General features: G+C 64.1%; 50 protein-coding genes and 1 pseudogene (1 of these 51 running past the window's edge). 22 read left to right on the forward strand and 29 right to left on the reverse strand.

Annotated elements, in window-relative coordinates; genetic code table 11:
- Positions 1–449, reverse strand: a 449-nt coding sequence (locus tag YU9_RS0122605) for an MFS transporter (RefSeq protein ID WP_027574832.1), incomplete at its 3' end; no start/stop codon positions are given.
- A 79-nt stretch (positions 450–528) separates the two neighbouring features.
- Between YU9_RS0122605 and YU9_RS0122610 the strand changes: the two genes are divergently transcribed.
- Positions 529–957, forward strand: coding sequence for a DUF2809 domain-containing protein (locus YU9_RS0122610; RefSeq protein WP_036017889.1), 429 nt, complete (start codon positions 529–531; stop codon positions 955–957).
- A 141-nt stretch (positions 958–1,098) separates the two neighbouring features.
- On the opposite strand, the gene YU9_RS0122615 is transcribed toward YU9_RS0122610, so the two are convergent.
- From YU9_RS0122615 to YU9_RS0122625, 3 genes are all read right to left on the reverse strand, one after another.
- On the reverse strand, positions 1,099–2,259 hold the full coding sequence (locus YU9_RS0122615; RefSeq protein ID WP_027574834.1) for a winged helix-turn-helix domain-containing protein: 1,161 nt from the start codon (positions 2,257–2,259) through the stop codon (positions 1,099–1,101).
- Between the two features lie 104 nt (positions 2,260–2,363).
- Complete coding sequence (locus YU9_RS0122620; RefSeq protein WP_027574835.1) at positions 2,364–2,609, reverse strand: hypothetical protein; 246 nt, start codon at positions 2,607–2,609, stop codon at positions 2,364–2,366.
- A 119-nt stretch (positions 2,610–2,728) separates the two neighbouring features.
- Entirely contained in the window at positions 2,729–2,914 is a 186-nt protein-coding gene (locus tag YU9_RS0122625; protein ID WP_051380486.1) for a hypothetical protein, read from the reverse strand.
- Positions 2,915–3,047: 133 nt separating this feature from the next.
- On the opposite strand from YU9_RS0122625, the gene YU9_RS0122630 reads away from it, so the two are divergent.
- The gene (locus YU9_RS0122630; protein WP_027574837.1) at positions 3,048–3,689 is read left to right on the forward strand and encodes an OmpA family protein; all 642 of its coding nucleotides are present in this window, start codon (positions 3,048–3,050) and stop codon (positions 3,687–3,689) included.
- Positions 3,690–3,747: 58 nt separating this feature from the next.
- On the opposite strand, the gene YU9_RS0122635 is transcribed toward YU9_RS0122630, so the two are convergent.
- Entirely contained in the window at positions 3,748–5,064 is a 1,317-nt protein-coding gene (locus YU9_RS0122635; protein ID WP_051380485.1) for a glycosyltransferase family 39 protein, read from the reverse strand.
- A 161-nt stretch (positions 5,065–5,225) separates the two neighbouring features.
- On the opposite strand from YU9_RS0122635, the gene YU9_RS0122640 reads away from it, so the two are divergent.
- Together YU9_RS0122640 and YU9_RS0122645 are read left to right on the forward strand one after the other, a co-directional pair.
- Positions 5,226–5,927 (forward strand): FecR family protein, encoded by a 702-nt coding sequence (locus YU9_RS0122640; RefSeq protein WP_027574839.1) that lies wholly within the window; start codon positions 5,226–5,228, stop codon positions 5,925–5,927.
- 2 nt (positions 5,928–5,929) lie between these two features.
- Entirely contained in the window at positions 5,930–7,084 is a 1,155-nt protein-coding gene (locus tag YU9_RS0122645; RefSeq protein ID WP_027574840.1) for a hypothetical protein, read from the forward strand.
- Positions 7,085–7,307: 223 nt separating this feature from the next.
- On the opposite strand, the gene YU9_RS0122650 is transcribed toward YU9_RS0122645, so the two are convergent.
- The 3 genes from YU9_RS0122650 to YU9_RS0122660 all read right to left on the reverse strand — a co-directional run bounded on the left by YU9_RS0122650 (position 7,308) and on the right by YU9_RS0122660 (position 8,909).
- A complete protein-coding gene (locus YU9_RS0122650) occupies positions 7,308–7,796 on the reverse strand; it encodes a VOC family protein (RefSeq protein ID WP_027574841.1) in 489 nt (162 codons plus the stop codon).
- 36 nt (positions 7,797–7,832) lie between these two features.
- Complete coding sequence (locus tag YU9_RS0122655; RefSeq protein WP_027574842.1) at positions 7,833–8,261, reverse strand: VOC family protein; 429 nt, start codon at positions 8,259–8,261, stop codon at positions 7,833–7,835.
- Between the two features lie 138 nt (positions 8,262–8,399).
- Positions 8,400–8,909 (reverse strand): cupin domain-containing protein, encoded by a 510-nt coding sequence (locus YU9_RS0122660; protein WP_027574843.1) that lies wholly within the window; start codon positions 8,907–8,909, stop codon positions 8,400–8,402.
- Between the two features lie 128 nt (positions 8,910–9,037).
- On the opposite strand from YU9_RS0122660, the gene YU9_RS0122665 reads away from it, so the two are divergent.
- Positions 9,038–9,256, forward strand: coding sequence for a CsbD family protein (locus YU9_RS0122665; RefSeq protein ID WP_027574844.1), 219 nt, complete (start codon positions 9,038–9,040; stop codon positions 9,254–9,256).
- Between the two features lie 163 nt (positions 9,257–9,419).
- On the opposite strand, the gene YU9_RS0122670 is transcribed toward YU9_RS0122665, so the two are convergent.
- The 5 genes from YU9_RS0122670 to ggt all read right to left on the reverse strand — a co-directional run bounded on the left by YU9_RS0122670 (position 9,420) and on the right by ggt (position 15,645).
- The gene (locus tag YU9_RS0122670; protein WP_027574845.1) at positions 9,420–9,884 is read right to left on the reverse strand and encodes an FKBP-type peptidyl-prolyl cis-trans isomerase; all 465 of its coding nucleotides are present in this window, start codon (positions 9,882–9,884) and stop codon (positions 9,420–9,422) included.
- A 61-nt stretch (positions 9,885–9,945) separates the two neighbouring features.
- A complete protein-coding gene (locus YU9_RS0122675) occupies positions 9,946–12,237 on the reverse strand; it encodes a xanthine dehydrogenase family protein molybdopterin-binding subunit (protein WP_027574846.1) in 2,292 nt (763 codons plus the stop codon).
- 2 nt (positions 12,238–12,239) lie between these two features.
- Positions 12,240–13,256, reverse strand: coding sequence for a xanthine dehydrogenase family protein subunit M (locus YU9_RS0122680; protein ID WP_027574847.1), 1,017 nt, complete (start codon positions 13,254–13,256; stop codon positions 12,240–12,242).
- 4 nt (positions 13,257–13,260) lie between these two features.
- Positions 13,261–13,875 (reverse strand): (2Fe-2S)-binding protein, encoded by a 615-nt coding sequence (locus YU9_RS0122685; protein WP_027574848.1) that lies wholly within the window; start codon positions 13,873–13,875, stop codon positions 13,261–13,263.
- 183 nt (positions 13,876–14,058) lie between these two features.
- Positions 14,059–15,645: a gamma-glutamyltransferase gene (ggt, locus tag YU9_RS0122690; RefSeq protein WP_027574849.1), complete on the reverse strand. Its 1,587-nt coding sequence runs from the start codon at positions 15,643–15,645 to the stop codon at positions 14,059–14,061.
- Positions 15,646–15,841: 196 nt separating this feature from the next.
- On the opposite strand from ggt, the gene YU9_RS0122695 reads away from it, so the two are divergent.
- Both YU9_RS0122695 and YU9_RS0122700 read left to right on the forward strand, forming a co-directional pair.
- Entirely contained in the window at positions 15,842–16,609 is a 768-nt protein-coding gene (locus YU9_RS0122695; RefSeq protein ID WP_027574850.1) for a rhodanese-related sulfurtransferase, read from the forward strand.
- The gene (locus YU9_RS0122700; protein ID WP_027574851.1) at positions 16,599–16,817 is read left to right on the forward strand and encodes a SlyX family protein; all 219 of its coding nucleotides are present in this window, start codon (positions 16,599–16,601) and stop codon (positions 16,815–16,817) included. The genes YU9_RS0122695 and YU9_RS0122700 overlap by 11 nt, the downstream gene beginning before the upstream one ends.
- 137 nt (positions 16,818–16,954) lie before the next feature.
- Here YU9_RS0122700 and YU9_RS0122705 read toward each other — a convergent pair whose 3' ends face one another.
- Positions 16,955–18,859, reverse strand: coding sequence for a diguanylate cyclase (locus YU9_RS0122705; RefSeq protein WP_027574852.1), 1,905 nt, complete (start codon positions 18,857–18,859; stop codon positions 16,955–16,957).
- A 173-nt stretch (positions 18,860–19,032) separates the two neighbouring features.
- Positions 19,033–19,248 carry a hypothetical protein gene (locus YU9_RS0122710; RefSeq protein WP_027574853.1) on the reverse strand — a complete coding sequence of 72 codons (216 nt, stop codon included), beginning with the start codon at positions 19,246–19,248 and terminating at the stop codon, positions 19,033–19,035.
- A 107-nt stretch (positions 19,249–19,355) separates the two neighbouring features.
- Here YU9_RS0122710 and hemE point away from each other — a divergent pair, with 107 nt between their 5' ends.
- Complete coding sequence (gene hemE / locus YU9_RS0122715; protein WP_027574854.1) at positions 19,356–20,390, forward strand: uroporphyrinogen decarboxylase; 1,035 nt, start codon at positions 19,356–19,358, stop codon at positions 20,388–20,390.
- Positions 20,391–20,558: 168 nt separating this feature from the next.
- Here hemE and hemC read toward each other — a convergent pair whose 3' ends face one another.
- From hemC to YU9_RS0122730, 3 genes are read right to left on the reverse strand one after another with little or no spacing between them, the layout of a single operon-like run.
- Positions 20,559–21,539, reverse strand: coding sequence for a hydroxymethylbilane synthase (hemC, locus tag YU9_RS0122720; protein ID WP_027574855.1), 981 nt, complete (start codon positions 21,537–21,539; stop codon positions 20,559–20,561).
- Between the two features lie 25 nt (positions 21,540–21,564).
- On the reverse strand, positions 21,565–23,190 hold the full coding sequence (locus tag YU9_RS0122725) for a GMC family oxidoreductase (protein WP_027574856.1): 1,626 nt from the start codon (positions 23,188–23,190) through the stop codon (positions 21,565–21,567).
- 53 nt (positions 23,191–23,243) lie between these two features.
- Complete coding sequence (locus YU9_RS0122730) at positions 23,244–23,834, reverse strand: TetR/AcrR family transcriptional regulator (protein ID WP_027574857.1); 591 nt, start codon at positions 23,832–23,834, stop codon at positions 23,244–23,246.
- Positions 23,835–23,934: 100 nt separating this feature from the next.
- On the opposite strand from YU9_RS0122730, the gene YU9_RS0122735 reads away from it, so the two are divergent.
- Complete coding sequence (locus YU9_RS0122735; RefSeq protein WP_027574858.1) at positions 23,935–24,300, forward strand: nuclear transport factor 2 family protein; 366 nt, start codon at positions 23,935–23,937, stop codon at positions 24,298–24,300.
- A gap of 338 nt (positions 24,301–24,638) precedes the next feature.
- A pseudogene (locus YU9_RS51130) lies at positions 24,639–26,601 on the forward strand (putative bifunctional diguanylate cyclase/phosphodiesterase).
- Positions 26,602–26,820: 219 nt separating this feature from the next.
- On the opposite strand, the gene YU9_RS0122745 reads toward YU9_RS51130, so the two are convergent.
- From YU9_RS0122745 to pgm, 4 genes are all read right to left on the reverse strand, one after another.
- Complete coding sequence (locus YU9_RS0122745) at positions 26,821–27,801, reverse strand: PDR/VanB family oxidoreductase (protein ID WP_027574859.1); 981 nt, start codon at positions 27,799–27,801, stop codon at positions 26,821–26,823.
- Between the two features lie 11 nt (positions 27,802–27,812).
- Positions 27,813–28,565, reverse strand: a complete 753-nt coding sequence (locus YU9_RS0122750; protein WP_027574860.1) for a GntR family transcriptional regulator — start codon at positions 28,563–28,565, stop codon at positions 27,813–27,815.
- Positions 28,566–28,568: 3 nt separating this feature from the next.
- Positions 28,569–29,618: an aromatic ring-hydroxylating dioxygenase subunit alpha gene (locus YU9_RS0122755; RefSeq protein ID WP_027574861.1), complete on the reverse strand. Its 1,050-nt coding sequence runs from the start codon at positions 29,616–29,618 to the stop codon at positions 28,569–28,571.
- Between the two features lie 281 nt (positions 29,619–29,899).
- The gene (gene pgm, locus YU9_RS0122760; RefSeq protein WP_027574862.1) at positions 29,900–31,546 is read right to left on the reverse strand and encodes a phosphoglucomutase (alpha-D-glucose-1,6-bisphosphate-dependent); all 1,647 of its coding nucleotides are present in this window, start codon (positions 31,544–31,546) and stop codon (positions 29,900–29,902) included.
- 344 nt (positions 31,547–31,890) lie between these two features.
- Here pgm and YU9_RS0122765 point away from each other — a divergent pair, with 344 nt between their 5' ends.
- A complete protein-coding gene (locus tag YU9_RS0122765; protein ID WP_027574863.1) occupies positions 31,891–33,027 on the forward strand; it encodes a S9 family peptidase in 1,137 nt (378 codons plus the stop codon).
- 50 nt (positions 33,028–33,077) lie between these two features.
- Positions 33,078–33,878: a transglycosylase SLT domain-containing protein gene (locus YU9_RS0122770; protein WP_027574864.1), complete on the forward strand. Its 801-nt coding sequence runs from the start codon at positions 33,078–33,080 to the stop codon at positions 33,876–33,878.
- 10 nt (positions 33,879–33,888) lie between these two features.
- Here YU9_RS0122770 and YU9_RS0122775 read toward each other — a convergent pair whose 3' ends face one another.
- Positions 33,889–34,704: a response regulator transcription factor gene (locus YU9_RS0122775; RefSeq protein ID WP_027574865.1), complete on the reverse strand. Its 816-nt coding sequence runs from the start codon at positions 34,702–34,704 to the stop codon at positions 33,889–33,891.
- A gap of 293 nt (positions 34,705–34,997) precedes the next feature.
- Between YU9_RS0122775 and YU9_RS42305 the strand changes: the two genes are divergently transcribed.
- Both YU9_RS42305 and YU9_RS0122790 read left to right on the forward strand, forming a co-directional pair.
- A complete protein-coding gene (locus tag YU9_RS42305; protein WP_084299040.1) occupies positions 34,998–36,200 on the forward strand; it encodes an acyltransferase in 1,203 nt (400 codons plus the stop codon).
- Positions 36,201–36,226: 26 nt separating this feature from the next.
- Positions 36,227–37,075 (forward strand): MBL fold metallo-hydrolase, encoded by an 849-nt coding sequence (locus YU9_RS0122790; protein ID WP_027574866.1) that lies wholly within the window; start codon positions 36,227–36,229, stop codon positions 37,073–37,075.
- Between the two features lie 55 nt (positions 37,076–37,130).
- Here YU9_RS0122790 and YU9_RS0122795 read toward each other — a convergent pair whose 3' ends face one another.
- Complete coding sequence (locus YU9_RS0122795; protein ID WP_027574867.1) at positions 37,131–38,018, reverse strand: aldose 1-epimerase family protein; 888 nt, start codon at positions 38,016–38,018, stop codon at positions 37,131–37,133.
- A gap of 182 nt (positions 38,019–38,200) precedes the next feature.
- Between YU9_RS0122795 and YU9_RS0122800 the strand changes: the two genes are divergently transcribed.
- The 7 genes from YU9_RS0122800 to YU9_RS0122830 all read left to right on the forward strand — a co-directional run bounded on the left by YU9_RS0122800 (position 38,201) and on the right by YU9_RS0122830 (position 50,654).
- Positions 38,201–39,304 (forward strand): glycosyltransferase family 1 protein, encoded by a 1,104-nt coding sequence (locus YU9_RS0122800; protein WP_027574868.1) that lies wholly within the window; start codon positions 38,201–38,203, stop codon positions 39,302–39,304.
- A 212-nt stretch (positions 39,305–39,516) separates the two neighbouring features.
- Complete coding sequence (locus YU9_RS0122805) at positions 39,517–40,695, forward strand: glycosyltransferase (protein ID WP_245266489.1); 1,179 nt, start codon at positions 39,517–39,519, stop codon at positions 40,693–40,695.
- Between the two features lie 109 nt (positions 40,696–40,804).
- Positions 40,805–42,139, forward strand: coding sequence for a hypothetical protein (locus YU9_RS0122810; RefSeq protein WP_027574870.1), 1,335 nt, complete (start codon positions 40,805–40,807; stop codon positions 42,137–42,139).
- A 29-nt stretch (positions 42,140–42,168) separates the two neighbouring features.
- The gene (locus YU9_RS0122815; RefSeq protein ID WP_027574871.1) at positions 42,169–43,443 is read left to right on the forward strand and encodes a glycosyltransferase family 4 protein; all 1,275 of its coding nucleotides are present in this window, start codon (positions 42,169–42,171) and stop codon (positions 43,441–43,443) included.
- Positions 43,440–44,831: a hypothetical protein gene (locus YU9_RS0122820; protein WP_027574872.1), complete on the forward strand. Its 1,392-nt coding sequence runs from the start codon at positions 43,440–43,442 to the stop codon at positions 44,829–44,831. The genes YU9_RS0122815 and YU9_RS0122820 overlap by 4 nt, the downstream gene beginning before the upstream one ends.
- Before the next feature lie 540 nt (positions 44,832–45,371).
- Positions 45,372–49,280, forward strand: coding sequence for an RHS repeat protein (locus YU9_RS0122825; protein ID WP_027574873.1), 3,909 nt, complete (start codon positions 45,372–45,374; stop codon positions 49,278–49,280).
- Between the two features lie 246 nt (positions 49,281–49,526).
- A complete protein-coding gene (locus tag YU9_RS0122830; RefSeq protein ID WP_027574874.1) occupies positions 49,527–50,654 on the forward strand; it encodes an acyltransferase in 1,128 nt (375 codons plus the stop codon).
- 25 nt (positions 50,655–50,679) lie between these two features.
- On the opposite strand, the gene YU9_RS0122835 is transcribed toward YU9_RS0122830, so the two are convergent.
- Both YU9_RS0122835 and YU9_RS0122840 read right to left on the reverse strand, forming a co-directional pair.
- Positions 50,680–52,041, reverse strand: coding sequence for a polysaccharide pyruvyl transferase family protein (locus tag YU9_RS0122835; RefSeq protein WP_245266490.1), 1,362 nt, complete (start codon positions 52,039–52,041; stop codon positions 50,680–50,682).
- Between the two features lie 19 nt (positions 52,042–52,060).
- Positions 52,061–53,518 (reverse strand): lipopolysaccharide biosynthesis protein, encoded by a 1,458-nt coding sequence (locus tag YU9_RS0122840; RefSeq protein WP_027574876.1) that lies wholly within the window; start codon positions 53,516–53,518, stop codon positions 52,061–52,063.
- 282 nt (positions 53,519–53,800) lie between these two features.
- Here YU9_RS0122840 and YU9_RS0122845 point away from each other — a divergent pair, with 282 nt between their 5' ends.
- Positions 53,801–54,898: a glycosyltransferase family 4 protein gene (locus YU9_RS0122845; protein WP_245266492.1), complete on the forward strand. Its 1,098-nt coding sequence runs from the start codon at positions 53,801–53,803 to the stop codon at positions 54,896–54,898.
- Positions 54,899–54,915: 17 nt separating this feature from the next.
- Here the strand turns inward: YU9_RS0122845 and YU9_RS0122850 are convergent, their stop codons facing one another.
- The 3 genes in view from YU9_RS0122850 to YU9_RS0122860 are tightly spaced (at most 9 nt apart) and all read right to left on the reverse strand, a layout consistent with a single transcriptional unit that may run on beyond the window.
- Positions 54,916–56,004: an acyltransferase gene (locus tag YU9_RS0122850; RefSeq protein ID WP_027574878.1), complete on the reverse strand. Its 1,089-nt coding sequence runs from the start codon at positions 56,002–56,004 to the stop codon at positions 54,916–54,918.
- Positions 56,001–57,107 (reverse strand): acyltransferase, encoded by a 1,107-nt coding sequence (locus tag YU9_RS0122855; RefSeq protein ID WP_027574879.1) that lies wholly within the window; start codon positions 57,105–57,107, stop codon positions 56,001–56,003. The genes YU9_RS0122850 and YU9_RS0122855 overlap by 4 nt, the downstream gene beginning before the upstream one ends.
- 9 nt (positions 57,108–57,116) lie before the next feature.
- A protein-coding gene (locus YU9_RS0122860) for a hypothetical protein (protein ID WP_027574880.1) crosses the window boundary here: on the reverse strand, positions 57,117–57,446 show its 3' portion. The gene runs 1,008 nt beyond the window's last position; only the last 330 of its 1,338 coding nucleotides appear in the window; its start codon lies off the right edge, out of view; it ends in the stop codon at positions 57,117–57,119.

Consider the following 57,446-nt stretch of genomic DNA (forward strand, 5'->3'; position numbering starts at 1 on the left):
GGGTACCAATAGGTGAGATAGAGGATGATGCCGGGAAAGAAGCCGGCTTCGGCAACGCCGAGCAGGAAGCGCAGGACGTAGAAGCTCGTGACGCCGCTGACCACCGCCATCAGTGCCGAGATGATGCCCCAGGTCACCATGATGCGGGCGATCCAGCGGCTGGCGCCGAATTTNTCCAGCGCGAGATTGCTCGGCACCTCGAAGATGAAGTAGCCGATGAAGAAGATGCCGGCGCCCCAGGAGAAGATCAGCGGCGTGAACTTCAGCTCGGCATTCATGGTCAGCGCAGCGAAGCCGAGATTGACGCGGTCGAGATAGGAGAAGAAGTAGGCCAGCACCAGGAACGGAATCAGACGCCAGGAGATGGCGCGGATCGTCGAGGTTTCGATGTCGCTCTTGCTGGCGCTCTTGGCACTGCCGGCGGAACCGGCATAGGTGGTCTGGCTCATGGCTTCCCCCCGGGTTGTTGCTTTTGTGGGCTGAGTGGCGGTTTTGAGCATCGCGGGCAAAGAGTCAATGGAGCGAGCAATGCACGGAACGCAGCCGGATCAACCTGTTGCGCCGCTCCGGACATCGCTGCTCCGCGCCGCTCTCGCGCTCGCGGTGATCGTCTGCGGGCTGACGCTGCGCTGGTACGGCTTCCCGCTCGGGTTTCCGGCCTTCGTCGTGAAGTACGGCGGCTCGCTGCTGTGGGCCACGATGGTGTTTCTGCTCGTCGGAGTTTTGCTGCCGCGGCTCACTCAGGCACAGATCGCGGCGATCGCGCTGGTGATCGCCATCGTCGTCGAGTTTTCGCGATTGGTGCATACGCCCTGGCTCGATGCATTCCGGTTGACCACGGCCGGCGCGCTGCTGTTGGGGCGGATCTTCTCGCTGTGGAATCTCGTGGCCTACGTGATCGGGATTCTGTTCGGCGTCTGGATCGATCGGCTCGTCGCCCTGCGTAGGGTCGGTTAGCGTCCGCCGCAGCTCTAAGAGCGAAGGCGAAAGCGTAACCCACCACTTCTGCTTCCGAGTGGAAGGACCGCGGTGGGTTACGCCTTGCAGATTTCGCGTTGAGTGACCGCCGGTTTGAATCGGCTAACCCACCCTACGAAGTCACTCCGCCAATTGAAACCGCTGGAAGCGATCGAGCTCCTCTTCGATCTTCCGCTTCAGCTCCTTGCGTCCCGCCGTCTTCTTGCCCTGCCCGACCCAGGTCCATTTCTGCATCAACAGCTTCTTCGCCTGCCGATCTGTTTTGAGATCGAGCGCGGCGACGATCTCGTCGCCGACCAGCACGGGCAGCGCGAAGTAGCCGAACTTGCGCTTGGCCTTCGGCACATAGGCTTCGAACAGGTGGTTGTAGCCGAAGATCAGCTTGGTGCGCTTGCGCTGGATGATCAGGGGATCGAACGGCGAAAGGATGTGGACGAGATCGGGCGACACCTCATGCGGCTCGAGCGCTGCGGGCGAGGCCCAATGCTCCTGCTTGCCGGCGCCATCGATCGTAACAGGCACGAGCTCGCCACGGCGAACGCGCGAGGCGATCAGGCGCGCGACCGGCTTCTTGCGCGGCGCGTCGAGATGGCAGATCGAATCGAGGCTGACCACGCCCTGCGAGCGCAGCGCGCGGTCGAGCAGATAGGCCGTGATCTCCTTAGCCGAAGCCGGCTTCGGCAGCTTGTCCCAGCCGAAATGGCGCGTCATCAGCTCATAGGTCTTGAGCATGCCCTGGCGCTCGCTGATGGTCGCGGCGCCGGTGTAGAAGGCGAGCTGCAACGCCCGCTTCGACGGCTTGCGGCTCTGCCACAGATGCTCCTTCTCGACGAGCACGTCGTCGTCGATGTCGCGGATCGTCAGCGGACCGGCACGCAGCAGCCGCATCACCTTGCGCGTGTCGGCCGGTTTCACCGAAGCAAACCATTTGTGCCCCTCGCGCCGATGCTCGTGCATCGCCGGCAGGAAGAAGCGGAAGTCGCTCGCCGGCACGTAGGACAGCGCATGCGTCCAGTATTCGAACACGCTCTTGTCGGTGCTTTGGGCTTGGCGCAGATCGGCGCGACGATAGGACGGAATGCGGCTGAACAGGATGTGGTGATGGCACCGCTCGATGACGTTGATGGTGTCGATCTGCACATAGCCGAGATGAGCGACCGCGTCCGCCACGGCCTGCGCTCCCTCGCCGAACGGGGCACGCTCGTCCAGCCGCTGGGCATGCAGCCAGATCTGCCGGGCCTGTGTCGTGGTGAGTGGAAGCTGCTTGGGCGTGCGGGACATTGCAGGTGGCAATGTAGCGGGATTCGCGCTGAGGCAAACAAGGAAGGCAAAGAAAACCGCGCTGCCATCTGCTGACAGCGCGGTCGGTCAACGTACGGCCCAAACTATTTCCCGCTCATCTTCTGCGCGTTCATGTAATGCTTGCAGGCGCCGCGCATATTGCCTTTGCTCATCTCGGTGTTGGCTGCGGCCATTTCCTTGGCCATCGCCTGTTTGCCGGGCGAATCCACGGTTCCCATCGCGGTCATCGCCTTGCCGATCGCCTCGCCTGTGCAGGGCTGCATCTTTGCCGCAGAAGCCGGCGAGGCCGCGAGCGCGGCGAGCAGAGCGGCCGAAAGCAACATCTTCATCGAATGTCTCCTCCGTGGAACAAAACCGGCGCCATGCCGGCCAACACACGAGCCATTCTTCAGCGACAAGTTTTCAGGGAGAAGACATTTCGTTGCTGCGCCGCAGCGCCACCCCCCTATTAGCGTGCGGCTTTTGGGCGCTCCCCGATGGTTCCGGTCGCGACGTCCGGCTCGCACACGGCCTTGCCACGCCCCTCTGCCTGGCAGCGATAAACACTGCGAGTGAGGCGGTCGACCAGCCACATGTTCTCGTCGGTCGGCCCTTCGACCCCGACATAGCGGGAGGTCAGCCCCGTAATCAGCATCGACAGCAGGATTGCCAAAAGAGTGACCTCGGCTCGCAGTTTCGAATGTGACCAAGATCACATCAGCGCCGTTGAACCTGCCCTAGCCTCGCAGCATCAAATCGCCATAAGGCGTAACAGCGAGGATACGACAATGACCCGTTTTGATAAGTTCTTTGGACTGAAGGCGATAACGCTCTCCGCAGCCCTGTCGATGACGGCGGGCCTTGCGCTGGCCGGCGACAACAACATCTCCGCCGGCCAGATCGTCGATGCACTGAAGCCGAAGCCGGCGACCCGCGGCCTCTCCGTCGGTCCGCAGGCCGACACGACCGCGCAGGCCAAGGAAGCGACCTTCCTGAACACCGTGCGCAACCGCTCGACCCGGTCGCTCTCGACGGGCGAGCGCGAGCAGATCGCCGAGCTCGCCGCGACCAAGCCGAAGATCGATCTGGAGATCCAGTTCGACTACAACTCGGCTGACATCGCCAAGACGTCGGTGGCCTCGGTGCAGGCGCTCGGCAAGGCCCTGTCAGATCCGGCGCTCAAGGGCTCGACTTTCGTGGTCGCCGGCCACACCGACGCGATCGGCGGCGAAGAGTACAATCAAGGGCTCTCCGAACGGCGCGCCGACACCATCAAGAAGTACCTGGTGCAGAACTACGGCCTCAACGGCAACGATCTCGTCACCGTCGGCTACGGCAAGACCAAGCTGAAGGATGCCGTCAACGGCGCCGACCCGATCAACCGCCGCGTCCAGGTCGTGAACATGGACACCAAGACCGCGGCGAAATAAATTCAAGTACGTTGTCGCAAGCAGCACGCCGCCTGCCCTCCCCCGGCAGGCGGCGCTGTCATATCCAGCTTTGGAACAGCATCAGCCGGTTGAAGGTCCTCATTGAGGTGCCGACGAACGCTGCGGAAATCGGCAGCATGATTGCAAAGCCGGCCGCGGCGACGCCGACATAGGCCCACAGCAGCCAGCGTGGCAACCCATTGCGGCGCAGCACATAGACCAGCGCCAGGGACGCCGCAGTGGCGGCCGGCAGGTAGTAATAGATGAAGCCCAGGGTGCGCGGCAGCAACGCCCAGGCGAGCCAGGGACCGAAATAGAATGCCGCGATCAGGAATGCGTCCCAGCGCCGCGCCGCGATGAAATCTCGCAGCACCACGACGAGCGCGAGCAGCGCCGGCCACGCTACCAGCGGGTTGCCGAGGAAGACGATCGCAGCGACGTGGTCCTCCGCCGTCTTGTCGAACAGGAACCACACCGGGCGCGCGAGCAACGGCCAGGATGGCCACGCGCTCATATAGGTGTGGCCGGCGATGGCCGTCGTGGTGTTGTCAGCAAAGATCCGCCGCTGCGCCTCGATCAAATCCGGCAGCGACAATCCGTAGAGCGGGACGAAAGCGGCCAGATAAGCCACCGTCGGCAGGACGGCGAAGCAGAGCGCGACATGATGCGGCTTCAGGCCCGGCCAAAGCTCCGGCCGGTACCAGTCGTCCGGCTTGGGGTCTGCGAACAGCGTGCGCCAGCCCTGCATCAAGCGGATCACCGCAACGATGACGATGCAGACGCCAAGCGGAAACAAGCCGCTCCATTTGCAGGCTGCAGCACAGCCGAACAGGCTGCCCGCGAGCGCAAACATCGCCTGCGGCCGCTCTCTGCGAAACCCATGCATGAAGGCGGCGGTCGCGAGCAGGCCGAGGCCGAGCGCAAAGATGTCGAGCATGGCGATGCGCGCCTGCACATAGACCATCTGGTTGAAACCAGCGATCAGCGCCGCCGCGATCGCAGGCCCCTGCGCGGAAAACAGCGCGAGGCCGCACAGATAGATCGCGACGATCGCGAGCGCGCCGAACACTGTCGCGGGATAACGCCAGCCAAGCGCGTTGTCGCCGAAGGTTGCGATCGATGCCGCGATCAGCTCCTTGGCCAATGGCGGATGCATCGGATTGAGCATCGGCTGCGACATCGCGGGCGCCAGCATCTGGCGCGCCGCCGGCACGTAATGCACCTCGTCGAAGACAAATTTTTCCGGTGTGGTGAGACCGATCAGCAGCGCCAGATGGGCAACCAGGAAAATCGCGACAGCAATCACTGTGCTCCGCGACAGCTTTGGAGCTGCAGGCGATTCAAGCGTCTTTAGTTCGGCTGTTCTGCGTGGCAAATCTGCTTCACCGCGGGGAATAGACTGGTTCTGGTCATTGAACGCATTCTGCCGCAACTGTGACTAAGCATGACGCACGTCCCGCGCCGCTTGTGATAATTCCGCCACATCAGAAGCGCGCGCGATCCGGTACGATCAGGGACACATCGATCGGTTGCGAAATGAATTTGCGTTTTTGGCTTTTCCCCACACTGCTCACGGCCGCAATCTGCGCAGGCCCTTGCGCGCAGGCGCAGACGCGCGTCGGCGAGGCCGTCGTGATCCAGAACGAAGTGGTGCGGGTGGCCGCGACCACGACGCCGATCAGCGTCGGCGACAGCATGCTGCGCGACGAGACCGTGCGGACCGGCGCCGACAGCGCGGCGCGTTTCGTGATGGCGGACAGCACCAACCTGTCCCTCGGGCCGAGCGCCACGCTGAAGCTCGACCGCACCGTCTTCAACGACGAGCACAGCTATCGCGACGTCGCGATCCGCATGACCACCGGCGCCTTCCGCTTCGTCACCGGACACTCCGACAAGGCCGCCTACAAGATCACGACGCCGCTCGCGACCATCGGCGTGCGCGGCACCACGCTCGACATTCTCTCGCAGCGCGGGCGCTCCGTGGTGGTGCTTCAGGACGGCGCGGCCAGCGTCTGCACGAAGAGCTCGCAGTGCGTGCAACTCACCCAGCCCGGCGACACCGCGATCATCACCTCGACCGGCGGCAAGGTGAGCATCACCAGGACCAACACGCCGCCCTGGACCTTCGCCGCCAACTGCGCCGCGAGCGCCGGGTTGTGCGCGGTCAACCAGTACGCCGGCGCCTCGCCGACCATCACGCCCGCCGTCCAGGACGACGGCATGCTGTGCGGGCGCTGACGATGGCGAAATTCAACGTCCGGCGCCTCATCCTTGCCGCTGCGCTGACCGCTGCTGCGGCGTTTGCGCTTGTCACGTTCAATGCCCGCTCGGCGGCCGCGCAGGCGTCGGAGTGCGGGTCCGAGTGCGGTGAACCAGGTCCCAGTCCGTCCCCGACCTATTCTCCGTCGCCGTCTCCGTCACCCACTCCGACTCCCTCCCCGTCGCCGAGCCCCCATCCGTCGCCTTCACCGAGCCCGTATCCTCCGCCGTCCGGACCGACCGGCGCGGATTCCAGCGGCAATTCGATCGGCGGCCTCGCGGGTCAGCGCTTCAACCAGATGATCACCAACCGGGTGCTCGGCACGGTGCTGCTCGGTGTCAACGAGCAGGTCAATTGCAGCGACTGCATCAGCGCATTCGGCTCGGCCGGCTCGTTCTCGGCCGGCATCCACGGCCGCAAGGAGCTGACCAACAATCTGTCGCTGCTCGCCGGCATCGCCTACACGCATTACAACGAGGGCGGCTACAAGATCACGAGCGCACCGATCGGCGCTTTTGCGCTACGCTATGACTTCACCGACTGGGGCTCGTCGCGCCCGTTCTTCGATGTCGGCACCATCCTGACGCCGTGGGAGAAGGCACGCTACACGCGCAGCTACAACACCAGTCTCGGCCCGGTCAGTGTCACGAGTTCGACCAACGCCTCGAACTACGCCGTCTACGGACGCGCCGGCTGGATGAGCCGTCTCTCGCCGCGCGACGAGGTCGCGGCCTCGATCGAGGTCTGGCAGCTCTGGCAACGCGTGTCGGGCTACACCGACAGTGCGGTGGCGTTCAATCCATTCGACGCCAGCATCGCGACCGGCACCGATCGCACCAGCCTCGTCAAGATCGGCGGCCAGTGGACGCATCTCTACGGCAGCAACATCGAGGCCAACATCAATGGCGGCTGGGTGCAGTCGTTTGCCGGCCATAGCGGCATCGTCGCCACAGTGACCGGCAACGGCGTGGTGGTGCCGACCATGGGCAACCAGGGCTGGTTCGAATATGGCGGCCGCCTCGGCTTCCGCGTGCAGAAGGGCTGGATCGTGGACCTGTTCGCCAACGGCACGCTGGGCCCGCAGCCGGTGGGCAACACCATCCATGGCGGCGTGGGGCTGAGGATTAATTATTAGCAGCGAGGTCTCACCTCACATCTCGCTGTCATGCCCCGGCTTGCCGTCTTCGCTGAAGCTTCGCCGGCCGAGCGCCCTTGTAGGCCCGGCGTATCCTAGCGGAGCCGGGACCAGGGGCATCCAGTACGCCGTGGCCTATCAGTTCAATCACTTCGTCTCGGAGTACTTCATCGCCCGGTCAAGCCGGGCGATGACACCAAGTATGTGGAGAGACACAGCCGTCTCACGCCGCCGACTTGCCCTCGAACGCACGACGCAGGGTTTCGACATCCAGCTTCACCATCTTCATCATGGCCTGGATCGCGCGCGCCGCCGCGGCCTTATCGGGGCTCGACAGGAATTCGAACATCACTTTCGGCACCACCTGCCAGGCCACGCCCCAGCGGTCCCTGACCCAGCCGCACTTCTCCTCCTTGCCGCCATGGGTAAGGAACGCGTTCCAGACGCTGTCGACCTGGGCCTGGTCGTCGCAATGGATCATCAGCGAGATCGCGTGAGTGTACTCCATCTTCATGCCGCCGTTGAGCGCGACCAGAGGCTGCCCGGCCACCTGGAACTCGACGACGAGCACCGAGCCTTCCTTGCCGGAGGGGCCGTCCGAAACGTTGCGCTGGACGTGCGTGATCTCCGAATTCGGGAGCAGCGAGACGTAGAATTTTGCTGCGTCCTCGGCATCGCCGTCGAACCACATGCAGGGCACGAGCTTGGACATCGTGAATGCTCCTCTTCAGGTCTTGACGGGCTTGAATCAGGCGTTCGCCAGGTCGGGCTGCAGAGGCGCAGCCGCGAGGTCCATCCAGTTCACACCCCACATATGGCCATCCGGATCCTCGAAGCTGCGGCCGTACATGAAGCTGTATTCGTCCTTCGGGCTGGGATCGGCCACCCCGCCGGCCGCCTCGGCCTTGGCGACGATTTCGTCAACGTCGTCACGGCCGTCCGCGGACAGGCAGAGCAGCACCTGGTTCGAGGTCCTGGCATCCGCGATCGGCTTCGGCGTGAACTGGCGAAATTTGTCGTGGGTCGTGAGCATGACGTAGATGGCCTCGGAAAAGGCCATGCAGGACGCCGTGTCGTCGCAAAATTGCGGATTCTTGACCGCGCCGACGGCCTCGTAGAAGGCGGTCGCGCGCTTCAGGTCGGTCACCGGCAGGCTGACGAAGATCATCTTGGGCATCGGACGCTCCTTGGCGGGGTTCTGCCCAAGGACGGACCAGCTGGCGGCCATCCGACACGGCTTCCGACAATTATATTTTATATTTGGGACCCCGATCCGCGGGGTTCTGCCGCACCGCCCCCGCGCCCCTGAAGAGCCTTACTTCTGCTCGTTGGGATCCCGGTGCACCGGGTCGATCCACAGCACGGTCTCGGGCTTCTCGACCGGCTCGATGTCGAGATTGATCGCGACCGCCTCGCCGTCGCTGCGCACCAGCACGCATTCCAGCACCTCGTCCGGGCTGGCATTGATCTCCTGATGCGGCACGTAAGGCGGGACAAAGATGAAATCGCCGGGGCCGGCTTCCGCGGTGAATTGCAGGCTCTCACCCCAGCGCATCCGCGCCTTGCCCTTCACCACATAGATGACGCTTTCGAGATGGCCGTGATGATGCGCGCCGGTCTTGGCATCGGGCTTGATGCTGACCGTGCCCGCCCACAATTTCTGGGCCCCGACGCGGGCAAAATTGATGGCGGCCGCACGGTCCATGCCTGCCGTCGACGGCACGTTGGTATCGAGCTGGTTGCCCGGAATGACGCGCACGCCGTCATGCTTCCAGCGATCATGATCATGGTCATGGTGGGAATGCGAGTGGTCATGGCCGGTCATAGGACTTGCTTTCTGTTGGTTCCGTGCGCGGCAAGCTAACCCAAAGGCGCAGCCGCAAGCCATACCAAAATCGGAACGCTGCTAGCTGCCGGACGTCGTCTCACCGAGCAAAATGGAAGGGGCGTTTCATGGGTAGCACGACCGACAAGATCAAAGGCAACGCCAACGAGGCAATCGGCAAGGCCAAGCAGGGCATCGGCGACGCCACCGGATCCGATCGCATGAAGGGCGAAGGCGCGGTGCAGGAGGTCAAGGGCAAGGGTCAGCAGGCCATGGGTGATGCCAAGGACGCCGCGAAGGAGGCGATGGATCGCGCCGCGGTGGCGGCACGTCGCGCGGCGGAGTAATCGCGCGTAAGACTAAGAATGAAAAGACCGGCCACAGGGCCGGTCTTGTTGTTTGAGCCGTCATTCCGGGGCGCGAAGCGAACCCGGAATCTCCAGATTCTCAGGTGCGCAATTGCGCACCATAGTTCGGCTCTTCGCGCCGCCCGGAATGACGGCTACGCCGTCACTTCACCGCGAGCAACTCCACGTCGAACATCAGCGTCGCGTTCGGCGGGATCACGCCGCCGGCGCCGCGGGCGCCATAGCCGAGTTGCGGCGGGATGATCAGCGTGCGCTTGCCGCCGACCTTCATCGAGGCAACGCCTTCGTCCCAGCCGGCGATGACGCGGCCCTTGCCGATCGGGAATTCGAACGGCTCCTTGCGATCGACGGAGGAGTCGAATTTCTTGCCCTTCTGGCCGTTTTCATAGAGCCAGCCGGTATAGTGCATCACGCAGATCTGACCGGGCTGCGGCGAGGCACCGGTGCCGACGGTGGAGTCGATGATCTGCAAGCCTGAAGCTGTGGTCATGGTCTTTCCTGCGGTCTGGGCCGAGGCCGTGGTGGAAACGAAATGCGACACGCTGGCGATCACGGTGATCGCGAGTGCGGACATCAGGGCGAGGAGCACGCGCTGGAAACGCTGCATAAGACACCTTCCGTTTGAGGCCGGAGGTGTCTAACCCAACGCCGTCGCCGTTTCCACCCCTTTAGACCTCGATATTTTCCAGCCGCACCGGCAGCTTGCGGATGCGCTGGCCGGTGGCGTGATAGATCGCGTTGCAGATCGCGGCATTGGTGCCGACATTGGCAAGCTCGCCAAGGCCCTTTGCGCCCACCGGGTTGATGTGATCGTCCTGCTCGGAGAGCATGATCACCTCGACGCCGGGCACGTCGGCATTCACGGGCACGAGGTAGTCGGCCAGATTGTCGTTGACGTAGCGCGCATTGCGCTCGTCGAGCTCGGTGGCCTCCAGCAGCGCCGAGGACATGCCCCAGATCAGGCCGCCCATGAGCTGGCTGCGCGCGGTGCGCGGATTCATGATTCTGCCTGCCGCGAATGCGCCGACGAGACGGGGGCAGCGGATTTCATGCGTGAAGCGGTTGACGCGGACCTCGACGAACTCGGCGCCGAAGGCGTAGGCGATCTGGTCCTTCATGGCATGACCACCGATGAGCCGTACCTGCCCATTGTGCATGGCGCGGAAGGAATCCAACGGCGCGCCCTCAGGCTTCCACTCGCCATATTCCTCGAGGACGACGACGCCGAGCGCATCGAAGGCCTTCTCGAGATCGAGGGAGCGATCACCTTTCGCTGCCTGGGTCGACGGTGCCGGGCTGATGCCGACGGTCTCCTTGGCCTTGTCGGCGAGGCTGTCGCTCGGCATCACCGCCTTCAACAGGCGCTGTCGGATCTGATCGCACACCATCATCACTGCCGAGCAGGTGCTGGCGGTCGAGTTGGAGCCGCCGGCAACCGGCGCGGGCGGCAATTCACTGTCGCCGATGAAGACCGCGACCTTCTCGAGTGGCACACCGAGCCGCTCGGCCGCGGTCTGGGCGATGACGGTATAAGCACCGGTGCCGATCTCGTGGCCGGCGATCTCGACGCGGGTGCGGCCGTCGCGCTGCAGGCGCACGCGCGCGGCGGATGGCGCCATCTGTGTCGGATAACAAGTGGCGGCGCAGCCATAGCCGATCAGCCAGTCGCCGTCCGACATCGATTTCGGCTGAGGCGAGCGCTGCCCCCAGCCGAACGCCTTGGCCGCCTCGTCGAAACAGGCCATCAGCGAGCGCGACGTATAGGGCTTGCCGCTGATCGGCTCGTTCGTGGTGTCGTTGATGCGGCGAAGCTCAATCGGGTCCATGTCGAGCTTGACCGCAAGCTCGTCCAGCGCGCTCTCCAGCGCGAACAGATACGGCACCTCCGGGGGCGAACGCATGAAGCCGGGCGTATTGCGGTCGGCGCGCACGATCGAGACCAGGCTGTCCACGTTCGGGCAGGCATAGAGCCGCGTCGTCGTCTTGGTGCCGCCGACGCAATAGGCGTCGGGGCGCGAGGAGACTTCGGCCCCCTCATGCCTCAAAGCGACCAGCCTGCCGTCCCGGCTCGCACCGAGCTTGATCTCATGCCGCGTCTCGGCGCGATAGGTCGCGATGGTGAAGCCCTGGTCGCGGGTCGGGACCAGCTTGATCGGGCGGTTCAGGCGCTTGGCAATGCCGGCGATGATGGCCGTCCGCGGCGTCATCGAGCCGCGCGAACCGAACCCGCCGCCGACATAGGGATTGACCACGCGCACCTTGTCGGCGTCGATGCCGAGTTGCTCTGCCACGCCGTTCTTCAGGCCATAGACAAACTGGCTGCCCTCGTAAATGACGAGATTGTCGCCCATCCAGGCGCAGCTCGTCGTGAACAGCTCCATGGGATTGTGGTGCTGCGTCGGCGTGTCGTAGGAAGCGGTGAGCTTGACCTCGGCCGCATCGAAGGCTTTCGCGAAGTCGCCGACCTTCGGGTCCTCCTTGAACTGCGAATTCTGACCCTTCGCGGTCGCCGTGGTTGTTCCCGGCGAGTCGAAGCTCGCGCTCGGCGTCGCTGCGGTATAGCTGACCTTGATGCGGTTGGCGGCCTCGCGCGCCGCCTCATAGCTCTCCGCGATGACCACGGCGATGATCTGGCCGTCATGCGCGATCTCGGCCGATTTCAACGGCTGGATCGTGGTGCCGGCATAACCGCCGTTGCTGAAGAGTTTCGATTCCTTCAGCTTCGGAGCGTTCTCATGCGTGACGATGTCGATCACGCCGCGGACGCGCCCGGCATCGTCGAGATCGAAACGATCTATGCGGCCCTTGGCGATGGCGCTGGTGACCAGGAATGCGTAAGCCGGGTTGTCCAGCGGCATGTCGGACGCATAGGTCGCGCGCCCCGTGACCTTTGCGGTTGCATCATAGCGGGGCACAGGTTGACCCATGTTCGCCTTGGGCTCGGAAGCTGCAGCGGTCATGGTCAGATCTCCATCGTTACGGCCTGCTGGAGCGCGCGTGCCACCACGCGCTTGCCGAGCGCGATCTTGAAGCTGTTGTGCCGGCGGCCGCGGGCATCCGCAAACGCGGCATCGGCGACGCGTTGCGCCAGCGCTTCGTCGAACTTCTGTTCCCTCAACAGCGCCTCCGCCTCGCGCGCCCGCCACGGCACGGTGGCGACGCCGCCGAGCGCGACGCGCGCGTCCCTGATCGTGCCGTCCTGCACGTCGAGCGCGATCGCGGCAGACGACAGTGCGAATTCGTAGGATTGCCGGTCACGCGCCTTGAGATACACCGACCGCGGCCAGCGGCCCCGAATCGAGAAGCCCGAGATCAGCTCGCCAGGCTGAAGCGCGGTCTCGATGTCAGGCGTGCTGCCCGGCGCCTTGTGAAGCTGCGCGAAAGGCATGCTGCGCGTACCGGCCTTGCCCGTGATCTCGACGGTCGCATCCAGCGCGATCAGCGCCTGGGCAAAATCTCCAGGATAGGTCGCGATGCACTGATCGGAGGTACCGAGCACCGCATGCATGCGATTGACGCCGTCCATTGCGGCACAGCCGGACCCGGGATTGCGCTTGTTGCAGTTTTCATAGGAAACATCGCGGAAGTAGTTGCAGCGCGTCCGCTGCATCACATTGCCGCCGAGGGTTGCCATGTTGCGCAGCTGGGCGCTGGCGGCGAGCTTCAGCGAATCTGCGATCACCGGATAGCTGCGCTGGATCTCGGCGTGCGCGGCCACGTCGGACATCTTTGCCAGCGCGCCGAGCCGCAAGGCATCGCCGCCTGGCTCGATCGCCGACCAGGCGTGCGCGAGCGGATTGATATCGACGATCGCAGCGGGCCGCATCACGTCGAGCTTCATCAAATCGATCAGCGTGGTGCCGCCGGCAAGCGGCTGCGCTGTCGCTTTCGTCAAGGGATTGTTGCTCGCCGCTGCGGCGCCGAGCGCCTGCACGGCCATATCAGGATCTGTTGCTCTCTGGTACGAAAACGATCGCATGCGCCTAGCCTTTCATGATCTCGGGCGCGGCCTGCTTCACCGCGGCGACGATGTTGGGATAGGCGGCGCAGCGGCAGATGTTGCCGCTCATATATTCGCGGATGTCGGCCTCGTTTCCCGCATGTCCCTCCTTCACGCAGGCCACGGCAGACATGATCTGGCCAGGCGTGCAGTAGCCGCACTGGAATGCGTCGTTGTCGATGAAGGCCTGCTGCATCGGATGCAGGCGGTCATCGGTGGCGAGGCCCTCGATCGTCGTGATCTCCTGCCCTTCGGCCGCGAGCGCCAGCGTCAGGCACGACACCACGCGGCGATCATCGATCAGCACCGTGCAGGCGCCGCACTGGCCGTGGTCGCAGCCCTTCTTGCTGCCGGTGAGCTTGAGATGTTCGCGCAGCGCATCGAGCACCGTGGTGCGCGCGTCGAGGTGCAGGTGCTTTTCCTTGCCATTCACCCGGAGCGTGACCTCAACGGGAAGCGATGGATCCTGCGCGACGGGCGCACTCGCATCTTGCGCAGCCGCACGCGCCGTCATCGGAACCAGCACACTTCCGGCGGCACCGGCCATGAAGGCGCGCCGATCGAATCCGGATGGTCGGGAACTTGATTTGTCGGACATGGGCCGGCCTCCGCCGCTGTCTATAAAAGCAGCGCACGCCTGCACCGCTCATCGCCCCATAACTTGGAGCAATGAGTGCAGTTCCGAACGAGAAAGGGCGGCGCAGCAAATGCAGCGCCGCCCTTCGTCAACTTTTCCTGATCTCGCGCGTCCTGATCTCGCGCGCGGGAACCCCGCGCGAGCTCAATAGCCGAGCGCGCAGCCGTCCTTGCGCGGATCGGAGCCGCCGGTGAGCGTGCCCTTGTCCCAGTCGATCCAGATCGCCTGAGCGCCGCCGAGCGGGCCGACCACGCTGGTGGTGTTGTGACCGAGCTTCTTCAATCCTTCGACGATATCGGCGGGAACGCTGTCCTCGAGCTGGTACTGGCCCTCGTAGTGCAGGCCGCGCGGCATATCGATCGCCTCCTGCACGTCGCAGCCGTAGTCGAGGATGTTGGTCAGCAGACGGGTCTGGCCGGTCGGCTGGTACTGACCGCCCATCACCGCGAACGACATCGTGGAACGGCCGCCCTTGGTGAGCAGGCCCGGCATGATCGTGTGCAGTGGGCGCTTGCCGCCTTCGATGCAGTTGGGATGGCCGGGCTGGATGCGGAAGCCGCCGGCGCGGTTCTGGAACAAAACGCCGGTCTTGTTCGAGACGATCGCCGAGCCGAAGGAATGCGCGACAGAGTTGATGAACGAGCAGACGTTGCGGTCCTTGTCCACCACCGTGATGTAGATGGTGGAGGGGTTCATCGGCGGCGCGACGTTGGGCAGGTCGAGCATGCCGTCCATGCGGATCTTGCCGATGTACTCGTCGGCAAAGCCCTTCTCGAGCATCTCGGCGACATTGATTTTCATGTGCTCGGGAGAAGCGACGTGCATCTCGCGGTTCATGTAGGCGATGCGCGCGGCTTCGGCCTCGAGATGGAAGCGCTCGACGCTCACGGGCGCGTATTTGGTCAGGTCGAAGCGCGACAGGATGTTGAGCATCAAGAGCGCGGTGACGCCCGGGCCGTTCGGCGGGCACTGCCAGACGTCGTAGCCCTTGTACATGGTGCCGATCGGCGTGGTCACTTCGGTCGTGTGCGCGGCGAAATCGTCGAGCGTATGCAGACCGCCGATGCCCCTGAGGGTCTCGACCATGTCCTCCGCGATCGCGCCCTTGTAGAAGGCGTCGCGGCCGTCCTTGGCGATCGCGCGCAGCGTCTTGCCGAGCTCGATCTGGCGGATGACGTCGCCGGCCACCGGCGGCTTGCCGCCCGGCAACAGGTAGCGCACGGTGTTGGTGCCACCCTTCAGCTTCTCGAACTGGTTCTTCCAGTCGAAGGCGATGCGGGGCGCGACGACGTAGCCCTCCTCGGCCGCCTTGATCGCGGGCTGAAGCAGCCGGTCGAAACCGAATTTGCCGTGATCGCGCAGCACGGTCGCAAAGGCGTCGATCACGCCGGGGATCGAGACCGCATGCGCCGAGGTCAGCGGCACGGAGTTGATCTTGCGCTCGAGATACCAGTCGGCATTCGCCGCCTTCGGCGCGCGGCCGGAGCCGTTATAGGCGATGATCTTGCCCTCGCCGCGCGGCTGGATCAGCGCGAAGCAATCGCCGCCGATGCCGGTCGATTGCGGCTCAATCACGCCGAGCAAGGCCGAACCCGTGACCGCGGCGTCCACCGCCGTGCCGCCCTCGCGCAGCACCTCGATCGCGGCCAGCGAGGCCTGCGGATGCGAGGTCGCCACCATCGCGTTGGTGGCGTGGACCGTGGACCTGCCGGGGAAATGAAAGTTTCTCATCGAATGTCTTGCTCTCTTGGCCGTCGGCGCGGGTGGCGCGCCTATCTCGAAAACCGGGTCTACATGACACATTCCCGCCCAATGGGGCAATGCTGGCATACCAGGGAAATGGCTGCCATCCGCTGGGCGTATGGACTTTCGAAGCAAGCGGCCATGCGGGTTTTCCGGATGGCTGCCGCCTGCTAAACGAGCCGCCATGTCTGATCCGAATTCGGCTACCAAGGTCGCGGCCTTCTATCAATTCGTCGCCCTCCCGGATTACCGCGAGCTGCGCGAGCCGCTGCGCGCGTTCTGCGCTGGGCTTAAGCTCAAGGGCAGCGTGTTGCTGGCGCAGGAGGGCATCAACGGCACGATCGCCGGTGCGCCGGAGGCGATCGATGCCTTCGCCCGTGAACTCGCACACGGCGACATGTTCGGCGGCCGGCTCGACAATCTCGAATTGAAATTCTCGACTGCGGAGGCGATGCCGTTCGGACGGCTCAAGGTGCGGCTCAAGAAGGAGATCGTCACCCTCGGTGACGCAGCCGCCGATCCAACCGGCCAGGTCGGCACTTATGTCGATGCTACCGAGTGGAATGCGCTGATTGCGAGGCCCGACACGCTGTTGCTCGATACCCGCAACGCCTTCGAGGTGGCCATGGGGACGTTCGAGGGCGCGGTCGATCCCGGCATCAAGAGCTTTGGCCAGTTCAAGGATTTTGCCGCAGCCAGCCTGGATCCGGCCAAGCACCGCAGGATCGCGATGTTCTGCACCGGCGGCATCCGCTGCGAGAAGGCGAGCGCGCATCTGCTCGCGCGCGGCTTTGCCGAGGTCTATCACCTCAAGGGCGGCATCCTCAAATATCTCGAGGACGTGTCGGAGGCGGAGAGCCGCTGGCGCGGCGAATGCTTTGTGTTCGACGAGCGCGTCGCGCTCGGCCACGGGTTGCGCGAACGGGATAAGGGGCACGGCCGTGACGAATGAGATCAAGACGCTGAGCGAGCGCATCGACACGCTGGAGACGCGCCTCGCCTACCAGGACGACACGATCGAGACGTTGAACCAGACCATCACCGCGCAGTGGAAGCAGATCGATACGCTGACGCGGCAGATCGCGCAGCTCAATGAGCGGCTCCAGGAGGCCGAGGCGAATGCGCCGGGGCCCGCCAACGAGCCTCCGCCGCATTATTGAGATCTCGTGCCCCGGGCGCAGCGCAGCGCGCTGCGCTGCTGGACCGGGGCCCATCGTTGCAGCGATGAAAAGTACTGGGTCCCGGCTCAGCGCCGCATCGTTTCACGCTGCGTCGCGTCCGGAACACGATGGCGGTCTTATTGACCGGACGCCTTGGGCAGCAGGTTCGCGACCTCGCCGGACATCACCAGGCGGTCGCGGCCTGCGTCCTTGGCGGCGTAGAGCGCCTGGTCGGCAGCATCGACCAGCGAGGCCACGCCCGCCGTGCGCTCCAGCGCCGGCCGGCAGGTTGCGCCGCCGATCGAGGCGGTGACGCATCCAGCCGCCGGATTGGTGCGATGAACGAGGCCGGCCTCATGAATGGCGCTGCCGATCCGCTCGCCGACCAGAGCGCAGCCGGCGGCGTCGATGTTCGGCAGCAGCACGGCAAATTCCTCGCCACCATAGCGCGCCGCCAGATCGCCGGCGCGCTGCGCTTCGGCCGCGATGATCTTTGCGATCCGGCGCAAGCAGGCATCGCCCGCGGGATGGCCGTATTCATCGTTGTAGGCCTTGAAGTGGTCCACATCGATCATCAACAGACCAAGGCTGGAGCGGTCGCGATAGGCCCGCGCCCATTCCTCCTTCAACCGCTCGTCGAAGCGGCGGCGATTGGCAAGGCTGGTGAGGCTGTCCTCGATCGCAAGCGTCTCGAGCCTGGTTTCCAGCTTCTTGTGCTCGGTGATGTCGCGGGAGATCGCGACCACACCGTCGATGCGGCCATTGTCCTTGCGCGTCACCCGCATGGTCGATTCCAGCCAGATTTCGCCGTTCTCCCGGTGCGAGTTGCGGTAAGTGAGACGCGCCTCCTCCTTCTCGCCACGCTTCATGGCGTCGACGATCGCCTGGACCTCCGGCAGATCCTCCGGATTGATACCGGCAAGAGCCGGCGTGCCGATCAGCTGATTGGGGCGCCAGCCGACGATGCGGATCGAGGAGGGCGAAACATAGCGCAGCCGCTCGTCGAGCCCGATGCGCGTCACCATGTCGCTGGAGCCTTCGGCGAGCAGGCGAAAATGCGCCTCCTTCTCGACCAGCGCGACGGCCATGCGCTGGCCCCGCTGCAGCTGCCGCACCAGCACGCCGCCGATGACCGCGATCAGCATCACCAGCGCGAGCACGTAGAGCATGCGGGAGATGGCCGCGGCGCGCCAGGGCGCGAGCAACTCATCCTTGTCGACGGTGGCGAGCACGAGGAGCGGGAAACGGCTGCTGCGATTGAAGAAGCTGACGCGCTCGGCACCGTCCAGCGGCGACTTGAAATGATAGGCACCCTTCGGCCGTTGCAGATCCGGCTCGCGGAACAACGGCTTGTCGGAGACGCTGCGTCCGACGAATGTCTCGTTGCTGGGATTGCGCGCGATAATCATGCCGTCGCCATGCGTGAGCGACACCGAGCTGTTGCGGCCGATCTCGAACTGCTCGTAGAAATGCGAAAGATAGCTGGAGCCGATGGTCGCGAGCACCACGCCGCCGAAGCTGCCGTCCTGCTTGTTGAAGCGGCGCGACAGGGTGACGACCCACTCGCCGTCCAGGAGGCTCTTCACAGGACGGCCGACATGGGCCTCGCGCTTCGGCGAGAGCTGGTGATATCGGAAGAACGCATCGTCGCTGAAGTTCGAGCCGATCGTACCGGGCGAGGTCAGCCAGTTGCCCTGATCGTCGATGATGGCGAGGCTGTGGATACGCGCGATCGCCTTCTTTCGCGCTTCGAGGAGGTTGCCGAGCTTGGCGATCGTGGCCGGTCCAGTGCCATCCATCTCCAACCGGCTGACTACGCCGACGACGCCGGAATCCAGGAGATCGAGGCTGTCCTCGGCATGCTGTGTCAGCGAACGGGCGACGTTCGCCATCTCCGTCTCGGCGCCCTTGAGCACCGCGTCGCGTGCCGCCCATTCGCGCCAACCGCTGACGCCGAGGATGGTCGTGCAGGTCAGCGCGACGAAAGCCGCCGCGCGCAGCGGCAGACGGCTCCATCCGGCTCGTTGGGTAGCAGCACTCATGCGGCAGGGTTCTCCGATGGTTCGGACACTCTGCCGCTTCTGTTATTGAAGTCTGAAATCGCTATCGGAACACGCGGCAATCTCCGCGGTTTCCAGTAGTCTTACGGACGCAACGATCTTGGCGTCGCTAACAAGACATTAGCAAGCCTCTCGGAATCGGGCGTCCCTCGCTGCTAGCTGAAGATGGCCCTAACCTTGTTCCAGAGCGAGGGATGCTCGGCACGGGCATCGGCCTTCGAGGGCGTCGGCTGCGCGGCGCTCACGGGATCGGAAGCTGGGAACGTGTCCCTCAGCCCATCGTCGAGCTTGGCGTTGCGATCGGCAGCGAGCGCCTCGCGCAGATCGTCGGCGTGCTTGTCATGCGGGGCGGGATTGAATCTCTCAGCCATGATCTCCTCCATTGGCCTGGTCAACGCAGCCCGGTTGCGCCGGTTCCCCTGTTCCGCTGAGGGCCGGGGCGGTGTATCAGGAGCGATAACCTTCCGCAGGACCATTCGTGCCCCAGTCTCCGACGAAACCTTTGATCGACGTGCTCTCCGGTCAGCGCCAGACCGTCCCGCCGATGTGGATGATGCGCCAGGCCGGGCGTTACCTTCCGGAATATCGCGAGGTGCGTGCCAAGGCCGGCGGCTTCCTCGATCTCTGCTTCAACCCGGAACTTGCCGCCGAGGTGACGCTGCAGCCGATCCGAAGGTTCGGCTTCGACGCGGCGATCATCTTCTCGGACATTTTAGTGATCCCCTATGCGCTCGGCCGCTCGGTGCGCTTCGAGGTCGGCGAAGGCCCGCGGCTCGAGCCGCTCGACGATCCGGCCAAGGTCGCGACGCTGGCGCCGCGCGCCGATCTGGGCAAGCTTCAACCGGTCTTCGACGCGCTGAAGATCGTTCGCGGCGCGCTCGCCCCCGAGGTCGCGCTGATCGGCTTTTGCGGCGCGCCCTGGACGGTTGCGACCTACATGGTTGCAGGCCACGGCACGCCGGACCAGGCGCCGGCCCGGATGATGGCCTATCGGCATCCGGAGGCGTTGTCCAAAATCATCGACGTGCTGGTCGACAGCTCGATCGAATATCTGCTGGCGCAGCTCGCCGCCGGTGCCGACGCGCTACAGATCTTCGACACCTGGGCTGGCGTGCTGCCGCCGATCGAATTCGTGCGATGGTCGATCGAGCCGACGCGGCGCATCGTGGAGGGCGTGCGCGCCAAGGTGCCGGACGCGAAGATCATCGGCTTTCCCCGCGGCGCCGGCGCGCTGCTGCCGGCCTATGTCGAGGCGACCGGCGTCAACGCGGTCAGCATCGACTGGACCGCAGAGCCGGCCTTCATTCGCGAGCGCGTGCAGAGCAAGGTCGCGGTGCAGGGCAATCTCGATCCGCTGGTGCTGATCACCGGCGGTGCCGCGCTCGATCGCGCGGTCGATGACGTGCTGGCGAATTTTGCCCAAGGGCGGCTGATCTTCAATCTCGGCCACGGCATCCAGCCGGAGACGCCGATCGCCCATGTCGAGCGGATGATCAAGCGCGTGCGCGGCTGATTTATTCGCCTCTACGGGCGCGGCAAAACAAAAACCGCGAAAACAACCCCATGCACAGTAGACAAGTCATTGAAATGTTTAGGCCCGCATGACGCGCCCCGCGCCTTTGACACGTCGGGCAAAACAGGCGCAGAATAGCATCATCGCCGATCGTGATTTTGGCTGGGCTCAGCGCGGCCGGCTGCGCTCGATGATCTCCGCCGCGCCCTTCGCCAGCAGATCGAGCCCCACCGCACGGCCGAGCTCGCGCGGGCGATTGGCCGGGCCCTTGCGCGAGGCTTCGATGATGGTGTTGCCGGAGAGGTCGAGCACGGAGGCGGCGAGCGACATCTGATCGCCGGCGATGGTCGAGAAGCTCGCCACCGGCGAATTGCAGTGGCCGTTGAGCACCCACAGCACCTCGCGCTCGGCATCGGCTGAGGCATGGGCCGATGGATCGTCGATCGATGACAGGATCTGTCGCGTTTGCCAGTCCTGCGCCGCGCATTCGACCGCGACGATGCCCTGCCCTGCCGCTGGCAGCATCTCCGCCGCAGTGAATTCATAGGCGATGCGGCTCGCCAGACGAACGCGATCGAGCCCTGCGCGCGCCATGATCAGCGCATCCGCCGGCCCGACAGCGCCGCCATCCGGCAGGCGCTGCTTCTCGCCATTGTCGAGTTTTCGGACGCGCGTGTCGGCGGCCCCACGGAAATGGATCACTTCCACCTCCGGGAACAACCGCCGCGCATAGGCGGCCCGGCGCACAGCATTGGTGCCGATTTTAAGACCCTTGCCGCGGGACTGGCGCAGCGCCGCCAGCGTCACGCCATCGCGCAGCACCAGCACATCGCTCGGCGGATCGCGCGACAGCGTGGCACCGATGACGAGGCCCGGCGTATCCTCGTTGCCTGGCATGTCCTTCAGCGAATGCATCGCCGCCTGCAATTCGCCCGACAGCACGGCGGCGCGGATCTGCGCCACGAAGGCACCACCCTTGCCGCCATGGGGCAACAGCTTGCTGGTCTGGTCGAGATCGCCCGTGGTGTCGAACTTGACGATCTCGATATCCAAATCTGGCACGGCGGCGGTCAGGCGGCGCGCGATCTCTTCCGTCTGTGCCAGCGCCATCGCGCTCTTGCGGGTGCCGATCTTGAATCGCGTAGCCAAGTCCTGGTCCTTTCGAGAGGCGTGTTTAGCGGGTATCCTCCAATATCATGTCGGAGGCCTTTTCGGCGATCATGATGATCGGCGCGTTAGTGTTCCCCGAGACGAGGTCCGGCATGATCGAGCCGTCGACGACACGAAGGCCGTCGAGCCCCCTCACCTTCAGCCGCTGATCGACCACCGCGAGCGCGTCGTTGCCCATACGACAGCTCGAGGTCGGATGATAGATGGTGCTGCCGCGCTCGCGGCAATAATCCAGGATCTCGGCGTCCGTGGATACCTTCGCCCCGGGATCGTACTCGCTGACCACAAACGGCTTCAGCGCCGGCGCGTTCAAGATCCTGCGCAGGATCTTGATGCCCTCGACGTTGGTGGTGCGGTCGGTCTCGGTGGACATGTAGTTGATGCGGATCTCCGGCGGTACGGTCGGGTCGGCGCTCTTGATGCGCAGGGAGCCGCGGCTCTCGGGACGGAGCTGGCACACCGAGGCGGTGAAGCCGGAGAAACCGTGGAGCTTCTCGCCCATCTTGTCGGTCGAGAACGGCAGGAAGTGCACCTGGATGTCCGGCGAAGCGAGCCGCGAACTGGTCTTGAAGAACGCGCCCGCCGTGCCCGCCGCGATCGTCAGCCAGCCCTTGCGGAACAGCGCATAACGCGCGCCGGCCATGGTACGACGAAGCGGATGATTGATGGTGTCGTTGAGGGTGATCTTCTGCGAGCAGCGCATCACGATGCGGACCTGCATGTGATCCTGGAGATCGTGACCGACGCCCGGTGCGTCCAGCACCAGCTCGATGCCGTGCTTGCGGAGGAGATCGCCGGGGCCGACGCCGGAGAGCTGAAGCAGCTGCGGCGAGTTGTAGGCGCCGCTCGACAGCACGACCTCCTTCCGCGCACGCGCACGGCGCAATGCAGCGCCTTGCCGGTATTCGACGCCGACGGCGCGGCGGCCCTCGAACAGGATGCGCTGGGCGAGCGCGCCCGTCTCGATCTTGAGATTGCTGCGCGCCTTCGCGGGGCCGAGATAGGCCACCGCCGTGGAGGCGCGCCGGCCGTTGCGCGTCGTGGTCTGGAACAGGCCGACGCCTTCCTGCGTCGCGCCGTTGAAATCAGGGTTGTAGGGCAGGCCGGTCTCGACGGCGGCATCGATGAAGGCCTTCGACAGCGGATCGGTCACGATCATGTTGGAGACCGGCAGCGGACCGCCCGTGCCGTGATAGCGATCCGCGCCCCGCGACTGGTTCTCGGCCTTCTTGAAATAGGGCAGCACGTCGTCGTAACCCCAGCCCGTGTTGCCGAGCTGGCGCCAGCGATCATAGTCCTCGTGCTGACCACGGACATAGAGCAGGCCGTTGATCGAGCTCGATCCGCCCAGGGTCTTGCCGCGCGGCTGGAACACCTGGCGCCCCTTCAGCTCGGGCTCCGGCTCGGTCTGGTACATCCAGTTGACGGACTTCTCCTTGAACAGCTTGCCGTAGCCGAGCGGGACGTGGATCCAGATATTGGAATCCTTCGGGCCGGCCTCGAGCAGGAGCACGCTGTGCTTGCCGTTCGCCGACAGGCGGTTCGCAAGCACGCAGCCGGCCGAGCCGGCGCCGACGATGATGTAGTCGAATTCGGGACCGTTGGGGGCGAGGGAGGAATTTGCGTTCATGCGCTACTGTTCTTCTTGTTGGTGTGGCGTTTCCCGTTCGTCACTTAGCACGATCATGGCTTGATGCGCAGCGCCTCGACCAGCGACTTGAACGCACGGGCATATTCCGCGCCCGCCCTTGCGATGTCGGCGCGTCCGGCGCAGGCAACCGCGGCTTCCGTCACGGCGCCGAGCAGCAGCCGCGCCAGCGGCTCGACCGGCTGCCGTGCGATCAGCCCGGCCTCCATCGCGGCCGCGATCGCGCGCGGCATCTTGCCGCCGAAGTGCTGCGCGTCGATCTCGCGCCAGCGCTCCCAGCCGAGTACGGCAGGACTGTCGCGCAGGATGATCTGGCCGGTCGGGCCCTTGGCGGTTGCGGCAAAGTAATGCTGGGTGCCGGCGACCATCGCGGCGAGCACGTCCTTCTCTGCACGGGCGGCGTGGTCGATCTCGGCAACGAGGTCGCGCGAGACCTGGTCGAACACGGCTTCGAACACCGCCTCCTTGGTCTTGAAGTGATGATAGACCGCGCCCTTGGCGACGGAGGCGCCTTCGGCAATCTCGTCCATGGTGGTGGCGGCAAAGCCTTGCGTGCCGAACAAGCGGCGCGCCGCCGTCAGGATCGCGTCCGTCGTCGCCGCCCGTCGCTCCGCCTGCTTTGCCATTGGGCTGGTCTAATCCAATCGGCGGCGGGCGGCCAGTTGACTTTTCGACTATCGGTCGGTATTTACCGACTATCAGTCGGTTTTAATAGTGGGGTGCGCCATGCCAAGCCGTGATGTCGTCGAAGCCTTCGCGCAACGACTGGAGGCTGGAGATTTCATCGGCGCGATCGAGCAGTTCTGTACGTCGGATGCCGTGACCTACGAAAACAACGCCGCCCCGACAGTCGGGCGCGACAATCTCATCGCCAAGGAGCGCGGCGTGCTGGCTGCCTCGAAGGCTGTTAAGGCCGTGCGCATCGGGCCGAGCATGATCGAAGGCGATCATGTCGCCACACGCTGGGTCTTCAGCTTCACCAACGCCGAAGGCGTCGTCCGAACGCTGGACGAGATCGCGTGGCAAACCTGGCGGGGCGATGAGCTGATCGAAGAACGGTTCTATTACGATCCGAAACAATTGGGGCGGTAGAGCGCTTCTAGACGCGCTGTCATCGCCCGGCTTGACCGGGCGATCCAGTATTCCAGAGGCCGGCGTTGAAGAGCACGCTCTCGCCACATCCGCCGCGGCGTACTGGATGCCCCGGTCAAGCCGGGGCATGACAGCGGAGTTAGTGGCGACACGTTCCGACGGAACAGCCGTAAACGGGATGTCGCATTTGTATCGATTTGTTATCGATACCTTCCTTTGAACACGCAGAAGTGGTTACGCCGGCCGTGGCGAGCGGCGATAATTCATAGTTCGTCAAAGGTTTGCAACGAATTCTCCTGATCGAGCCGGACAAGCGTCCGGTGCTGCTAGGCTGTCGAATGCGGACTCAAACGACCAGCTATGTCGCACGGTTGTTCGCCGGCGATCTGTCGGCCTTTGGCGGTCCCGCAACCGACGAGGCGATGGCCGGGCATATCCGCGCCGAACAGATGTCGCTGGTGCTCGGCTATTCGGTCGGCATCATGCTCGCCAATGCCTGCAACGCCATCGTGCTGGCCGTCGCGCTGTGGCAATCGCCGGACAGGATGTTTGCGCTGATCTGGGCGGCCGCGGTGGCCAGCGGCGCAATCGTGTTCGGCCTGCAATCCCACACGGCGCGCCGCATCACCAAGCCGCAATTCGTCTCGCGCCGCGCCATGTACCGGCTGGTGCGCAACGCCTTCATCCTTGGCTCCGCCTGGGGCATCGTCCCGGTCGCCTTCTTCGCCGACGCTTCGACCGGCGGCCAGCTCGTCATCACCTGCCTGTGCTCGGGCATGCTGGCCGGCGGCGCGCTGGCCTTCGCCACGATCCCGATCGCGGCCATCGCTTTCACGGCCCCCATCTTCCTCGGCATCGCCATCTGCCTCGGCAGGAATGGCGATCTGGCTTTCCTGCTGATCGCCTTTCTCGTCGTGGTCTACGGCAGCGTCCTGCTGCGCGGCGTGTTCGTCAATTCTTTCTCGTTCGCGCGGCGCGTGATGCGGCAGATCGAGGCCGAACGCACGGTGCGGCTGGATCCCCTGACCCATCTACCGAACCGTGTCGCCTTCAACGAAACGCTCGATGCGGCCTTGAGGCGCCTCGCCTTGTCCGGTGAGGAGTTCGCGGTGCTCTTGCTCGATCTCGATCGCTTCAAGGAAGTCAACGACAAGTTCGGCCATCCCGCCGGCGACGAATTCCTGGTGCAAGTCGCAGGCCGCCTGCAACGCTGCACGCGCGCAGCCGAGCACGTCGCACGCATCGGCGGCGACGAGTTTGCGCTGCTGATGGCCAATCTGGCGCGGCCGGAGGATGCGCTCGAAATCGCCGAACAATTCGTCGCGGCCTTCACTGAACCGTTCCAGATCGAGGGCCGCCAGATCGTCGGCGCGACCAGCGTCGGCATCGTGCTGGCGCCGCGCGACGGCAACACGCCGCTCGACGTCATGAAGAATGCCGATGCCGCGCTCTACCGCGCCAAGAAGGCGGGGCCGGGCACGGTTTGCTTCTTCGAACAAGCCGAACGACAGGCTGTCCCGCGACCGCAAGGCGCTGCAATCGGACCTCGAAGGTGCGATCGCGCGAAACGAACTGTTCCTGGTGTTCCAGCCATTCCTCGATCTCGGCGGTAACCGGATCACCGGCTTCGAGGCGCTATTGCGCTGGCAGCATCCTTCGCGCGGGCTGGTGCCGCCGAGTGAGTTCATACCTATCGCGGAGGAGACCGGGCTGATCCACGAGATCGGCGAATGGGTCATCCGCCGCGCCTGCGCGACGCTGGCGGACTGGCCCGAGGACATCAGAGTCGCCGTGAATTTCTCCGCGTCGCAGTTTCACAACACGGCCATCCTCCAGACCATCGTGCAGGCACTCGCCGATGCAAAGGTCTCTCCCCGCCGGTTCGAGATCGAGATCACGGAATCGATGCTGCTGTCGAAATACGGCTCGGCCGCGACAGTCCTGAACGCGCTGCTGGAGCTCGGCGTCACCGTGGCGCTCGACGATTTCGGCACCGGCTTCTCCTCGCTGACTTACCTGCGCAAGCTGCCGTTCAGCCGCATCAAGATCGACCAGTCCTTCATCCGCGACATGCTGGTGCAGCCGGACTGCGCCGCGATCGTGAAGTCGGTGATTGGCCTCGCGCGCGACCTCAACATCAACGTCGTCGCCGAGGGCGTCGAGACCGCCGACCAGCTCGAATATCTGCGCCAGATCGGCTGCGACGAAGTGCAGGGCTATCTGATCAGCCGGCCGGTCTCGGCTGATGGCGTGCTGGCGTTGCTGGATACGAAGAAGCTTCGGGCGATTTACGCGGCTTAGGTGAAATTTGATGGAGTCTGAGTGCCGGCCATGATGACGGTGAGCTCCCTCCCCCGCCTGCGGGGGAGGGTTGGGGAGAGGGTGTTTCAACAGAGGGGTTCCCCAAGAGGAGAGAACCCTCACCCGGCGCTTCGCGCCGACCTCTCCCGCAAGCGGGAGAGGTCGAGCCCCCGCGGCCGCTGTCGATTCCTCCCAACGGAATCTCGCCCCGGGGCTCGATCAAACCGCATCCGCACGGAGCAGCGTGTCGACCGTGATGGTGCCCCGCGCGCGGGAGACGCAGGCGCAGATCTTCTGGTTGCTTTGCTTCTGGTGGTCGCTGAAGAAGACGTCGCGATGGTCGATCTCGCCCTGGACATCGACGACGTCGATCGCGCACAGGCCGCATTCGCCGCGCTTGCAGTCGAACATCACATCGTGGCCGCCGGCATTGAGCACGTCGAGCATCGAGCGCTCGCGCGGGATCTCGAGCTCGATGTTCGTGTCCTTCAATCGCACGCGAAATGTTTCGGTCGGCAGGGTGCCGCTGGAGCCGAAGGTCTCGTAGCGGAGATCGGGGAGCGGATGGCCGGCGCCGATCCAGGCATGGCGCGCGGCGTCCAGCATCCGCATCGGGCCGCAGAACAGGGCCAGCGTTCCCCGCGGCAATGAGGCGAACAGGGCGTCGAGATCGAGCCGCTGACCTTCGTCGCTGGCATGGACGACGAGGCGATCTCCAAGCATCGCGGCGAGATCGTCGAGATAGGCGGCCTCGCGGCGCGAGCGCACCGCATAATGCAGAGTGACATCCACCCCGCGGCGCGCCAGCGCCTGCGCGGCGCCGAGGGTCGGGGTGATGCCGATGCCGCCGGCGATCAGGCAGTAGTTCTCGCGCGCCCAGTCGACCGCGAGCAGCGAGGCGGGTTGGGTGATGTCGAGCCGCGCGCCCGGCTGCAAGGACCACATGTAGCGCGAGCCGCCGCGGGAATCCTCGGCGCGGCGCACCGCGATCTTGAAACCGTGCGTCGAGGCCTCGCCAACCAGCGAATAGGACCGCGTCTCGGGCAGGCCGTCGATGGTGACGCTGACATTGATGTGGCTGCCGACCGGATAGGCCGTGGCCTCGAACTGATCCGGCTTGATCAGAAATTCGCGGACGTTCGGGGTGAGATCGCGGGTCGCGACCAGCGTTGCGGGGGTCCAGTTTTCGATGAAGCGCATGGTGCCTGCCCTCAATCGGTTGCGGTCTTGATCAGCGCGAGCGCCGGCAAGAGGTCGAGATGGGTCCGGTTGCGCAAGGCGAGCCGCAGGTTTCGCACCGCGAGCCGGGCATGCTCGCGCATGACGGCCTCGGCGCGCGCGCCTTCGCGGTTCTCGATGGCGTCGATCACGACGCGATGGTGCTCCTGGGCGATGATCAGGATCTGCTGCGCCTCTGGCAGTGCCGACTGCGCCATCACGAAGCCGCTGGGCGAGGCAAACGGCAGCGCCGAGGCGCGGTCGATCTGCCGGATCAGCGGCGGGCTGCGCGACAGTTCCGTGAGCAGTGCGTGGAAGCGCGCATTCAGCGTGACATAGGACGAGAAGGCATCGACCGAGATCGGCACCTGGCGCAGCAATTCGTCGATGGCGGCAAGGCATTCCTTCAGCGGCTCGAGCTCGCGCGCGGAGACGCCGCGCTCGGCGGCAAAGCGCGCCGCGAGGCCTTCCAGCGTGCCACGCAGCTCAATGGAATCGGAGATGTCGCGCTCCGAAAACGCCTTCACCATGAAGCCGCCGGAGGGGATCGCCTCCAACAGGCCCTCCTCCTCCAGCCGCACCAGCGCCATCCGCACGGGCGTGCGCGAAGCGCCGGTCGTCTCGACCGCCTGGAGCTCGGAGATGCGCTCGCCGGGGCGCAAGGCGCCGGACAGGATCTGATCGCGCAGCGCGAGCTGCGCCTTCACGGTCTGCGAGACGGAGCGGTCGACCTCACGTTCGGCCATGCTCTACTCCGCGGCCTGAAGGTGTTGCGGCCCGTTTTCCTTGGCCACCATCCGATCGATCAGCTTGCGCGACCACATCGCGCCGGCGTCGATATTGAGGTTGTAGAAGATGCGATCGGGGTTCTCGTCCATAGCGCGCTGCTGCGCTTCGAGGATCAGCTCGTCCTCGCGGAAGATGCCGGAGACGCCCTCGCGGATCTCGGTGGTGAGGCGCTGCTCGCCCAGGCGATAGTTGCGGACGAAGGCCCAGAAGTAATGGCAGGTCTTCTCCGTCTCCGGCGTGATGGTGTTGAGCACGAAACCGTTGACGCCCTGCGAGCGGTCGCCTTCCGGCGCGCCGGTACCTGTGGGCGCCACGCCGACGTCGATGGCGATGGTGCACGGCGCCTCGAAACGAATGATCTGCCAGCGGTCGACGAGGCCGGGCTTGCCGAGCTGCTTGGCCCAGAACGGCGGCGCCTCGATGCCGCGCATCCAGCGCGTCACCATCACCGTCTTCTCGCCATGGGTGACGTCGAACGGCGCTTCGGCGACTGCATCGTTGCCGATCGAGGAGCCGTGCACGAAGGTCTCGTGGGTGAGGTCCATGAGATTGTCGAGCACGAGGCGGTAGTCGCAATTGACGCGGATGGTCTTGCCGTCGCCAGCCCAGGCGGGGTCGTGATTCCAGTGCATGTCCGGCACCAGCGCGGGATCGGCGAGCGCGGGATCGCCCATCCAGAGCCAGATGTAGCGGTGACGCTCGACCACGGGATAGGCGCGCACGCAGGCCGACGGGTTGATGGTCTCCTGCGAGGGCATGAAGGTGCAGCGCCCCTGCGCGTTGTATTTGAGACCGTGATAGCCGCAGACGACGGTGTCGCCTTCGAGCCGGCCCTTGGACAGCGGCACCAGGCGATGCCAGCAGGCATCCTCCAGCGCGGCGACCGAGCCGTCGGCCTTGCGGTACATCACGACATGCTTGCCGCAGATCGTCCGCGGCAGCAGCGCCGGCTTCACCTCGGCATCCCAGGCGGCGGCGTACCAGGCGTTCATAGGGAAGGATTTTGTCATCGGTCTCGCTCCCTGTATGCGTTATGTATACAATAGCGTAGAGATTTGGATCGCTCAAGCGCAAAAGCGCCATATCTAATTACCGATCCCCGATGTGATGTATACATCTATAACCGCGGGTCATCCCGCGAAGGCGGGGAATCCAGCACTCCGCGGCGGACATTGGGTTCAAACAACTGGGGCCGCGGCGTACTGGATCACCCGCGTTCGCGGGTGATGACAGCGGAGAATGCGGCAAGCGCTCCCGTCGGAGCGGCAAGCGCAAAAGCGCCTCGACGCGCTTACGCCGCGAACACCCTCGCCAGCCCGGCCTTGGCTTCCTCCTGAATCCGGGTCAGGTGCTCGGGGCTGCGGAAGCTTTCGGCGTAGATCTTGTAGACGTCCTCAGTGCCTGACGGACGCGCCGCGAACCAGCCGAAATCGGTTTCGACCTTGATGCCGCCGAAGGGCTGGCCGTTGCCGGGCGCCTTGCTCAGCGTGGAGCGCACCGGATCGCCGGCGAGCTCCTTCAGGCCGAGCTGTTCGGGCGTGACGGACTTCAGGATGTTCTTTTGCGGCCCGGTCGCGGCAACGTCGATGCGCGCGTAATGGGGCATGCCGAACTCGGCGGTGAGATCATTGAAGAGCTGGCTGGGATCGCGGCCGGTTTTGGCCATGATCTCGGCAGCGAGCAGGCCGAGGATGATGCCATCCTTGTCGGTGGTCCACACCGTGCCGTCGCGGCGCAGGAACGAGGCGCCTGCACTCTCCTCGCCGCCGAAGCCGAAGCCGCCGGTAAGGAGGCCGTCGACGAACCATTTGAAGCCGACCGGCGTCTCGACCAGCTTGCGGCCGAGCTTCCTGGCGACGCGGTCGATGATCGAGCTCGACACCACGGTCTTGCCGATCGCGGCATCCCTGCCCCAGTTCGGACGGTGTGCGAACAGATAGGAGATCGCGGTCGCCAGATAATGGTTCGGATTCATCAGGCCGCCGGTGCGCGTGACGATGCCGTGGCGATCGGCATCGGTGTCGTTGGCAAAGGCGACGTCGAAGCGGTCGCGCATGCCGATCAGGCTCGCCATCGCGTAAGGCGAGGAGCAATCCATGCGGATCTTGCCGTCCCAGTCCACCGTCATGAAGCGGAAGGTCGGGTCGGTCGCCTCGTTCACGACGGTGGCCTTGAGGCCGTAGCGCTCGATGATCGGATGCCAGTAATGCACGGCGGCGCCGCCGAGCGGATCGATGCCGATATTGACGCCGGCGGATCTGACGAGGTCGAGATCGACGACATTGCCGAGGTCGGCGACATAGGGCGTGATGAAGTCGTAGGCATGCACGTTCGCGGCCTTGCGCGCCTTGGCATAGTCGATGCGCTTCACGTCCTCGAGGTCGCCTGCGAGATAGGCGTTGGCGCACTTCTCGACCACGCCGGTGACGTCGGTATCGGCCGGGCCGCCATGGGGCGGATTGTATTTGTAGCCGCCGTCTTCGGGCGGATTGTGCGAGGGCGTGATGACGACGCCGTCGGCGAGGCCGCTCGTGCGGCCCTTGTTGTAGGTGAGGATGGCGTGCGAGATGACCGGCGTCGGCGTGTAGCCCCCGTCCTTGTCGATCATGATCTCGACGCCGTTGGCGGCGAACACCTCGACGGCGCTGACCAGCGCCGGCTCGGCCAGCGCGTGGGTGTCGATGCCGATGAAGAGCGGACCGGTCAGCCCCTTTTCTCTTCTGTAGTCACAAATGGCTTGCGTGGTCGCGAGGATGTGGCCTTCGTTGAACGTGTTCTTGAACGAGGTGCCGCGATGGCCCGACGTGCCGAACGCCACGCGCTGCGCCGGGTCCGATGCATCCGGCTTACCCGCGAAATAGGCCGTCACCAGCCGCGGAATATTGGTGAGCGCGTCCGGCGAAGCCTGCTTGCCCGCCGCGGGATGAACATCAGCCACTGAAATATCCTCGTTCTGTCATCACGAAAATAGCGGGACACCATAGCATCAGCCGGGTCCCCGCCAAGGGCACAACCCGCGCGATGGGGTGGCCGTTCCTTGCGGGGTGGTGGCAAGGACAGAAGACCCGTCATCCTGAGGTGCGAGCCATGCGACGCAACCGCGTCGCATGGAGAGCCTCGAAGGATGAACGGCCGGGATGCAGCCGCGCCGTTGCCCTTCGAGGCTCGCCTCGCTTTGCAAGGCGAGCACCTCAGGATGACGGTGATGGATCGGAGCACGTGGCCTGCGCATCCCATGGATCATGCTATGCTCCACACCACCGCCGCCCTTCGAATCGTCTCATGGTCCCTTCGCGCAAGCTGCTTCTGCTGATCGCCGGCCTCCTCGCGGCGGTGGCACCGGCGCGGGCTGCCGAGTTCTACACCGAGGATCTGCGCATCCCCATGGCAGAGGCGGGGCCGCAGGGGCTGGAGGCGTTTCTGGTGCGCCCGGCGGGGACGAAGCGTTATCCGCTGGCGCTGCTCAGCCACGGCTCGCCGCGCAAGTTCGATGACCGCGCGACCATGTCGGCGCACAAATATTACGGCATCGCGCTGGAATACGCCCGGCGCGGCTTTGCCGCGCTGATCGTGATGCGGCGCGGCTACGGCACCTCGCCCGGCGGACGCGTCGACAGCGCCGGCGGTTGCGCGAAGGCGGCGCACCTGCCGGCGGCCGCGGTCGCGGTTGCCGATCTGCGCGCCGCGATCGATGCGATGGCGCATCGGGCCGACGTGACGACGTCAGGCATGATCGCAGCCGGCCATTCCGCCGGCGGGCTCGCCACAGTCGCGCTGAGCGCGCAGGCCCCGGCCGGCCTCGTCGCCGCGATCAATTTTGCCGGCGGCCGCGGCTCGCGCGACGACGACGATGTCTGCAATCCGGATGGGCTGGTGCAGGCTTTCGCCACCTTCGGCAAGACCTCGCGCGTGCCGATGCTGTGGGTCTATGCGACCAACGATTCGTATTTCGGTCCCGACCTCGCGCGCCGCCTCCATGACGGGTTTCGCGCCGGTGGCGGCAACGCCAGCTTCATCGCGGCGCCGGCTTATGGCGACGACGGCCATTATCTCTATTCGGTCGCGGGCCGTCCGCAATGGACACCGTATCTCGACGCCTTCCTGCGCGGGCGCGGGCTCGGCCATGATGTCCTAAGCCTGCCCGATCCGCTGCCGCCGCCGCACCAGCTCAATGAGGCCGCGCGGGCCGAGTTCGCGGGCTATATCGCAAGCATGCTGCCGCACAAGGCCTTTGCGGTCTCGCCGAACGGCGGTTACGGCTGGCGCGCGGGCCGCGCCACGGCCGACGACGCCCGGCGCGACTCGCTGGCGGCCTGCATGAAATGGTCGCCCGCCTGCACGCTCTATGCGGTCGATGACCAGCTGGCGGAGCCGTCGCAAGCGAGAGCCACGGATCAGAGCGCCCGCGCGCGGCAGTGACAGACGCGCCCGAGGCCGGTTTGTTAACTCTGAAGCCCTATGACAAGCCCATGCTGCGGGATCGGGCACGCTTCATTCTCGGCGCGACGTGGAGACACGTCGCGGTCGTCCTGCTTGTGTCGGCCCCGATCAGCGCAGATGCCAGCGACGGCGAGATCGACGGGCCGCACACGACCTCGACGATCGCCAGGACGGAGCTCGGCGCCGGCGAAACGCCGTGGTCCCGGGCCATGATCCGGAAGATCATCGAGAGAGAAACCAAAAGCACCGATTTGCCGGCCGATATCGCCGAAGCGGTCGTCTTCGTCGAAAGCGGCTATAACCCGGCGGTCATCGGCAGCGCTGGCGAAATCGGCCTGATGCAGGTGCGGCCCGAGACGGCGGCGATGCTGGGCTTCCGCGGAAGCAATGCGGAATTGGCCGAGCCTGATATCAACATCCATTATGGGGTGCTTTATCTCAGCCGGGCCTGGCGTCTGGCGGGCCGCGACCTCTGCCGCGCCCTGATGAAATACCGGGCAGGTCATGGCGAAGAGGAGATGACCGCGCGCTCGCAGGTCTATTGTAACCGAGCCCGTAACCGTCTCGTCGCCATGAACGCCTCGCCGGCAGGGACCGAAGCTGCGGCTGCTCCGGATCCGACGCCCCCGGTCGCGGCTGTGGCTGTGGCTGCAGCTCCGGCCAAACCGGCGAGCCGCCCGAAGATGGCGGTGCAGCCCAAAGCCGTTTATGCCCGCTATCGTCAAGGCACCGCGGCCGCCAGCCGCGCCTATTGGGCCGCCCACGAGGCCCGGATCAGCCAGATCAAGGCGCGCATCGAAGCACGATGGAAGCGCGTCGCATCGCGCTGACGACGATGTCCTACAGCCGCTCGCTGAGTGCGAGCTTGTAGCCGACCCCGGTAACGGTCGCGATCACGGGCGTGCCGCTGCCGACGAGCTTGCGGCGCAGCCGCGCCACCAGCGCATCGACCGTGCGGATGTCGACTTCGGCCTGGCGGTTGCTGACGACCTCGATCAGATAATCGCGGCTGAGCGGCCTGCCGTCGGCGCCGACGAGCGCCGCAAGCAGGTCGAATTCGGCGCGCGTCAGCGCCACCGGCTTGCCGTCGCTGCCGAGCAATTCGCGCCGGGTCAGGTCGATGATCCAGTCGCCGAACGCGATCGAATTGTGGTTGCGCGCCGCCTTGCGGTCGATCGAGCGCCGCCGCAGCACGCTGCGCGCACGCGCGAGCAGATCGCGCAAGTTGATCGGCTTGGTGACGTAATGGTCGCCGGCGACCTCGAGCCCGAGAATGCGATCGACGTCGGTGTCTCGCCGCGTCACGAAGATGATGCCCGCGTTGCTGGCGGCCTGGATCTCCTTGGCGAGCTCGAAGCCATCGCCGTCGGGCAGCTGCACGTCGAGGAAGACGAGATCAGTGCGCGCGCGCAGCGCCTGACGGCATTCCGCGCAGGAGCCGGCGCCGACCACGTCGAAATTGTTCTCGCTGAAATAGGCGACCAGCATGGTCCGCGTCACCGGATCGTCCTCGACGACGATCAGCCGCTCGCGGCCGGCCGGACGCAATTCCTGACGCGCGGAAGCAACCACGGTCTTGGATGTGCCGTGTGCCTGCGACCCGACCTGCAAATTCAAGTCGCCGCGCAACGCGCTGTCATGTGAACGGACATTCACGGCCTGTTCGAGCCCCCGAAATTGCCTGCCGCGATACTAGGCGCGCTGTGATGCGCAAACAATATTGGTCATGCTCTCGAAGCATTAAGTATGAACTGGCGCACAATTCTCATTCCGCGCATCCTTGCACGAACGGCCGTGCAAGCGGCCTCGCGCCGGCCCAAGACCGCCGATCCCGCATATCCGGCTTCGGATTGAACCGCGGTTAACGTAAAGAAGGGCTTCGGCTTCGGAAAACCCGGTCGCGCCTCTATTGTCCCGCCTGCAAAACACGAAACAACGGAGCAGGCGTGATGCGGGGGCAGGCCCGGTTGGCTGCCGGTCGAGCCGAGCAAGGCACAGCGTCTTTCGGCCGTTCGCACACGCTCGACGTTCTGCGCGGCCTCGCCATCGCCGGCGTGATGGCGATTCACGTGTCGCAGTCATTTCCGTCCAGCATCCGCGCCGTCGATTTTGCCTTCATGTGCGGCTGGACCGGCGTCAACGTGTTCTATTTCGTCAGTGCCATGACGATGTGCCTGATGTGGACGCAGCGCAGCGGGGAAACGAATCCGGCCGGCAAATTCTACATCCGGCGTTCCCTTCGCATCGCGCCGCTGTTCTGGCTCGCGATCCCCGCCTATCTCGTCATCAACGGCACCGGACCGAGCAACAACGCGCCCTACGGCATCGGCGCGCTTCAAGTGATCTTGACCGCGACGTTCCTGCACGGCTTCTGGCCGGACAGCGTCAACAGCGTCGTGCCCGGCGACTGGTCGATCGCTGCGGAAATGACCTTCTATCTCGTCTTCCCGCTTCTGATCACCGCGTTCGGGCCGCGCCGCTATCTCTATCTCGCGCTGGCGATCGCACTGCATCTCGTCAATGTCTGCCTGTTCAAGCCATGGGCCTTCGCGCTGTTCTCGGCCTATTACGGGCCCGGCCACGAGGCCTTCGTCTGGACCACGCTGCACATCAGCTTCTTGAACCAGCTTCCGGTCTTCCTGGTCGGATGCGCGCTGTTCTTCTCGCTGCGCGACGGTTTCGCCAAGTCCGATGCCGCCATCGTTGCCGTCTTCATTGTACTGTCTTTCGCTGCCAACCGCGCGACCGGCTCGCATGAGTTCAACTATCTGATGATCAACCTCGTGCTCGGCGGACTGGTGGCGGGCTGCATCCGCCTCGCCATCCGCTTGCGGCCGCTCGAGGCGCTCGGCCGCAACTCCTATTCGATGTATCTGTCGCACTTCGCGGTGATCCATGGCTTGCGCCAGCTCTGGCCGCTCGCGGATGGACTGGTCTCGCTGCTGATCGCCTATGTCGTCACCGCCGCGTTGAGCTATCTCGTCGCTCGCGCGACCTGGCATTTGATCGAACGGCGCGCCCAGGATCTGGCGCACCGCCTGACATCCGCCGGATCCGACCGATCAAGCATCCGGCCGCGCCGCGACCGCGGCCGGTCTGCGCTGAGCCCCCTGCTCCGGCTTGCTTCGTCGCCGCCTCCGAATCTAGTGTGAAGACTCTTCGCACTGGAGGTGGCGTCATGGAGGTCATACTGCTCGGCACCGGCGGTCCGCGCCCGGACCCGCGCCGCATGGCGACGACCACGCTGATCAGGCTCGGCGACGAGAATATCCTGTTCGACGCCGGCCGCGGCGTCGTGGTGCAGCTCAGCAAGGCCGGCGTGCCGCTCGGCGCCATCAACACGGTCTTTCTCACGCACCATCACTTCGACCACATCGGCGACCTCTACGATGTGATGCTGAATTCATGGATGCATGGGCGCGAGGACGCGCTGCGCGTCTATGGACCGCCGGATACCGAGCGGCTGGTCAACACGCTGATCACGCAGGTCTACGACAAGGACATCATTTGGCGGGACAAGGGCGAGCCGTCTTTCGGCGGCTGGAAGCCTGTCGTCGCGACGGACATCGTCCCAGGCCTCGTCCTCGACACCGGACGCTGGAAGGTCAGCGCCGAGCTGGTTTCGCATGGCGACGGCCTCGACATGCCGCCGGCCTTCCTCGCGCGCTGGATGTGTCTCGGCTACCGCTTCGAAGCGGAGGGCAAGGTCATTGCCATTTCCGGCGACACCGTCCCCTGTCCCGGGCTCGAGCGGCTGGCAGAGGGAGCCGACCTGCTGGTCCAGTGCTGCTTCCTCGCGACGCCGGAGATCAACAACGAGCATTTGCGCCGGCTTGCGAAATACACGATCGCCTGTGGCGACACCGTCGGCAAGGTCGCGGCCAAGGCGGGCGTCAAGAAGCTCGCGCTGACCCACCACCGGCCGCGCACCGACGATGCCATGCTGGACGCCCTGCTAGCGGATGTCAGGCAGGACTATGCGGGGCCGGTCGTGCTCGGCGAGGATCTCACGCGCATCGAGGTCTGAGCATCATCGAAGCCCGCGCGCCGCAATTGATCATGCGTGCGGAAGCTGTTCAGTGTCAGGACGATCCGACCTCGATCCGGTAGGATAACAGCTCCTGAGCGCCCGGCGCGATGTGCATCAGCCCCGGCTTGTCGGTGAACTCGCCCTGGAAGCCGGCGGGACTGGCATAGCCGCGCCAGGGCTCGATGCAGAGGAACGGCGCACCTGACGGTTTCGACCAGACGCCGAGCTCGCGAAAGCCGCGCCAGGACATTTTCAGCCAGGGCCCCGTCGATGCACCGTGCCCCGCGGCATAGCGGACCGAAGTGCTCTCGATCCGGTCGAAGATGATGGCGTCGTCGGTGAACAGGGATTCGGATAGTGAGAGCGCGGTACCTTTGACCGGACTCGCCTCCACTGCCGGGCGCAGCAGTCCACCGTCGAGACGGCGGACCGGAGACGACTCTGCGCGCGCGAAACTCAACGCATGGCCCTCCTTTGCCTCGCCGGGCTGCAGCGGCCAATTGAAGGCGGGATGGCCGCCGATCGATGCCGGCAATGTCTCCTTGCCGGTGTTGGCGATCGTGAGCGTCAGATCGAGGCCGGAATCATCGATCGCATAGGTGGCCGTGAGCCGAAACGGGAACGGATAGAGTGCGCGCGTCGCCGCATTATCATCGAGCACCAGGGTGCAACGGCTCTCGCCGCGTTCTGTCCACACAAAGCGGCTGTCGCGGGCAAAGCCGTGCTGGGTCATCCGATACGTCTTGCCCTTGTGCCGCAATTCGTCGTTGGCAAGGCGCCCGACGATCGGAAACAGCAGCGGCGCGTGGCGCGGCCATTCCGGACCCGCCTGCCAAAGGAATTCGATGCCGCCACCCTTCAGCGAGCAGAGCTCGGCGCCGTGCGCCTTGACGGTCGCGGTGAGGGAGCCGCTGCGAAGGGAGTGGGTGTCATCAGCCATTGCCGACCTCTACACTGCGGACTCATACGCAGCAAGGCGGCGCCGGCCATGCATGCGGCGCCTCCGAGCCATGCCGAGCTGCGTCATATTTCTGTACCTAACGATTGCTCCCTTGCGGTTCCTCCACCCGCGAGCTCCCCGCGAACCCGGCCGGGACTCCGATGAACCATCGTGGTAGCCAATTGAAGTTCTTCATCAACGGCCGCTTTCTGTCGCAAAAGCTCACGGGCGTTCAGCGCTATGCCGCTGAAATGGTCAAGGCCATCGACATGCTGCTGGCGTCCGAGCAGACTCCGGCCTCGCTGCGCAACGCAGATTGGCAGTTGCTGACGCCCGCGGATGCAAGCGAGAACCTTGATCTCGATCGGATCAAGATCCGCACTGTCGGCCGGTTGCATGGGCATGCCTGGGATCAAATCGATCTCGCGCGCGCCGCTGCCGGAGGCCGCCTGATCAGCCTGGCCAATTCCGGTCCCGTCTTCCATCGCGACCATATTGTCGTGATCCACGACGCCCAGGTCTTTCGCCGGCCCGACTTCTTCAACTGGCGCTATCTGACGGTTCACCGAACGATGGGCCGGCTGCTCGCCCGGCATGCAAGCATCGCAACCGTATCGGCTTTTTCGCGCGGAGAGCTCGCCGAGGTGTTGAATCTAGCGGCAACGGAGATCCCGGTCTTCCCCAACAGCGCAGAGCACTTCGCCAAGACGAAACCGGATCTCGGCATTATTTCCCGGCTCGGGGTTCAGCCGCAGAAATTCTTCCTTTATGTGGGCTCGAGGACCAAGAACAAGAATCTTTCCGTCGCTATCCGTGCCATGCAGCTGCTCGACCGGGCTGATGTTCCCCTGGTCATCGTGGGCGGCGACAACAGCAAGGTGTTTCAGGACAATTCGGGCGAAGGGGCTGCGGGCCTGCTGCTTGCCGGCCGTCTGACCGACAGCGAGATCGCGGCGCTGTATGCGCACGCATCGGCATTCGTGTTTCCCTCGCTTTACGAGGGGTTCGGCGTGCCGCCGCTCGAAGCCATGCTCTTCGGTTGTCCGGTCATCGCCTCGACGGCTGACGCCGTCGTGGAGACGTGTGGTGACGCGGCTGCGTATTTTCGCGCCACTGATGCCGAAGCATTGAAGCAGCTCATGCTCGAAAGACTGGCAATCGGCGCGATCTCGGACCAGGAACGCATGCGGCAACAGGATCGCGTGACATTCTATTCGTGGAGGAAATCGGCGAAGGCCCTGCTCGATCACCTCGCAGGGCCAGCGAACGTCGCCAGCGCTGCTTGAAATTCGACGCAGCTCGCCTGTCGCGCGCAATGGTTTTTGCACAAACGGTTTGCAACTCGCAGCTCTTTTCTTAGTTCCATAAATTTTTTCGTTTGTGCGGGTGATCGCAAGCACGAAGACCTTGGCGCAACATCACCACATCGCCGCCCCAATATCGCTACGTATTCGAGGAACTGTGTTTCGCAGTAGCGAACTCAGAACAGGGATACACGATGTCCGGCTCTCCGACGCAGCCTTATGCCAGGCAAACGATGAAAGTGCTGCACGTCGCCGAGACGATCCGTGGCGGGATTGCGAGCTATTTGAACGAGTTGCATCCACAGCAACAGGCGAGCTTCGGCGCCGAGAACGTGCACTATGTCGTGCCGTCGGATCATCGTCGCGATCTCGGCGCGATCGATGACAACCAGATTACGACGTTCGAGCGATCCGGCCGCAGCGTCTCCGGGCTCTTCCAGATGTTGCGCGCAAGCATGCAAGCGCTGGATGCCTTCAGACCGGACGTGGTGCACCTGCATTCCTCGCTTGCAGGCCTCGTGCTTCGGCCCGCGCTGGCGGCCCGCTCGGGCGGACCGCGCGTCGTCTATTGTCCGCACGGCTGGGCGTTTTCGCGCGAGACCGGCCGCCTCAGTCATGTCATGACAAAGGCGGCGGAGAACCTTCTCGCGCGCACGTCGGACCGAATCATCTGCATTTCCGGTGACGAGTTCAATGAAGCGGTCCGCGCGGGAATTCCTGCCGACCGCCTTACCATCGTCCACAATGGCATCTCGAAGAGCCGCACGCCGCAGCCCGTCGCGGCGGACTGGACTTCCAAGAAGGTCAAGGTCCTGTTCATCGGACGCCTCGACCGGCAGAAGGGCTTTGATCTTCTGATCGAAGCGGCACGCTCGCTCGAGGATGTCCTCGACGTCCGCATGGTCGGCGCCTCCGTCGTCAACAAATATGAAGGCCCGACGGTCCCGTCCAACGTGTCCCTGCTGGGCTGGCTGGACCGCCCGGCCATCGAGACCCAGCTCGAGGCCGCCGACCTCGTCGTGATTCCGTCACGATGGGAAGCCTTTGGCCTCGTTGCCCTGGAAGCGATGCGCGCGGCCAAGCCCATCCTGGCGTTCCGCAGCGGCGCACTGCCCGAGATCGTCGTCGATGGCGTCACCGGCGTGCTTTGCGAGCCCGTCGCCGTCCAGCCGCTCGTCGACGGTTTCCGGCGAGCGCTCGATCTCGATCTCAAGGTGCTGGGGCAGCGCGGCTACGACCGCTTCAAGCAGCTGTATGACGTTCAGAAGACGCATGGACAATTGCAGCAGGTCTATATCGAGCTCCTTCAGGACGACCGGACCCCCGTCGAAGCGAAGGCGGGACTACAGTCGGATCTCTCCAAGAATTTCTGATGATCAACATGCACGCTTGCCTTCGCAGATGCAGGAAGTCGGGATGGCGATGCCCTGGGCCGGGCTTGATATCACCGCCAGTGCATCGCGCGTGAGCATGATCTAGACCATGACACGCCCACGCACCTTGGTTCGCGGCAGTCTCCTCCGCCTCGCGGGCCTCATCTCGTCCATTGTTCTGTCGGTCCCTGCCTGCGCTCAGCACGCTCAACCGCTCGACGCTCGATTCCTGCTCGGTGTCGGCACCCATCAGGGACTGGGCGGGCCGGTGAGCGCGCGGGGATACGTCCCTGCGGAGAACATCGCCCAGATCAAGCAACTCGGCCTCAACTCCTTCCGCGACGATTTTCCCTGGTCCGATTTCGAGGTGGGAGGACGCCGGATGGGGTTCACGCCCAAGCTCGGCAGGCTCGAGGCGCAGGTCAAATCCGGCGTCGCACGTCCCCTCCTGATCCTCGCCTTCGGCCATCATCTCGTTCCGAATTCCTCGCCGCCGACGACCGATGAGGCGCGGCAGCGGTTCGCCGACTATGCCGCTGCGGCGGCGCAATCCGTCGTGGCGCAGCATCCCCTCTTCGAGCTCTGGAACGAGTGGAACCTGGCGGCGAAAAAGGATGCCGCCTTCTCACCGGAGAATTATCTGGCGCTTGCCGAGGCCACACGACCGGCGGTCAAGCGGGTTGCACCGAATGCGCCTTTCCTGGTTGGAGCGCTCGGCGACGATCCGGGCTGGACATGGACGGAGAAGATGCTGCGGACCGGCATTCTGCAATATGCCGACGGCGCTTCGATCCATCTCTACAATTTCTGCATGGGCCCGAGCAAACGTACCTCGGCCGAAGTCATCGAGCGGCTCACGGCGTTTCACCGGCTCGTCGGCCAGGCGAGCGGAAATCCCGACTTCCCGATCTATGTGACCGAGACCGGCTGGACCACGGCCGCCAACAAATGCGGCGTCAGCGAACAGGCCCAGGCCGACAATACGGCGCAGCTCATCCTGTGGGCCTCGACCGCGACGCGCTGGCTCAAGGGAATCTGGATCTACGAGCTCAAGGACAGCGGCAAGAATCCATCGGAGCTGGAGCACAATTTCGGCCTCTATCGCTTCGACAATTCGCCAAAGCCCGTCGCCTGTGCGGCCCAGGGCGCCTGGGCTTTCATTCGCTCCAGCCTGAGTGCCGAGCGACGAGAGCTCGCCAGCGGCGTCGTGTCGATCAATGCATCAACGACGTCCGGCGGCAGAGTTGCGGTCTGGTCCGAGGCTCCGGATCGACGTTACGAAATCCGGCTCAAAGGCGATGAGCAAGGCGCAACCTATGCACTGCCGTGCGATGCGGCCGCAAGACCGGCATCCGGCGCCTGGATTCCGGTTTCGAGCACACCGGTTCTTATTGCAGCCAATCACGGTGCCATTCCCGCCCTGGAGATACGTCCGGCGCGGTAGGCGCGATTTTGCAGACATGAGGTTATGCGATGAAAGTTCTTTTGACGTCCACGCTTTATCCGACGCCTCAGGCACCAAAGATTGTTGGCGGTGCAGAGATCTTCGCGCGACGTTTCGCCGAAGGCCTGGTGCAGCGCGGTGATGAGGTGGAGGTGATCCGGGCCGCATCGTCCCCTGGGCAGGAGCGCGAAAGCTGCAACGGCATCAACGTCTATTCCGCGCCGGTGCGGAACGTCTATCTGCCCTTCACGGAGCAGAAGAACGCCGCTTTACGCAGCATCTGGCACGCGGTCGACGACTGGCAGATGCAGGCACCCCTGATCGCGGAGCGAATCCAGGCGTTCAAGCCGGACGTGCTGCACTCCAACAATTTGTCGGGTCTCACCACCGCGATCTGGCGCGTTGCCGCCCAGCTCGGAGTCCCGGTGCTCCACACGCTTCACGACTATTACCTGACCTGTCCACGCTGCTCCCGCTTCGACAAGGGACGCTCCTGCGAGCGCACCTGCACGAGCTGCGGAATTCTGACCTTTCATCGCAAGCGGGCCACGCATTGGCTGAGCGCCGTGGTCGGCGTGAGCGAGCGCGTGCTGTCGATTCATACCGACATGGGCATGTTCTCGGAGACGCCGATCCGCACCGTGATCCGCAACGCCTCGACCGAGCCGCCCCGCGCGCCCTACCCTCGTCCGATCTGCACCACGGAAGTGACGTTCGGGTTCATCGGCCGCCTCACCGAGGAGAAGGGCATCGACAACCTGATGCGGGCGCTTGCCCTGCTGCCCCGCGATCGCATCCGGATGATGATCGCCGGCCGGGTCAGCGAGGAGGAGCAACGCCGCCTCAGGTCGCTCGCGCCGCATGCGCGCATCGAGTTCATGGGCTTCGTGGCGCCGGACGATTTCTATAAGCAGGTCGACGTGGTGATCGCACCGTCGATCTGGCACGACCCCGGTCCACTGGTCGTCGCAGATGCCAAGGCGGCCGGCAGGCCGCTACTCGGAACGCGCTTTGGCGGCATGCCCGAGGTCATCGAGCATGGCGTGACGGGCTGGCTGACCGACGCCGATCCACAATCCCTGGCCAACAGCATGCTCGCAGTCGCGTCGGATCCGCACAAGATCGACGAGATCAGCCGACGCCTGATCGCCGATACCAACAAGTGGATATTTGCCGACGTGCTGTCTTCATACAAGAACCTGTATGAGCAATTGCGCGAGCAACGGATGTCGCGCATGCGCGCAGCAACGAGTGAAGCGCCACAGGGACCGGCCGTCGGCAAGGAGCGCCTCATTCCGAGATGACACGCCTCTTCGCGATGGCGGGCTACGTCTATCAGAGTGCCGCGGCGATCATCCTGATCTTCGCGATCAGTCATCTGCTGCCCGCCGCCGCCTACACCAGTTTCTCCTTCACGCTGGCCTCGAGCCAATTGCTCTGCGTCCTGATGTTCGAGTGGCTGCAGCTTGCCGGGCTGCGCTTTCTGGCGGCGGCCGGCGAGAAAGAGGCGGCCCGGCTGAGGTGGTCGCTCTTTGCCGCAGGCCTATCGAGTGCGGGCGCGCTCGTCGTGATCGGGAGTTGCGCCTCTCAGGCCAGTGCGCTCCCGACAGGAATCATCGCGCTGGGCCTCGGCATATCCGTGCTTCAGGGCCTGACGGATCTCTATTTCCTGTCGGTCCGCCTGTCCGATCGACTGGGCATCGCGTCCTTTCTTCTTGCGTTTCGGGCCACCGCTCTTCTGGCCGGGGCCGCCGCGGGAGCGGCGATTTCAGGAACGGCCGAAGCGGCGCTGCTCGGCATTAGCGCGGGCCACGCCCTGGGCCTCGTCGCCGGGCTGGTGGCCTATCGCACCCCCCTCGAGCCCATTCCGCTGCGGACGATGCTCGCCGACTGGAAGGATTTCTCCCGCTACGGCATGCTCGCCGCAGGCGCGTCCGTCATCCATTTGTCGGTGCCGGTGCTGCTCCGTGTCATCGTCATCGGCCGGCTTGGTGCGACGGGGGCTGGCGCCGGATTTTCGATCGCGCTCGACCTGCTGCAACGTCCCTTCTGGGTCCTCAATGCGGCGATCCACACCGTGAGCTATCCCAAGGTGGTCAGCGATTTCGAGCGCGGGACCGGCACAGAATCAGTGCAATCGGCGCGCCGCATGTTCGAGTTCATGATCTGCACGACCCTCGTGCTGCTCGGCGGGCTGGTCGGCTTCATTCCGGACGCTGCGCGGATCCTGGTGCCGCAGGAGAGCCTGGGTGGATTCCTGGAGACGGCGCCGGCGATCGCCGCCTTCTATTTCCTGCATACCCATTTGCAGGCGACGATCGCGGTTGTCCCCCACCTCGAGAAGCTGGCGACCAGGCTGGTGCTGGTCGCGGCCGGCCAGCTCGCCATGGTCGTGGCCCTCTCCCTGGTCGCGGTGTCGGCCGGCCTGTCGCCGCGGGGGGCGGTGAACTGTGCTTCGCTCGCCACCCTCGCAACGATTGTGGTCGCGCTCGGTCCGACACTGCGGTTCGAGGCTTTCCCGCGCTGGTCGTTGGTCATGCAGGCGCTGGTGGCCGCAATCCTGATCGGGTCGCTCGGTTCGATGCCGACCGAGCCCACAGCATGGCTCGCCGGCAAGATCGCGATCGCTGCGTTCGCAACGGGGGTGATCGCATGGCGCGGCGACTTTCTCATGCTCGCCCGCCGCAGCTGATTCGCCGCAGCTGCAGTCAGCGGATCAGATCCTGGTTTCCGATACGGAACCAACCGCCGGTCTCGGCTCCCGCAGCGTGTCCGTGCACCATCACAGAGCCACCACAACCGAAGCGGGTATTTCCTACACCTTAATCGCCCATAGAAACGGCATCTGCAAACGTCCTGTGCAGGAACTGCGGACTGCAGATCAGGACCCCGTTGGATTACGGACACGACAGAGCCCTTTAGCCGACGTCGAGCACTGCAAGCGTGCCGCACGTTCCATCGCAAGCCCGTCGTATGGATCCAATTCGCACAGCATGCGCATACATTCAGCAGTGCAAATCACGAAAATCTTGAAAGCGCCTTCCTCACGCCATGCTGCACGGGCATCGCATGATCATTCTGCTGCGAACGCGAGTCGACTGTTCCTGCACAAGGAACCCCGTTTCGCTCGCGATTTGTAGCTTCCATTTTTATCTGAAATTCACACTCGACAGAGAAGGTTGAACGCAAATCCCTGCGAGCAATTTCGTTCGCGCTGAAAATCGAGTGTGCAATGTCCGATCAAACCATCCTGTCCGCCAGCGGCTTCATCAACTCCATCGGAGTCAACACGCATTCCGGCTTCGGTTGGACCGGATACAACAATCTCGCGCTGATGGTCGATGACCTGAAGTACCTTGGCGTCACCCATCTCCGCGACGCCATGGGAACCAGCCCGTCTGCACAACCGGTGGTCGACGGCCTCGGCGCTGCCGGTTACAAGTTCGACTTCCTGGTGTCGTCCGCCCTGCCCCAGACGGGCACGACGGGACTGCAGAACTACATCGTCTCGCTCGAGAAGTTCGCAGCGAGCCATCCGGGCAGCATCAGCGCCATCGAAGGTCTCAACGAGGCCAATCACCAGCCCTTCAGCTACAACGGCAGCTCGAGCCTCAGTGCCGCGGCCCAGTTCCAGAGCGCGCTCTATCAGGCCGTCAATGCCAACGCCGCGCTCGCCAACACCCCCGTCTATAATCTGTCACTGGCCTACAACGATCCGCAGGGCTACAGCCAGCTCGGCAACATGTCGGGCTCGGTCGACTACGCCAACGCGCATGCCTATGTCAGCACCAGCCTGACGACCAGCAGCTCGCTCGCCGCCACGTTGAGCGCCGTCTCCACCGCGGCACCGGGAAAGCCCATCGTCATCACCGAGACCGGCTACACCACGCAGGCCAATACTCAATATCTCGGCGTCAACGAGACGGTGCAGGCCAAATCGATCCTGAACACCCTGGTCGACGCCTACAAGGCCGGCGTCAGCTCGACTTATCTCTACGAGCTGTTCGACCGCGACTCGTCGGCTGCCAATACCAACCCTGAAGCGAACTTCGGACTGTTCAACTCCGACGGCACGCCGAAGCTTGCCGCGACGGCGATTCATAATCTGACGACCATTCTGGCCGACGACGGCAAGGGCGGCCTGCAGCCGACTGATCCATTGAACTACACCCTGAGCAACATGCCGGCCTCGGGCAACAGCATGGTGCTCGGCAAGAGCAACGGCGCCTACGAGCTCGTCGTCTGGGCCGAGCCGAAACTCTGGAACGATGCGACTGATACCGAGGTGTCCAATGCGGCCCAGACGGTCACGGTGAACCTCGGCGCCGTCCATCATACGGTGAAGGTGTACGACACGCTGACGGGAACCACGGCGATCGCCAGCTACACCGACGTCAGCACGATCACCGTTCCGGTCAGCGATCATCCGCTGATCATCGAGATCGACGCGCCTGCGACCACCCAGACCCCGCCGGACACCCGGACCAGCGTCAGCGGCACGGCGGCCGAGATCGTGCCGCAACTGTCCGACCTCAGCAAGTCGACGGCGCTGCAGAGCATCACGCTGACCGACTCGCACGTCCTGCCGGTCGCTTCGAAGGCGACGATGGACTACATCATCGCCCATTACGGCACCGCGCTGTCCAAGATCCAGGGCGGATACTCGTTCTCGGTGACGAACTCGGCCGCGACCTGGAGCAGCACCAAGACATATAACGCCAGCGGAACGCTTCTATCGAAGTCGGACACCGGCCTGAATTCAAGCGGGCAGCCGACCTCGACCACCGTCGCCTATACCGACGGTTCAAAGGACCTGATCAGCTACACCTCCGGCGTGAAGACGAAATTCGTTCATATCGGCACCGACGGAACCCGGACCACCGACACCTACAACACGGCCGGAACACTTCTGAGCGAAATCGTGCAGAAAACGGACGGCTATTACTCCACCACGCTCTATACGAACGGCGTGAAAACCGCCGCCTACGTCAAGAACGCCGACGGCTCGCAGGACAACTACACCTACAACATCACGGGGAAGAGCTTCACCACGCAGGTGCAGCACCTCGACCCCACGGGAAAGATCACCTCGGTGACCCGCAGCCATGCCGACGGCTCGCTGGACTCGACGCAAGTCTACAACAGCGACGGCAGCAGCGTGATCACCACCTACAGTGCCACCGGCGTCAAGCTGGTCGAGACCACCTATCATGCCGATCACAGCAAGGACGTCTGGACCTACAACATCACGGGCCAGAGCTACGCGACCGAGCACGACGTCTATAATTCGACCGGCTTCCTCACCAACCTGACGCGCCTGCACAGCGACGGCAGCCTCGCCTTCAAGCTGGTTCAGACGCCCGACGGCACCAAGACGACCGATTGGTACAATGCCGCCGGCAGCCTCACCAATGAGGTGGTGCAGAAGGCCGACGGCACCACCTCGACGACCCTCTACAGCAACGGCGTCAAGACCAACACCTATGTCAAGAATGCCGATGGCAGCCAGGACAATTATGCCTATGGCATCACCGGCCAGAGCTACACCACGCTGATCCAGCACGTCGATCCGTCCGGCAAGGTCACGGCCGTGACCCGCAAGCATGCCGACGGCACGCTCGACTACACCCAGGTCATCAACGCCGACGGCAGCAGCGTCGTCACCAACTACGATGCCGCGGGAACGCGTATCAAGGAAACCGACTTGCACGCCGACGGCAGCAAGGACGTCTTCCTCTTCAACATCACCGGCCAGACCTACACGACCGAGCACGACATCTACGACGCGTCCGGCTTCCTCACCACGCTGATCCGCAAGCACGCCGACGGCAGCATGGCGTTCAAGCTGGTGCAGAGCAGCGATGGGACCAAGACGACGGACTGGTACGACGCCAGCGGCGTGCTCACCAGCGAGGTCGTCCAGAAGGCGAGCGGTTACAGCTCGACCACGGTGTACACCAATGGCGTGAAGACCGCGGCTTACATCACCAACGCGGACATGAGTCACGACAACTATAGCTACAACATCACCGGTCAGAGCTATACCACGCAGTACCAGCACCTCGATCCATCCGGTCAAACGACCGAGGTGATCCGCTGGCATGCCGACAACTCGCTCGACTACACCCAGGTCGTCAACAGCGACGGCAGCAGCGTCGTCACCAACTACGACGCGGCCGGCGTCAAGAAGACGGAAACCGACTACCACGCCGACGGCTCGAAGGACGTGTTCCAGTTCAACGTCGTGGGCCAGAACTACACCAACGAGCACGACACGTACGATGCGACCGGCTTCCTCACCCACATCGTGCGCACCCACGCCGACGACAGCCTGGCCTTCACGCTGGTGCAGAGCGCCGACGGCACCAAGACCTCGGACTGGTACGATGCCAACGGCGTCATCACCAGCGAGGTCACGACCAAGAGCGATGGTTACAACTCCACGACCGTCTACACCGGCGGCGTGCAGACCGCCGCCTATATCAAGAACGCCGATGGCACGTCGGACAACTGGAACTACAACGTCACCGGGCAGTCCTACACCACCCAGCATCAGCACCTCGACGCCTCGGGCAAGCTGGTCGAGCTCACGCGGACCCACGCCGACGGCACTCTGGACTATACCCAGGTCATCCACGACGACGGCAGCAAGCTGACCGACATCTACGACAGCGTCGGGACCAAGACCCAGGAGATCGCCAACAACGCCGACGGCACCAAGGACGTCTTCCTGTTCAACTTCAACGGACAGGCCGGCACGACGCAGCACGAGAATTACAACAGCGCCAACGCGCTGCAGTTCTTCGATCAGACCAAGACCGATGGCACCCACAACGTCACGGCCGTCGCGAGCGGCGTGACGATCCAGGGCGGGGCCGGCAACGACGTGTTCTCGGCCGCACCAAGCTCGACCACCATCGCCTACGACCATGGCCAGGACCAGGTCCTCAACTTCCAGGCCGGCGACAGCACGACGCACGACGTGATCCAGATCTCGAAGCTATTGGCCGCGGACTACAGCCACCTGCAGATGACGCAGTCCGGCACGAACGCGCTCATCACGTTCTCGGCCAACGACTCGATCCTCCTGAAGAACGTCTATGTCAGCAGCCTGACCAGCCACGATTTCCTGTTCGTCTGAGTAGACTGGACAGGACAGCATCTAACGCGGGCCGGGACCAGCCAAGGTCCCGGCCCGTTCATTAGGCGCTTGCCTCATCGAAAGGCACGATTCGATCGACGAAGATTCTCTCGTCGCGAGCAGATGGCGTCCGGGAACTCAACCTGGCCGATCTCGCGCTCGTGCTGCATCGGCCGGCGATCGCAGCGAACTTGCGTCACAATTGATCCCTAGAAGGAGTAAACGCCGCAAGGAATTCGACGCCCGATGGAAGCCAGTGAAGCAAGACGTTTCGTCGTCCTCGACTTTTATCGCTTCGTTGCCGCCCTCGGTGTCTTCATCTTTCATCTCAAGATGATCGACCAAGGCATTTCGCCGACCTGGAACGGGTCCTTCGGCCTGTTCGTGGACATGTTCTTCATCCTGTCCGGCTTCGTGATCTCCTATTCCTATCCGTCCGACGCGCGCGGCATGCGCGCCTATTCCCGGTTCATGATCCGGCGCATCGCCCGGATCTATCCGCTGCACCTGCTGAGCCTGCTCATCTTCGTGGTGCTCATCGGCGTCGGTCTGGAGCGCACGGCGCGGTCAACCTCGCTGGATTTCCTGTATAACCTCCTGCTGCTCCAGGCCTGGGGCGTCACCGATCATCTCAGCTTCAACTCGCCGTCATGGTCGATCAGCGCGGAATTCTTCTGCTATCTGATCTTTCCGCTCTTGATGCTGCTTGCGCGCAAGGTCCAGCCAGTCGTGCTCGGCGCAATCGTGGCGGTGCTCTATCTGGTCCTTGCCCACGGCCACTTGCCGATCTGGCAGGAACGGTCGCAAATGTACGGCGCCAATTACGACTACGGCATGCTCCGCGCATTGCCGAGCTTCCTGAACGGCATCCTGCTCGCCATTCTGTTCCGGTTGTCGGGTCCCTACCGGCACAAGCCGGTCGTCTTCGCCGGCATCGGCGTGTTCGGCCTCTCCGTGCTCGTCCTCAACGTCTTCGCCAAGCCGGATTTGGCCATTCTGCTGTTCTCGTGCGCCATCCTGCTCACCGCGGTCGGCGAAAGCGCCTTCAAGGAGTTTCCGGGCGCGCGCCTGCTTGGACGGCTCGGCAACACCTCATACGCGATCTACATGCTGCACGATGCGGTCCTCATTGCCGTGTTCAAGCCGTTATGGACCTGGCTCGGGCTGCGCCCGGATCAGTTCGGCCTGTTCGCCCTGGCATGCTGTGTGGTCCTTACCATCATCGCAGATCGCACCTACGCCTATTTCGAAAATCCCGCGCGGCGCTTCATCAATCGCTGGGCTGACATTGGCGTTGCGTCCTCACGCAAGGCGCAGGCGGTCGCAGCCGAACCCGCCATACGCTTCGACAACACCGAGCGGGCTGTCAACTGACGCCTGTCGAAAGGCGTCGGAGAGCTCAGGCGACCTTGCCGCCGGCATCCGGCATGACCCGCATCGCTCTGTCGTCCAGCAGAGGGGCGACGTTGGCGCGGGACAAGTCCATGACATCAGGCAGCATCCGACGGACCCGCTCGCCGGCGGCTTGGTGCGCGCCGAGGAACTGAAGCAGAAACGCCTCGAAGCTGTCCCCGACGAGGAACTGGGCCGGCGAGAGCAACAGCTGCTCACTGATGCCGAAATGCGCGAACAGGCCCTGGAACTTGTCCTGGTAGGTGATCGCGGCCACGGGCGTGCCCTGCCCGAGCGCCGCAATCGCCAGATGCATGCGGCCGGTGATCACGCCGTCGACCAGCCCGACAACGGCCTTGATCTCGCCCGCCGACAGAACCTGCTCGACGTGATGGACGTGCTCTCCGAGCGCCGGCTCGAGCCGAGCGGCGAGCGGCCGCAGGCAATTGTCGTCGGCGATTCCGGGGCGGTAATCATGCGCCAGCAGCAACCAGCTTGCATTATGCTGTCGTGACAGGCGCGCCATGGCATCCGAAGCAAGCTCTATCATCCGCTCTAGTTTCGCCGGCTCCGGCTTCTTGAACAGCATCGGGTGGATGTTGAAGACGAAAACCTTGCGGCCCTCCTCGCGCTGGCGCGCGATCTTGGCCGCAATCTGCTTCACGGCCGCAGTGTCGGCGCGCGGCGTCAGCATGAACGCTGCGTCGGCGACGAGACGCGCGCGTTTCCGGGCGAAGTCGTCGAAACGCTGGAGGGATATCGCATCGCGCAGATTCAGGACCACGCCCGGATCGAGCAGCCGGAACACCTCGCGCAGCGCCTTCGCGGGACGCGAGTTGAAACTGAAACCGAGCACGCTGATCTTGGCGCCGAACGCCGCCATCAGGTCGGCCACCAGCAGCATGCGTGCAGCATCCACCGGAGAATAGTAGCCGTCGAGCACGTCGGCCCCCAGGATCATCCCGAAATCCGGACGCGTGATCGAGAGCTCCTGCGCGACCGTCTCGTAGGAAAACGGCTGCTTCCAGATCTCGAGCGGCTTGAAGCCCATGGCGCGCACGTCCGCGCTCGCCGCGCTGGTGGCCGTGACGATGTAGATCTCGAGATCGGGATAGACCCGCTTCATCTCGCCTGCGGCGGCCTCGATCATCGCTTCATCGCCGCGTGACTGATGAATGCTCCAGGGGTCCGACGGCAACAGCACGAGCCGGCGCGGATCGTTGCGCGGTGCCGCATTGACGCCCACGTCCTTCCGGGCAATCTGCCACCTGCGCAGCTCGAGGAGATCGACCGCGAAGGGCGTGTTCTTCGCGCTGTTGAGCCAGCCTCGGAGCTGCCTGCGCACGGGCACCGGGATCAATTGCTTCACGTCGTCCTCCTCGTCTTCCTCAGGCGGTCGCACCGCGCTTCACGACGAAATCGATCAGCGAGAACAGCTGCTTCCGCCAGAACAGCAAGATGCTCATTAGATAGGTCGCGCCGAAACATGACGACAGCAGCCCCATCCGCAAATACGGGTTGATGTCCGGCGTTGCCTCGCGGCACAGCACGACCGCGCCGTAGGCCAGCACAATGGCGCAAAGGCAGCCTGCGATGGGACGCAGAAACTGGCTCCAGCTCAGGCCCAGCAGCCGCAGCGCCAGCGCAAACGTCACGGGCGTCACCACGAGCTGTGCGAACGCGAAGATCGTCGCCAGCTGGCCAATGTCGCGCGACGGAAGCAGGAACATTGCGGGCACGACCGAGCAGAATTTCAGGATGTTCAGCCCAAAGACGTAATTCGGCTTGCCCAAGGCGCCGAAATAGGCGCTGTTGACGAATTGCACCGTCTGGATCGCGCCAATGAGCATCAGCGGCCGCATCACCGCTTCGCTGCCGCTCCACTTTGCGCCGAACAGCAGCAGGGAAAACTCCGGCGCGATCGCTGCAAGCAACACGAAGATGGGAGAGCCGACCAGCGCGCCGAGACTGACGCTGCGCAAGTATGCGCCGGCAATGCGGTCGCGCTCGTGTGCGATCTTGGAGAGCGCGCTCAGCGCGACGTCCATGACCGCCTGGGTGAGGAGCTGCATCAGGATGATGTAGACCCGCGCACCGACCGTGTAGATGCCGAGGGCGGCGACGCCATAAAGCGACAGGATGATCATGTCGATGGTGCGAACGATGGCGAAATCCAGCAGCCTGTTCAGCACGACATGGACGCTATAGCCGGAGAGCTCGCGAAAGCTTCCGGAATCGTAGCCGCGCATCGGCAGCCACCGCGGCTGGCTCCAGAGCCACAAGCCGCTGACCGCGCTCTGAACGACCACCTGGATCACGAGGCTGAGCGCGCCGAACCCGGCATAGGCGCAGGCAATTCCCACAAGACCGGAGATGGCCGTCGCCACCATGGTCCTGACCGCGAGCACACGAAAATCCATCTGGCGCTTGTAAAGCGCCTCCTGGAACAGGGTCGCGGTGCCGATCGGGAGCGAGAGGCTCGCGGCCGTCAGCAGCGGTGCGAGCCCTTTAACGTCAAGCCAATGCTCGATGTCCGTCGCCAGGAGAGCAATCAGGACCGCCAGAACCGTCGAAGCTGCAAAGGAGCAGAAGAAGGGCAGCGTGATATCGGCAGGCTCCAGCGTCCGCCGCTGGATCAACGCATCACCGAAGCCGAACTCCGCGATCGAGCTCAAGAGCAACAGAATGAAGGCGACCAGCGCTGCAAGACCGAAATCCGCGGGATTCAGCAGCCGGGCCAGAACCAGAAACAGGACGAACGACAGCGCCCGGCCGCCCCAATTCTGTGCAAGCGACCAGAACAAGGCGACCACGACCTGATGTTGTTTGCCTTGCGTGGCGTTCATCAACAAATCGACCCAATTCCGACAGATCCAACCACAATCGCAGACTAAACGACGTGCACGACGCTGCCGCGACCATCTCCGATCACGGCGGAGCACTGAATGCTCGCTACATTACGACGGAGTGATGGCAATCAGATGAGTGCCGTCACGATTCCGATTTAGAGTGGAAGTGAGTTCAAATCGTGGACTACACTCCCATCAACCTTTGCGAAGTGATGCAAAATGGATGCCTTGATGAATTCGCCCGCTCAGCGTTCTCTCCGTAGCTCCAGGCGCTTGCGTGTGGCCATCTACGCACCGCATTTTGCGGAATACTCCTACCGGCTCGCATCGGGATTGGCGCATCATTGCGACGTCCGCCTCGTGCTCAACCGCAAGGATGCGAACCAGCAATGGGAACTGGCCGATATCGCGGTGGCGGCGCCGTTCGAGACACGGATCCGCGACCTGAGCCTGCGCCGCGGCGGCGCGATCGGTATCCCCGCATCGTTCCTGGACATAATATCGTTTCGTCCGGACGTGATTCACTGTCACGAGGTTCCAGAGATTTACACGTCCAAGCTGATCCAGCTGTTCCGTCCGCTGGGCATTCCGCTGGTGCTGACGGTTCACGATGCGATTCCGCATTCGGAAGGCGGCTCCGGCACCTCGCCACGTGAAGATGCCTGGCGCGGGCGCATGCGCGCAGCCGCGTCGGTCGTCACCACGCATGGCGAGAGCTGTATTGCCGATTTTCGCAGCGCCTCGCCTGACTTCAAGGGCGAAACGATCTCCAGCATGCACGGCGTGCTCATGGTTCCACCAGCCGGACGTGCCGCTACCGCGCCCGAATCCACACGGATCCTGTTTTTTGGACGGATGTGGGCTTACAAGGGCCTCGACGTCTTCATCGATGCAATCGACATATTGGCCCGGCGCGGTGTGGAGCATGAAGCGATCGTCGCCGGCCGCGGCCCCGAGATGACACGGCTCGGCGCGCGGATGGAGGCGATGCCAACGGTCAAGACCATCAACGCCTACATTTCGCCTGCCGACACCGGACGACTGTTTCAATCCGCCACCGTGGTTGCCCTGCCCTATAAGGATGCAACACAGAGCGGCGTGCTTGCATCCGCCTATGGCAATTCGCGGCCCGTCGTCGCCAGCGCCACCGGCGGCATTCCCGACGTCGTGACCGACGGCGTCAACGGGCTGCTGGTCCCTCCCGGCGACGCCACGGCATTGGCCGACGCGCTGGAGCGCGTGCTGACCTCGAGGTCTTTGGCCGCGACATTGACCGAAGGCGCACGGCAGACTGCAGCCGGCCTCCTGAACTGGGACCGCATTGCCGAGCAGCTACTCGGGTCCTATCACAGGCTCGCCGGTCGCACCGTGAGCTGACCGCGACAGGCGGCCTCTCAAACCGATTGCTCGATCTGCGGTCGAAAGAACAGGCTGCGGATTGCACCGTCCAGCAATCGTCTCAGCCTGACCTCGATCAATTCATAGCTGATCGCGCTTGCCACCAACGACATCACCAGCCCGAGCCCGATGAAGGCGGCCCACAGCAGCCAGCGGTCGACGCCGACGGCGACCAGCTTCAGGCCGACCACCTGCAAGGGGAACAGCACGAAGGGATGCACGAGATAGAGGCTGTAGCTGATCTTGCCGACATATTGCAGCGCCGGCGTACTCAGAGCCCTCCCGAAGCCTGATTCCGGGGCAAGCACCATGCCGAACAGCAGAAATCCGGGGATGAGCCCCACGAACGGGTGAAACAGCACCAGGCTCGCATACAGCGCGGCCGCGCAGGCGAGGCCCGCGAGCAGCCCGACGGGTCCGGGAATGGAGATGCGAAATCCGATCGCGCTGAACAGCATGCCGATGCAGAAGAATGCCGTGATCGGCCAATGCATCAGGCAGGCGATGCCCAGCAGGATCAAGGGCGCGGCCAGCAATCTGCCCCCGGTGCGCCACATCGAGAATGTCAGCGCAAACCAGATGTAGAACGCCCACTCATAGGTCAATGTCCAGGCATTCTGCTGGGCAATGGGCAGGCCGAGCGCGTCCTGCACGAAGAACAGATTGGCCGCAAAGATTGCGAGATAGCTGGTCAGATCGACCCCGCGGAAGAACTTGTAGGCCACGATCGGACCGACCGCGAACAACGCAAGGTGCAGGACGACGAATACCGGCATGATGCGCAGGACGCGGTCGAAGAAGAACCGCGACAACGAACCGTGCCGCACCAGGCTCGCCGGGATCAGAAAGCCGCTGATCATGAAGAACAGCTCGACGCCGTGCCCGCCGACATTGATCACCGATTGCAGCCAGGACCAGAGCGGCGGCAGGAAGCCGGGATCTGGAATGTCGTACATGCCTCCCTTCGGCATGTCGTAGAAATGGTCCATCAGCACGCTCAGCGCCGCGATGCCGCGAAGGCCCTGGACCGAAGGAACGAACGATCCATCAAAGGCGGCGCCCGGCTGGTGCGGTGTCTTGATCACTCTGCGGCACCCTGCGTGCTGAGGGCGGGCTCGAGAACGACCGGCTTTCTTCGCGCCGAGCGGAACCTTTGCCCGAAGGAAATGCAGGGCTTCTCGACGAAGGCGTAGGTCATCCAGCTGACCAGGATCGACAACGCCAGGATCACGACCATGAAGATCGACCATCCCAGCGGCCCGTCGCCGAACCAAAAGAGGCGATGGATCGCGACGATCACGAACGGCGACATCAGGTAGACCGAATAGCTGATCACGCCGACGAACGCCATCGGGCGCCACGCCATTCGCTCTCCGAACACGGCAAAGGCGATGAAGACCAGCGCCGCGCCGACATAGGCCGATCCGATCGAATAGCTATAGAAGAAATTCTCGTGGTACACGCCTCCGAAACGCCGGTCGGACAGCGTGACGGCGAAGATCGCATACAAAAGCGTGCAGACGGCCACATGGGTCCATCGCAGCTTGCCGCCGATGACGGTGTCGCGGATGATCTTGCCCAGGAACATGGCCGACAGGTTCAACCCGACCTCCATCACCGAGGAGACTGTCCTGTTCTCGACCAGGAGCGCAGCGGTGGTCCCGACCAGCGCGGCCGCAACGACAATCGTCACTGCTGTGAAACGCTGGTTCAGCAGCCCCATCGCAAAGAGAATCGTGCATCCGACGTAGAACAGCAGCTCGATCGCCAGCGTCCAGTAGAACACCCAGAGGTTCGGGACGTTCACGAAAGTCTGCAACATCGTCACGTTCGCGGCGACCTGCACCAGCGGATAGATCTTCGACTCCAGCAGTTGCATCGTCACGAGCCCGACCAGGAGCGACGTCCAGTAGGCTGGATAGAGCCGGAAGAAGCGGCTGATCGTAAAATCCCGCACGGGCGTGGTGCTGTCCGGGAAGCTGAATGGAATGACGAAGCCGCTCACGAAGAAGAACAACACGACGCCGAACCGGCCAAAGTTCATGTAGTAGCCGAACACGTCATGTATGGGCCAATAATAGGCGCCCGTCGGGTGCTTTTCGACGATCACCTCGAATACATGCTGAACCAGGACCGACAACACGGCAATGCCGCGCAACGTATCGATGAATGCGAGCCGTCTATGCATCGTTCGTTCTCACCTGCCCCCGCTCGCCGCCGGTAGATCCGGGCGGAACTCTTCCAATGGTCGCATCGGTGGCCGCATGACGATTGGCACGACGTCAGTCCCCCGTGAGGAGGTCGCACGCCGAGAGAACACCTCGCTGAAGCTCAATGCGATGATCAGCAGGCCGGATGCCGGGCCGTAGTTCAGCACCGTGATCGTGAACAGGTTGACAACGAAGAGCAGCGTCAGCTTGTACACGTCGGTTGCTCCGAATGTCGCCCGGAACACCATCACCATGAACGCGACGAAGGGGAGACCGAACATCAGATAGGTCCCGATGTAGAAATTGTCGACGGGCAC

It is taken from the genome of Bradyrhizobium sp. WSM1743, assembly GCF_000473065.1.
In the GTDB taxonomy this organism is placed as follows: domain Bacteria; phylum Pseudomonadota; class Alphaproteobacteria; order Rhizobiales; family Xanthobacteraceae; genus Bradyrhizobium.

Excerpts from the sequence above, each read along its gene's own strand:
- YU9_RS0122655 (WP_027574842.1), bottom strand. The coding sequence starts at position 8,261 with ATGCCCAAGATGATCTTCGTCAGCCTGCCGGTGACCGACCTGAAGCGC.
- YU9_RS0122615 (WP_027574834.1), bottom strand. The coding sequence starts at position 2,259 with ATGTCCCGCACGCCCAAGCAGCTTCCACTCACCACGACACAGGCCCGG.
- YU9_RS0122685 (WP_027574848.1), bottom strand. The coding sequence starts at position 13,875 with ATGTCCGACAAATCAAGTTCCCGACCATCCGGATTCGATCGGCGCGCC.
- YU9_RS0122725 (WP_027574856.1), bottom strand. The coding sequence starts at position 23,190 with ATGAACGCAAATTCCTCCCTCGCCCCCAACGGTCCCGAATTCGACTAC.
- YU9_RS0122840 (WP_027574876.1), bottom strand. The coding sequence starts at position 53,518 with ATGAACGCCACGCAAGGCAAACAACATCAGGTCGTGGTCGCCTTGTTC.
- YU9_RS0122765 (WP_027574863.1), top strand. The coding sequence starts at position 31,891 with ATGGTCCCTTCGCGCAAGCTGCTTCTGCTGATCGCCGGCCTCCTCGCG.
- YU9_RS0122820 (WP_027574872.1), top strand. The coding sequence starts at position 43,440 with ATGACACGCCTCTTCGCGATGGCGGGCTACGTCTATCAGAGTGCCGCG.
- YU9_RS0122670 (WP_027574845.1), bottom strand. The coding sequence starts at position 9,884 with ATGCAGCGTTTCCAGCGCGTGCTCCTCGCCCTGATGTCCGCACTCGCG.
- YU9_RS0122855 (WP_027574879.1), bottom strand. The coding sequence starts at position 57,107 with ATGCATAGACGGCTCGCATTCATCGATACGTTGCGCGGCATTGCCGTG.
- YU9_RS0122630 (WP_027574837.1), top strand. The coding sequence starts at position 3,048 with ATGACCCGTTTTGATAAGTTCTTTGGACTGAAGGCGATAACGCTCTCC.
- YU9_RS42305 (WP_084299040.1), top strand. The coding sequence starts at position 34,998 with ATGCGGGGGCAGGCCCGGTTGGCTGCCGGTCGAGCCGAGCAAGGCACA.
- YU9_RS0122815 (WP_027574871.1), top strand. The coding sequence starts at position 42,169 with ATGAAAGTTCTTTTGACGTCCACGCTTTATCCGACGCCTCAGGCACCA.
- YU9_RS0122680 (WP_027574847.1), bottom strand. The coding sequence starts at position 13,256 with ATGCGATCGTTTTCGTACCAGAGAGCAACAGATCCTGATATGGCCGTG.
- YU9_RS0122735 (WP_027574858.1), top strand. The coding sequence starts at position 23,935 with ATGCCAAGCCGTGATGTCGTCGAAGCCTTCGCGCAACGACTGGAGGCT.
- YU9_RS0122745 (WP_027574859.1), bottom strand. The coding sequence starts at position 27,801 with ATGCGCTTCATCGAAAACTGGACCCCCGCAACGCTGGTCGCGACCCGC.
- YU9_RS0122695 (WP_027574850.1), top strand. The coding sequence starts at position 15,842 with ATGTCTGATCCGAATTCGGCTACCAAGGTCGCGGCCTTCTATCAATTC.
- YU9_RS0122675 (WP_027574846.1), bottom strand. The coding sequence starts at position 12,237 with ATGACCGCTGCAGCTTCCGAGCCCAAGGCGAACATGGGTCAACCTGTG.
- YU9_RS0122625 (WP_051380486.1), bottom strand. The coding sequence starts at position 2,914 with ATGCTGATTACGGGGCTGACCTCCCGCTATGTCGGGGTCGAAGGGCCG.
- YU9_RS0122705 (WP_027574852.1), bottom strand. The coding sequence starts at position 18,859 with ATGAGTGCTGCTACCCAACGAGCCGGATGGAGCCGTCTGCCGCTGCGC.
- YU9_RS0122665 (WP_027574844.1), top strand. The coding sequence starts at position 9,038 with ATGGGTAGCACGACCGACAAGATCAAAGGCAACGCCAACGAGGCAATC.
- YU9_RS0122825 (WP_027574873.1), top strand. The coding sequence starts at position 45,372 with ATGTCCGATCAAACCATCCTGTCCGCCAGCGGCTTCATCAACTCCATC.
- YU9_RS0122640 (WP_027574839.1), top strand. The coding sequence starts at position 5,226 with ATGAATTTGCGTTTTTGGCTTTTCCCCACACTGCTCACGGCCGCAATC.
- YU9_RS0122810 (WP_027574870.1), top strand. The coding sequence starts at position 40,805 with ATGACACGCCCACGCACCTTGGTTCGCGGCAGTCTCCTCCGCCTCGCG.
- ggt (WP_027574849.1), bottom strand. The coding sequence starts at position 15,645 with ATGAGAAACTTTCATTTCCCCGGCAGGTCCACGGTCCACGCCACCAAC.
- YU9_RS0122730 (WP_027574857.1), bottom strand. The coding sequence starts at position 23,834 with ATGGCAAAGCAGGCGGAGCGACGGGCGGCGACGACGGACGCGATCCTG.
- YU9_RS0122650 (WP_027574841.1), bottom strand. The coding sequence starts at position 7,796 with ATGTCCAAGCTCGTGCCCTGCATGTGGTTCGACGGCGATGCCGAGGAC.
- YU9_RS0122710 (WP_027574853.1), bottom strand. The coding sequence starts at position 19,248 with ATGGCTGAGAGATTCAATCCCGCCCCGCATGACAAGCACGCCGACGAT.
- YU9_RS0122755 (WP_027574861.1), bottom strand. The coding sequence starts at position 29,618 with ATGACAAAATCCTTCCCTATGAACGCCTGGTACGCCGCCGCCTGGGAT.
- YU9_RS0122620 (WP_027574835.1), bottom strand. The coding sequence starts at position 2,609 with ATGAAGATGTTGCTTTCGGCCGCTCTGCTCGCCGCGCTCGCGGCCTCG.
- YU9_RS0122805 (WP_245266489.1), top strand. The coding sequence starts at position 39,517 with ATGTCCGGCTCTCCGACGCAGCCTTATGCCAGGCAAACGATGAAAGTG.
- YU9_RS0122645 (WP_027574840.1), top strand. The coding sequence starts at position 5,930 with ATGGCGAAATTCAACGTCCGGCGCCTCATCCTTGCCGCTGCGCTGACC.
- YU9_RS0122610 (WP_036017889.1), top strand. The coding sequence starts at position 529 with ATGCACGGAACGCAGCCGGATCAACCTGTTGCGCCGCTCCGGACATCG.
- YU9_RS0122770 (WP_027574864.1), top strand. The coding sequence starts at position 33,078 with ATGCTGCGGGATCGGGCACGCTTCATTCTCGGCGCGACGTGGAGACAC.
- YU9_RS0122790 (WP_027574866.1), top strand. The coding sequence starts at position 36,227 with ATGGAGGTCATACTGCTCGGCACCGGCGGTCCGCGCCCGGACCCGCGC.
- YU9_RS0122750 (WP_027574860.1), bottom strand. The coding sequence starts at position 28,565 with ATGGCCGAACGTGAGGTCGACCGCTCCGTCTCGCAGACCGTGAAGGCG.
- YU9_RS0122830 (WP_027574874.1), top strand. The coding sequence starts at position 49,527 with ATGGAAGCCAGTGAAGCAAGACGTTTCGTCGTCCTCGACTTTTATCGC.
- YU9_RS0122795 (WP_027574867.1), bottom strand. The coding sequence starts at position 38,018 with ATGGCTGATGACACCCACTCCCTTCGCAGCGGCTCCCTCACCGCGACC.
- YU9_RS0122660 (WP_027574843.1), bottom strand. The coding sequence starts at position 8,909 with ATGACCGGCCATGACCACTCGCATTCCCACCATGACCATGATCATGAT.